General features: G+C 28.9%; 52 protein-coding genes and 2 pseudogenes (2 of these 54 cut by a window edge). 38 read left to right on the forward strand and 16 right to left on the reverse strand.

What is annotated here, in order from left to right:
* Nucleotides 1-119 carry the 3' portion of an aminopeptidase P family protein gene (locus tag ACRCZX_RS05780; RefSeq protein WP_438581984.1) on the forward strand. Its footprint begins 1,270 nt before the window's first position, so only the last 119 of its 1,389 coding nucleotides appear in the window; its start codon lies beyond the left edge, outside the window; the stop codon is at nucleotides 117-119.
* A 38-nt stretch (nucleotides 120-157) separates the two neighbouring features.
* Here ACRCZX_RS05780 and ACRCZX_RS05785 read toward each other — a convergent pair whose 3' ends face one another.
* From ACRCZX_RS05785 to ACRCZX_RS05795, 3 genes are all read right to left on the reverse strand, one after another.
* A complete protein-coding gene (locus ACRCZX_RS05785) occupies nucleotides 158-1,018 on the reverse strand; it encodes a sensor domain-containing diguanylate cyclase (protein WP_438581985.1) in 861 nt (286 codons plus the stop codon).
* A gap of 152 nt (nucleotides 1,019-1,170) precedes the next feature.
* Entirely contained in the window at nucleotides 1,171-2,496 is a 1,326-nt protein-coding gene (locus ACRCZX_RS05790; RefSeq protein ID WP_438581986.1) for a 6-phospho-alpha-glucosidase, read from the reverse strand.
* 11 nt (nucleotides 2,497-2,507) lie between these two features.
* On the reverse strand, nucleotides 2,508-4,124 hold the full coding sequence (locus tag ACRCZX_RS05795; RefSeq protein ID WP_438581987.1) for an alpha-glucoside-specific PTS transporter subunit IIBC: 1,617 nt from the start codon (nucleotides 4,122-4,124) through the stop codon (nucleotides 2,508-2,510).
* Nucleotides 4,125-4,337: 213 nt separating this feature from the next.
* Here ACRCZX_RS05795 and ACRCZX_RS05800 point away from each other — a divergent pair, with 213 nt between their 5' ends.
* Nucleotides 4,338-5,942, forward strand: coding sequence for a PTS transporter subunit IIBC (locus tag ACRCZX_RS05800; RefSeq protein ID WP_438581988.1), 1,605 nt, complete (start codon nucleotides 4,338-4,340; stop codon nucleotides 5,940-5,942).
* A 125-nt stretch (nucleotides 5,943-6,067) separates the two neighbouring features.
* Nucleotides 6,068-7,693, forward strand: a complete 1,626-nt coding sequence (locus ACRCZX_RS05805) for a PTS transporter subunit IIBC (RefSeq protein WP_438581989.1) — start codon at nucleotides 6,068-6,070, stop codon at nucleotides 7,691-7,693.
* A 15-nt stretch (nucleotides 7,694-7,708) separates the two neighbouring features.
* Here the strand turns inward: ACRCZX_RS05805 and ACRCZX_RS05810 are convergent, their stop codons facing one another.
* The 9 genes from ACRCZX_RS05810 to rbsK form a co-directional block, all read right to left on the reverse strand.
* Complete coding sequence (locus ACRCZX_RS05810; RefSeq protein ID WP_438581990.1) at nucleotides 7,709-8,647, reverse strand: TDT family transporter; 939 nt, start codon at nucleotides 8,645-8,647, stop codon at nucleotides 7,709-7,711.
* An 11-nt stretch (nucleotides 8,648-8,658) separates the two neighbouring features.
* Nucleotides 8,659-9,921, reverse strand: coding sequence for an NAD(P)/FAD-dependent oxidoreductase (locus tag ACRCZX_RS05815; RefSeq protein WP_438581991.1), 1,263 nt, complete (start codon nucleotides 9,919-9,921; stop codon nucleotides 8,659-8,661).
* A 1-nt stretch (nucleotide 9,922) separates the two neighbouring features.
* Nucleotides 9,923-10,327, reverse strand: coding sequence for a 4Fe-4S dicluster domain-containing protein (locus tag ACRCZX_RS05820; protein ID WP_438581992.1), 405 nt, complete (start codon nucleotides 10,325-10,327; stop codon nucleotides 9,923-9,925).
* Between the two features lie 13 nt (nucleotides 10,328-10,340).
* Nucleotides 10,341-12,410 (reverse strand): molybdopterin oxidoreductase family protein, encoded by a 2,070-nt coding sequence (locus ACRCZX_RS05825; RefSeq protein WP_438581993.1) that lies wholly within the window; start codon nucleotides 12,408-12,410, stop codon nucleotides 10,341-10,343.
* A gap of 122 nt (nucleotides 12,411-12,532) precedes the next feature.
* Nucleotides 12,533-13,411, reverse strand: coding sequence for a ribose ABC transporter substrate-binding protein RbsB (gene rbsB / locus ACRCZX_RS05830; protein WP_438581994.1), 879 nt, complete (start codon nucleotides 13,409-13,411; stop codon nucleotides 12,533-12,535).
* Nucleotides 13,412-13,430: 19 nt separating this feature from the next.
* Complete coding sequence (gene rbsC / locus ACRCZX_RS05835; RefSeq protein ID WP_438581995.1) at nucleotides 13,431-14,357, reverse strand: ribose ABC transporter permease; 927 nt, start codon at nucleotides 14,355-14,357, stop codon at nucleotides 13,431-13,433.
* Nucleotides 14,358-14,359: 2 nt separating this feature from the next.
* Nucleotides 14,360-15,853, reverse strand: a complete 1,494-nt coding sequence (locus ACRCZX_RS05840; RefSeq protein ID WP_438581996.1) for a sugar ABC transporter ATP-binding protein — start codon at nucleotides 15,851-15,853, stop codon at nucleotides 14,360-14,362.
* Between the two features lies 1 nt (nucleotide 15,854).
* Nucleotides 15,855-16,262: a D-ribose pyranase gene (gene rbsD / locus ACRCZX_RS05845; protein WP_438581997.1), complete on the reverse strand. Its 408-nt coding sequence runs from the start codon at nucleotides 16,260-16,262 to the stop codon at nucleotides 15,855-15,857.
* 2 nt (nucleotides 16,263-16,264) lie between these two features.
* Nucleotides 16,265-17,176, reverse strand: coding sequence for a ribokinase (gene rbsK / locus ACRCZX_RS05850; RefSeq protein WP_438581998.1), 912 nt, complete (start codon nucleotides 17,174-17,176; stop codon nucleotides 16,265-16,267).
* A gap of 257 nt (nucleotides 17,177-17,433) precedes the next feature.
* Here rbsK and ACRCZX_RS05855 point away from each other — a divergent pair, with 257 nt between their 5' ends.
* Both ACRCZX_RS05855 and melB read left to right on the forward strand, forming a co-directional pair.
* Nucleotides 17,434-19,629, forward strand: coding sequence for an alpha-galactosidase (locus ACRCZX_RS05855; protein ID WP_438581999.1), 2,196 nt, complete (start codon nucleotides 17,434-17,436; stop codon nucleotides 19,627-19,629).
* Between the two features lie 33 nt (nucleotides 19,630-19,662).
* Entirely contained in the window at nucleotides 19,663-21,018 is a 1,356-nt protein-coding gene (gene melB / locus ACRCZX_RS05860; RefSeq protein WP_438582000.1) for a melibiose:sodium transporter MelB, read from the forward strand.
* 35 nt (nucleotides 21,019-21,053) lie between these two features.
* Here the strand turns inward: melB and ACRCZX_RS05865 are convergent, their stop codons facing one another.
* Entirely contained in the window at nucleotides 21,054-21,815 is a 762-nt protein-coding gene (locus ACRCZX_RS05865) for a hypothetical protein (protein WP_438582001.1), read from the reverse strand.
* A gap of 150 nt (nucleotides 21,816-21,965) precedes the next feature.
* Between ACRCZX_RS05865 and ACRCZX_RS05870 the strand changes: the two genes are divergently transcribed.
* Nucleotides 21,966-22,175 carry a hypothetical protein gene (locus tag ACRCZX_RS05870; protein WP_438582002.1) on the forward strand — a complete coding sequence of 70 codons (210 nt, stop codon included), beginning with the start codon at nucleotides 21,966-21,968 and terminating at the stop codon, nucleotides 22,173-22,175.
* On the opposite strand, the gene ACRCZX_RS05875 is transcribed toward ACRCZX_RS05870, so the two are convergent.
* Nucleotides 22,165-23,085 carry a GTP pyrophosphokinase gene (locus ACRCZX_RS05875; RefSeq protein WP_438582003.1) on the reverse strand — a complete coding sequence of 307 codons (921 nt, stop codon included), beginning with the start codon at nucleotides 23,083-23,085 and terminating at the stop codon, nucleotides 22,165-22,167. The genes ACRCZX_RS05870 and ACRCZX_RS05875 overlap by 11 nt on opposite strands.
* Nucleotides 23,086-23,249: 164 nt before the next feature.
* Between ACRCZX_RS05875 and ACRCZX_RS05880 the strand changes: the two genes are divergently transcribed.
* Nucleotides 23,250-24,566 carry a sodium-dependent transporter gene (locus ACRCZX_RS05880; protein ID WP_438582004.1) on the forward strand — a complete coding sequence of 439 codons (1,317 nt, stop codon included), beginning with the start codon at nucleotides 23,250-23,252 and terminating at the stop codon, nucleotides 24,564-24,566.
* A gap of 11 nt (nucleotides 24,567-24,577) precedes the next feature.
* On the forward strand, nucleotides 24,578-25,909 hold the full coding sequence (locus tag ACRCZX_RS05885; RefSeq protein WP_438582005.1) for an MATE family efflux transporter: 1,332 nt from the start codon (nucleotides 24,578-24,580) through the stop codon (nucleotides 25,907-25,909).
* A 32-nt stretch (nucleotides 25,910-25,941) separates the two neighbouring features.
* Here the strand turns inward: ACRCZX_RS05885 and ACRCZX_RS05890 are convergent, their stop codons facing one another.
* Nucleotides 25,942-27,369: an amino acid permease gene (locus ACRCZX_RS05890; protein WP_438582006.1), complete on the reverse strand. Its 1,428-nt coding sequence runs from the start codon at nucleotides 27,367-27,369 to the stop codon at nucleotides 25,942-25,944.
* A 183-nt stretch (nucleotides 27,370-27,552) separates the two neighbouring features.
* Here ACRCZX_RS05890 and ACRCZX_RS05895 point away from each other — a divergent pair, with 183 nt between their 5' ends.
* A complete protein-coding gene (locus tag ACRCZX_RS05895) occupies nucleotides 27,553-28,716 on the forward strand; it encodes a M14 family zinc carboxypeptidase (RefSeq protein WP_438582007.1) in 1,164 nt (387 codons plus the stop codon).
* Here the strand turns inward: ACRCZX_RS05895 and ACRCZX_RS05900 are convergent.
* Nucleotides 28,713-30,122, reverse strand: a complete 1,410-nt coding sequence (locus tag ACRCZX_RS05900; RefSeq protein WP_438582008.1) for a hypothetical protein — start codon at nucleotides 30,120-30,122, stop codon at nucleotides 28,713-28,715. The two genes, ACRCZX_RS05895 and ACRCZX_RS05900, sit on opposite strands and share 4 nt — an antisense overlap.
* Nucleotides 30,123-30,314: 192 nt before the next feature.
* Between ACRCZX_RS05900 and ACRCZX_RS05905 the strand changes: the two genes are divergently transcribed.
* The 29 genes and pseudogenes from ACRCZX_RS05905 to ACRCZX_RS06045 all read left to right on the forward strand — a co-directional run.
* Nucleotides 30,315-31,139, forward strand: coding sequence for a hypothetical protein (locus tag ACRCZX_RS05905; protein WP_438582009.1), 825 nt, complete (start codon nucleotides 30,315-30,317; stop codon nucleotides 31,137-31,139).
* A gap of 11 nt (nucleotides 31,140-31,150) precedes the next feature.
* A complete protein-coding gene (locus ACRCZX_RS05910) occupies nucleotides 31,151-31,468 on the forward strand; it encodes a hypothetical protein (RefSeq protein WP_438582010.1) in 318 nt (105 codons plus the stop codon).
* Between the two features lie 118 nt (nucleotides 31,469-31,586).
* Nucleotides 31,587-33,434, forward strand: coding sequence for a polysaccharide biosynthesis protein (locus ACRCZX_RS05915; protein WP_438582011.1), 1,848 nt, complete (start codon nucleotides 31,587-31,589; stop codon nucleotides 33,432-33,434).
* Nucleotides 33,418-34,596 carry a LegC family aminotransferase gene (locus tag ACRCZX_RS05920; protein ID WP_438582012.1) on the forward strand — a complete coding sequence of 393 codons (1,179 nt, stop codon included), beginning with the start codon at nucleotides 33,418-33,420 and terminating at the stop codon, nucleotides 34,594-34,596. The genes ACRCZX_RS05915 and ACRCZX_RS05920 overlap by 17 nt, the downstream gene beginning before the upstream one ends.
* A 10-nt stretch (nucleotides 34,597-34,606) precedes the next feature.
* Nucleotides 34,607-36,061: a polysaccharide biosynthesis tyrosine autokinase gene (locus ACRCZX_RS05925; RefSeq protein WP_438582013.1), complete on the forward strand. Its 1,455-nt coding sequence runs from the start codon at nucleotides 34,607-34,609 to the stop codon at nucleotides 36,059-36,061.
* Nucleotides 35,988-37,217 carry a TolC family protein gene (locus ACRCZX_RS05930; protein ID WP_438582014.1) on the forward strand — a complete coding sequence of 410 codons (1,230 nt, stop codon included), beginning with the start codon at nucleotides 35,988-35,990 and terminating at the stop codon, nucleotides 37,215-37,217. The genes ACRCZX_RS05925 and ACRCZX_RS05930 overlap by 74 nt, the downstream gene beginning before the upstream one ends.
* Before the next feature lie 15 nt (nucleotides 37,218-37,232).
* Nucleotides 37,233-38,534: an efflux RND transporter periplasmic adaptor subunit gene (locus ACRCZX_RS05935; RefSeq protein WP_438582015.1), complete on the forward strand. Its 1,302-nt coding sequence runs from the start codon at nucleotides 37,233-37,235 to the stop codon at nucleotides 38,532-38,534.
* The gene (locus ACRCZX_RS05940; RefSeq protein ID WP_438582016.1) at nucleotides 38,534-39,142 is read left to right on the forward strand and encodes a sugar transferase; all 609 of its coding nucleotides are present in this window, start codon (nucleotides 38,534-38,536) and stop codon (nucleotides 39,140-39,142) included. Before ACRCZX_RS05935 ends, ACRCZX_RS05940 begins: the two co-directional genes overlap by 1 nt.
* Nucleotides 39,139-39,777 (forward strand): acetyltransferase, encoded by a 639-nt coding sequence (locus tag ACRCZX_RS05945; protein ID WP_438582017.1) that lies wholly within the window; start codon nucleotides 39,139-39,141, stop codon nucleotides 39,775-39,777. The genes ACRCZX_RS05940 and ACRCZX_RS05945 overlap by 4 nt, the downstream gene beginning before the upstream one ends.
* A 15-nt stretch (nucleotides 39,778-39,792) precedes the next feature.
* Nucleotides 39,793-40,917 (forward strand): glycosyltransferase family 4 protein, encoded by a 1,125-nt coding sequence (locus ACRCZX_RS05950; RefSeq protein ID WP_438582018.1) that lies wholly within the window; start codon nucleotides 39,793-39,795, stop codon nucleotides 40,915-40,917.
* On the forward strand, nucleotides 40,889-41,962 hold the full coding sequence (locus tag ACRCZX_RS05955) for a glycosyltransferase (RefSeq protein WP_438582019.1): 1,074 nt from the start codon (nucleotides 40,889-40,891) through the stop codon (nucleotides 41,960-41,962). The genes ACRCZX_RS05950 and ACRCZX_RS05955 overlap by 29 nt, the downstream gene beginning before the upstream one ends.
* Nucleotides 41,963-41,964: 2 nt before the next feature.
* The gene (locus ACRCZX_RS05960; RefSeq protein WP_438582020.1) at nucleotides 41,965-42,849 is read left to right on the forward strand and encodes a glycosyltransferase family A protein; all 885 of its coding nucleotides are present in this window, start codon (nucleotides 41,965-41,967) and stop codon (nucleotides 42,847-42,849) included.
* A 14-nt stretch (nucleotides 42,850-42,863) separates the two neighbouring features.
* Nucleotides 42,864-43,925, forward strand: coding sequence for an EpsG family protein (locus ACRCZX_RS05965; RefSeq protein WP_438582021.1), 1,062 nt, complete (start codon nucleotides 42,864-42,866; stop codon nucleotides 43,923-43,925).
* 15 nt (nucleotides 43,926-43,940) lie between these two features.
* Nucleotides 43,941-45,059: a glycosyltransferase gene (locus ACRCZX_RS05970; RefSeq protein ID WP_438582022.1), complete on the forward strand. Its 1,119-nt coding sequence runs from the start codon at nucleotides 43,941-43,943 to the stop codon at nucleotides 45,057-45,059.
* Entirely contained in the window at nucleotides 45,056-46,240 is a 1,185-nt protein-coding gene (locus tag ACRCZX_RS05975) for a glycosyltransferase (RefSeq protein ID WP_438582023.1), read from the forward strand. Before ACRCZX_RS05970 ends, ACRCZX_RS05975 begins: the two co-directional genes overlap by 4 nt.
* Entirely contained in the window at nucleotides 46,227-47,267 is a 1,041-nt protein-coding gene (locus ACRCZX_RS05980) for a glycosyltransferase family 2 protein (protein WP_438582024.1), read from the forward strand. Before ACRCZX_RS05975 ends, ACRCZX_RS05980 begins: the two co-directional genes overlap by 14 nt.
* Entirely contained in the window at nucleotides 47,267-48,397 is a 1,131-nt protein-coding gene (locus ACRCZX_RS05985) for a CDP-glycerol glycerophosphotransferase family protein (protein ID WP_438582025.1), read from the forward strand. Before ACRCZX_RS05980 ends, ACRCZX_RS05985 begins: the two co-directional genes overlap by 1 nt.
* Before the next feature lie 3 nt (nucleotides 48,398-48,400).
* Nucleotides 48,401-48,820: an adenylyltransferase/cytidyltransferase family protein gene (locus tag ACRCZX_RS05990; RefSeq protein ID WP_438582026.1), complete on the forward strand. Its 420-nt coding sequence runs from the start codon at nucleotides 48,401-48,403 to the stop codon at nucleotides 48,818-48,820.
* On the forward strand, nucleotides 48,817-49,764 hold the full coding sequence (locus tag ACRCZX_RS05995; protein WP_438582027.1) for a glycosyltransferase family 2 protein: 948 nt from the start codon (nucleotides 48,817-48,819) through the stop codon (nucleotides 49,762-49,764). Before ACRCZX_RS05990 ends, ACRCZX_RS05995 begins: the two co-directional genes overlap by 4 nt.
* A complete protein-coding gene (locus tag ACRCZX_RS06000) occupies nucleotides 49,761-50,948 on the forward strand; it encodes a glycosyltransferase (protein WP_438582028.1) in 1,188 nt (395 codons plus the stop codon). Before ACRCZX_RS05995 ends, ACRCZX_RS06000 begins: the two co-directional genes overlap by 4 nt.
* A gap of 1 nt (nucleotide 50,949) precedes the next feature.
* Nucleotides 50,950-52,053: a glycosyltransferase gene (locus ACRCZX_RS06005; protein ID WP_438582029.1), complete on the forward strand. Its 1,104-nt coding sequence runs from the start codon at nucleotides 50,950-50,952 to the stop codon at nucleotides 52,051-52,053.
* 1 nt (nucleotide 52,054) lies between these two features.
* A complete protein-coding gene (locus ACRCZX_RS06010; protein ID WP_438582030.1) occupies nucleotides 52,055-53,206 on the forward strand; it encodes a glycosyltransferase in 1,152 nt (383 codons plus the stop codon).
* The gene (locus tag ACRCZX_RS06015; RefSeq protein ID WP_438582031.1) at nucleotides 53,193-54,158 is read left to right on the forward strand and encodes a glycosyltransferase family 2 protein; all 966 of its coding nucleotides are present in this window, start codon (nucleotides 53,193-53,195) and stop codon (nucleotides 54,156-54,158) included. The genes ACRCZX_RS06010 and ACRCZX_RS06015 overlap by 14 nt, the downstream gene beginning before the upstream one ends.
* Entirely contained in the window at nucleotides 54,155-54,430 is a 276-nt protein-coding gene (locus tag ACRCZX_RS06020; protein WP_438582032.1) for a hypothetical protein, read from the forward strand. Before ACRCZX_RS06015 ends, ACRCZX_RS06020 begins: the two co-directional genes overlap by 4 nt.
* 712 nt (nucleotides 54,431-55,142) lie before the next feature.
* A pseudogene (locus ACRCZX_RS06025) lies at nucleotides 55,143-55,310 on the forward strand (GT-D fold domain-containing glycosyltransferase); the annotation flags it as partial.
* Nucleotides 55,311-56,007: 697 nt separating this feature from the next.
* The gene (locus ACRCZX_RS06030; protein WP_438582033.1) at nucleotides 56,008-56,418 is read left to right on the forward strand and encodes a reverse transcriptase domain-containing protein; all 411 of its coding nucleotides are present in this window, start codon (nucleotides 56,008-56,010) and stop codon (nucleotides 56,416-56,418) included.
* Between the two features lie 346 nt (nucleotides 56,419-56,764).
* A pseudogene (locus ACRCZX_RS06035) lies at nucleotides 56,765-56,869 on the forward strand (hypothetical protein); the annotation flags it as partial.
* A gap of 145 nt (nucleotides 56,870-57,014) precedes the next feature.
* The gene (locus ACRCZX_RS06040; RefSeq protein WP_438582034.1) at nucleotides 57,015-57,581 is read left to right on the forward strand and encodes a GT-D fold domain-containing glycosyltransferase; all 567 of its coding nucleotides are present in this window, start codon (nucleotides 57,015-57,017) and stop codon (nucleotides 57,579-57,581) included.
* 17 nt (nucleotides 57,582-57,598) lie between these two features.
* Nucleotides 57,599-57,671, forward strand: the start of a protein-coding gene (locus tag ACRCZX_RS06045; protein WP_438582035.1) for an ABC transporter ATP-binding protein. 1,649 nt of this gene lie beyond the right edge of the window; the window shows 73 of its 1,722 coding nt (coding positions 1-73); the start codon lies at nucleotides 57,599-57,601; the stop codon falls past the right edge of the window.

The raw sequence follows: 57,671 nt of genomic DNA on the forward strand, positions 1-57,671 counted from the left end.
CTGATTTTGGTGGTCTTAGATATGAAGGTGATTTTTTAATTACTGAAGATAGTAATAGAAGATTAGGTTATAAAATGCCTAAATATGCTGATGAAGTTGAGAAGATAATGAAAAAATAGAGTAAAAAAGAGGAACTTTTATTTTGAAGTTCCTCTTTTTATACAATTTTTAAGAAAAATTCACCTTTTTTATTTTTTTTAACCTTGTATAAAGCAGAATCTGAAAGCCGATAAAGTTCAGAAAAGTTATATTGTGCTGTTTTATCATAAATAACTCCAAATGAGCATTCAATAGCTATATTATTTAAGCTAAAGTTGATCTCTTTTAAAAGACGCTTTATAAGGTTACGTATGCAATTTTCAGACTTTGTATTGTGTAGGTATATTAGAAATTCATCTCCACCAAGCCTTCCTACAATTTCATCCTTAGTAAAAATATTTTTTAATTTTTTTCCAAAATGAGAAATAACTTTATCGCCTACTAAGTGTCCCATAGAATCGTTTATATCTTTAAAGTTATCTAAATCAATTAAAATCATAGTTTGAGAAAAAGTATTAGAACTTTTAATCATAGCTGTAATTTTTGTTTCTAAAGCTCTTCTATTTAAAAGATTAGAAAGCTTATCTGTTTCTGAAAGATGTTGAGTGTGTTTTAAAAGATTTTCTCTGTATGTAATATCCATTATAATTATATTGAAGACATCATTAACAGGATCATAAGTAGCAACATCATGTATCCAAATAATTTCACCTAATTTATTTTTGATTCTGAATTCATAGTCAAGTGTAATTTGAGAGTTTACTGCATGATTTACTTTTCTTAAAATGTCAGTTAAATCATCAACAACCAGTTCAGAAAACCTGTTTTGAAATTTTTCTTGCATTTCGTCTTTAGAGTATCCAATCATGTTATAAAACGCATTATTAGCTGTAATTATAGTAGAGTAAAGGTCATTTTTGCAAATTAAAGCACCGCAGCTAATTTTTTCAAAAAATGTACTATCAATTATATTTTTCATAATAACTCCAATAAAATAAATTATTTCTGACTAAATCATATTATAACTTAATTTTAAAAAAAAATCTACTTGAAGTTTTTTGAATTATTTTTCAAAAAACTTCAAGAGTAGGCATACAAATCTTTGTATGCCTACTCTTGTTTTATTATTTACTATTTTAAGATTGGCCAATAACCTTTGTTAGCAACGATTAAATCATCTAAAATAGCTTTTGCAACAGTAGCACTTGGAACAGTTTTTGACATAGTTAAAGCTTGCCATAATTTTTGATAAGATCCTTCGGTCCATGCTTCAACAGTTAGCTTCTCAACAGAAACTTGTTGCTCCATAAGTCCTTTTTGGAATTGTGGTATAGAGCCAATTACTAGAGGTTCAGGACCAGAGTTTCCAACTAAACATGGAATTTCAACCATCGCTGTAGAATCAAAGTTTTGAATAGCACCATTATTTTCAACAATTAATAACATTTTTTCTTTTGTATTAAAAGCTATAGCTCTAGCTAAGTCAACAATATATGATGCATGTTCATCTATATGCATAGCTGTACCTACTGAAGTTTTATTTTTAACAATCTTTTCACACTCACCAAATATAAACTTTTCTCTACCGTCCATAACTTCGTTTGCTCTAGTATACTCTTTATTAGAATGCTCTACAACATAATCAGGGAATAGATAGTATTTTAAATATGTGTTAGGTAATGTTGTAGGATCGATTGAGTAGACATCTTTCGCTTTAGCAAAAGTATCGTTCCAGCTAGCATCATTGTGTTGTGAATCTCCTTTATCTTCTAAATAGCCATGCTTAGCAACATGCTCTTTTAATTTTGGCATTAAATCATTTCCTGCGTGATCTTTTATAGACTTCCACCACCCAAAGTGATTCAAACCGTAGTACATAATATCTAAATCTTTTCTAGACTCTAAACCTAAAATTTCAGCCATTCTAACTTCAATTCCAATAGGCATATCACATATGTTTAAAACTTTTGAATTTGGTTTTAATTTTCTAGTTGCTTCAGCAACAATAGCAGCGGGATTAGAGTAATTTAGCATCCAAGCATTTGGAGAGTATTTTTCCATATAATCAATCAACTCTATAACACCACCAATAGATCTCATACCATAAGCAACTCCACCAGGTCCACAAGTTTCTTGTCCAACTACACCATGTTTTAAAGGTATCTTTTCATCTAACTCTCTCATAGGATATTTTCCAACTCTAATATGAGCCATTACAAAATCTATATCACTAAATGCTTTTTCTGGTTTTGTGCTGTAACTAAATTCAATTTCAGGAGCTCTTTCTTTTAATAGTATTGAACAAGCATCTCCAACTTTTGCTTGTCTTTCAGCGTCGTTATCATACATTTTAATCTGTCTAATTGGAAACTTATCAAGATTATCCAATAACATTAAAATTATTCCAGGAGTAAATGTACTTCCTCCGCCTGCGATACAAATTGAAAACTTTTTCATAATAAATCCTCCTATGCGTTAGCTAATTTTTTTATATTTTCTAAATCCTTATTCATTAAATCTTCAAAGCAATCTCTCACTTGTGGAACAGATAACCCGACAATAATTTGGAAAGATTTCCCTTTTCTAACAATACCATGAGCTCCAGCAGCTCGGAATGTGCTGTCATTTTCTACTAAATGTTCATCTAAAACACTAACTCTTAATCTAGTAGCACAATTGTTTACAACTTCAATATTACTAGCTCCACCTAAAGCTTCTAAGAAAGAGTAAGCTTGATCAAAGTAAGCATTTTCAACAACCATATTACCGTTTTTTGCATCTTTTTTATTTTTAAAATCCTGTTTTGAGTAAAGTTTTACATCTTCATTGTCATCTTCTCTACCAGGAGTTTTTAAATTGAATTTTTGAATACAGTAAGTAAAAACAAAATAATATACAGGTATAAAAGCTATTCCGATAGCGAGCTGTGTAAACATAACACCACTATGATTTTTAAAAAGTGGAATCCAGTTTATAGCTGCAATTTCAATTACTCCAGAACCCATATTTCCAACAACACCAAATGCATACATAGTAGCTGCCATAGTAGCTGCTAAAACAGCATGTACTGCGAATAAGAATGGAGCTATAAATAAAAATGTGAATTCAAGTGGTTCTGTTATTCCTACTAAAACAGCTGTAAGTGTAGCGGGAATTAGTAATCCTGCAACAATTTTTTTCTTTTCAAGACGAGCGGTTTTATACATAGCTAAAGCTATACCGATAGTTCCAAACATTTTACTGTTTCCGTGTAATGCAAATCCACCTTCAGGAAAAAGTTGTTTTAATGGTAATGTTGAATTTGCAAACGTTGATAAATTCTGTGCCCAAGCAACTTGTATTCCTGAATCAACAACAGCGGGGCCGAATATAAATGGTCCATATACAAAGTGATGAAGCCCAGTTGGAATAAGAATTCTTTCTAATAGAGTATATAACCAAACACCAAAACTTCCAGAAGATGTCATTAATATTTGCAAAGATGAAATTCCAGCTTGTACTTTAGGCCATACTAAACATGTTAAATATGCAGCAGGAATTACAGCTAAAAAAGCAATCATCCCAACTAAAGAACTTCCTTGAAAGATACCCAAACAATCAGGTAACTTTGTATCGAAAAATTTATTATGGATGTAGATTGTTAATCCTGATACAGCTATTGCACCAACTATACTTGTATCTAAAGTTTTGATTCCTGCAATAGTAGTTAAGCCACTAATGCCACCAATATTTTGAGTGAAGTCTACACCAAAGTTTGGTCCCCAGAAAGTTAAAATAGCATTGATAAAGTAGTTGAATGTTAAGTAAGTAACTAGTACTGACAAGCATGCACGTGGATGAGCTTTTTTTGCTAATCCTATTGGAAGTCCAACAGCAAATATTAATGGAAGTTGTCTAAAGACAGTCCACCCACCTTCTTCAATAATAAAAACAAGTTTATAGAAAAATCCGTTTGGGTCTGCAAGAGAACCGACAAAGTCTGGATTTTTTAAAATGATAGTTAAGGCTACTGTTAAACCAGCAAATGGAAAAAGTAATACAGGTGCGAATAAAGCACCACCTAATCTTTGAAAGAATTTTAACATTTATTACCTCCTGTTTTTTTTTCTTTTCTTAGGACCCCTTATAAAATGAGTATACAGTATAAAAAGTCCAATATCAATACTTAAAGTTTAATAAAAACACATTACTAAAGACGTAACATGTTACGTTGGAAATTAAAAAAATTATTATTCTTTTGTAATTATTAAAATTTTAGTTTATACTTTATAAAGTAGATAAAATATGGGGGAATTAAAATGAAAAAGAACGGTTTTGTATCATTTGATTTTTGGCAAAAGTTAGGAAAAGCTTTAATTGTAGTAATTGCAGTTATGCCAGCAGCAGGATTGATGGTTTCTATTGGTAAGTTGCTGGGAGTAAGTGGAGTTTCTATGATTGGAAGAATTGTAGAAGATATTGGTTGGGGAATCATAGTAAATTTAAATATCTTATTTGCTGGAGCTATTGGGGGATCGTGGGCAAAAGAGAAAGCTGGTGGAGCATTTGCAGGGATAATGGGATTTATACTTGTAAATAGAATAACAGGAGCTATATTCAATATAAATTCAGCACTTTTAATGGATCCAAATGCAGTTGTAACTTCATTAACTGGACAAGAGTTGTTAGCTAAAAATTACTTTACAATGGTAATGGGAGCACCAGCTTTAAATATGGGAGTTTTTGTTGGTATTTTATCTGGATTTTTAGGAGCGGTTTTATTTAATAAATATTCAACTTTTGATAAACTTCCAAAGTCATTAGCTTTTTTTAATGGAAAAAGATTTGTACCATTTTTAGTTATATTTTGGTCGTTTGTAATGGCAACGGTTTTATCGCTAGTTTGGCCTTTTATTCAATTGGGATTAAATAGTTTTGGTGAATGGATAGCAACTTCAAGAAATACAGCGCCAGTAGTTGCACCATTTGTTTATGGTACATTGGAAAGATTATTATTACCATTTGGCTTGCATCATATGTTAACAATTCCAATGAACTATACAGAGCTAGGAGGTCTTTATACAGTTTTAACAGGATCCGAAGCTGGAACTATAATAGCTGGGCAAGATCCAATTTGGTTAGCTTGGATAACCGATTTAAATAATTTAAGATCAGTTAGAGATATAGCAGGTTATGAAAATCTTTTAGAAACTGTTGTACCAGCAAGATTTAAAGCTGGACAACTAATTTTAACAACATCTTCACTTTTAGGAGTGGGTTTAGCTATGTTAAACAATGTAGATAGTGATAAAAAAAATCAATATAAAACAATCTTTATGTCATCTATGTTAGCAGTATTTTTAACAGGAGTAACAGAGCCTATAGAGTTTATGTTTATGTTTGTAGCACCAATGTTATATGTAGTTTATGCTATTTTAGTAGGAGCTACTTTTGCTTTAGTAGATTTAATAAGCTTAAGAGTACATGCATTTGGTTTTTTAGAATTGCTTTCACGTATACCATTGATGATAAAAGCAGGGTTATATAAAGACTTGATAAATTTTGTAATGGCTTCAGGTGGATTATTTTTTTTGAATTATTCGGTATTTAACTTTTTTATAAAAAAATATGATTTGCCGACTCCAGGAAGAAGAGGAAATTATATAGATGAAGAAGAATTAAGAACTGAAATTTCTGCTGAAATTATAGAACTTTTAGGTGGAGATAGAAATATAGTTGAAATAGATGCTTGTATGACAAGACTGAGAGTTACAGTTAAAAATCCAGATGCTGTTAGTCATAAAAATCTTTGGAAAAAAACAGGGTTAATTGGACTTATAGTAAAAGATTGTGGAGTTCAAGCTGTATATGGACCAAAGTCAGATATATTAAAATGTAAAATAATTGATATTCTAGGGAGATAAAGAAAAAAAACAAGATATGAAAATTTGAATGTCTAAAATTTAGAAAAAAGAGGGGGTGAAACTGCTACAAAAACTGCTACAAAAAAGTTGTAAACACTTTTGTAGCAGTTTTTGTAGCAGAAAAAATGAAGAGTGATAATTTTATATCATTTGATTTTTGGCAAAAATTTGGAAAAGCATTAATCGTGGTTATTGCAGTTATGCCAGCAGCTGGAATAATGGTTTCAATAGGGAAAGTTTTAGATGCTGGAGGACTTTCTATGATTGGAAGAATTGTAGAAGATACTGGCTGGGGAGTTATTGTAAACTTGAATGTTTTATTTGCTGCTGCTATAGGAGGGTCTTGGGCAAAGGGGAAAGCTGGAGGAGCATTTGCAGGAGTGATGACTTTTATACTTTTAAATAGAATAACAGGATCTATATTTAATATAAATGAAACTATGTTGAGTAATCCAGATGCAGTTGTAAAATCACTTACAGGTCAAGAGTTATTGGTTAAAAACTATTTTACATTTGTAATTGGAGCACCTGCTTTAAACATGGGAATTTTTGTTGGTATTTTATCTGGGTTTTTAGGAGCGATTTTATTTAATAAGTATTCAACTTTTGATAAACTTCCAAAGTCATTGGCTTTTTTTAATGGAAAAAGATTTGTACCATTCGTTGTTATATTTTATTCGTTTTTAATGGCTATTTTTTTGTCGTTTATTTGGCCATTTATTCAATTGTTATTGAGCAATTTAGGTGAATGGATAGCGACTTCTAGAAATACTCTGCCAGTTTTACTTCCATTTTTTTATGGAACATTGGAAAGGCTCTTGTTGCCTTTTGGTTTGCATCATATGTTAACAGTTCCAATGCACTATACAGAGCTTGGAGGAGTTTATACTATTTTAACAGGAGCAGCAGCAGGAACTAAAATAGCTGGCCAAGAACCAATCTGGTTAGCTTGGATAACAGATTTAAATAATTTGAAATCAGCTCGAGATGTAACTGGTTATAAAAATCTTTTAGAAAAAGTTGTACCAGCAAGATTTAAAGTTGGACAGCTTGTATTGACAACATCTTCTCTAATGGGAATAGGATTGGCTATTTTAAAAAATGTAGATAGTGATAAAAAAGTTCAGTATAAAACAATTTTTATATCAGCTATGTTCGCAGTATTTTTAACAGGAGTAACAGAGCCAATAGAATTTATGTTTATGTTTGTAGCACCAATTTTGTATATAGTTCATTCTATTTTAACAGGAATAGCTTTTGCTTTAGTGGATTTAATATCCTTAAGAATACATGCATTTGGATTTTTAGAGTTGCTTTTACGTATTCCATTGTTAATAGAAGCTGGATTATATAAGGATTTAATAAACTTTACAATAGTTTCAGCAGTATTTTTCTTTTTGAACTATTGGTTGTTTGATGTTATTATAAAAAGATACGATTTACCAACACCTGGAAGAAGAGGAAACTATATTGATGAAGAAGAAACTGTTGATAAAAAAATTGAATCAATTGATGAAGTACCTTTACAAATTATAAATCTTTTAGGAGGGTCCCGAAATATAGTTGAAGTAGACGCTTGTAAAACAAGACTTAGAATTATAGTTAAAAACAATTCAGTTATTGCAGATGAAAAATTTTGGATAAAAACAGGAGCAATTCGAGTTATAATAAAAGATTGTGAAGTACAAGTTATATATGGAGCAAAGGTAAACTTATTAAAATACAAAATAATAAATATATTAAATGAATAAAAAAACCCGACTCAATTAAGAGTTGGGTTTTATCTTTTTTAAAAAGTTATAAAAAACAAATGCAATAATAGTGGTTGTGACATAAATTTGTATACCACCTATGTTTCGAGCAATATTTGAATACTGACTTAAATGCATCTCTCCTAAAAAAGCGCTCATTTTAAATGAAGCGATAGTTCCAATTGCCATTGGGAAGGTCATTCCCGCAAAGCCTGGATGAAAATTAAAACTAAAGAATTTAGGGATACTAATCAATATTGAGATTAGTGTTAAAATAACTATAGCATAAAGTCCAGAAGCTACAACAAGATCAGGCTTAGTTAAGACATTTAAATAGCTTACTAAGCATAGACTTGATGGTGCTAAAAGTACAGCTTTAGTGTGAAAAACTGCGTCAGGTAAAGGCTTTATAAATAGTCTTCTTAGCATAAAAGGAATAATTACAAAAAAAGCAAGTACTCCATATACTAAAACAGCTTTTAAAATAAGAGGCTCTTCCATTTTTCCACCAACTACAACTGAAACCATAATTCCATTGTAAGTTACAAACCAACTAGGCACAAATGTATCGATGTTAAAGTTTTTAATAACATTTCTATAAGTAAATATTAGTATTAAAAACGCATGGAAAAAAACTCCAAAAAGCCATAAATTTTTACCGAGAAAATAACTGTATGGCAGTAAAAATGATCCAATAATCATTGCTAGCATAGAATATGTTCCGTATAAACTAGCGGGAATAGTAGTTTTGTATTCGTTTAGAAAAGTCTCTCTGTGTTTGAAAATTTTAATAGTTGCAAAAATAAATACTATAATTCCAATAATCATAAAAATATTTCTAAGATAGGTAAAATTCATTAATGCATAAGCATTTGCAAGAGTAGCAGCACCAACAGTTGTAGCTATAACTCCAACAGGAAAATGCTCTAATCTTTCAATAGTTTTTTTTATCATACAAGCTCCTTTTAGTCTTCGTATTTAAACTCTAATGATGAGTTTATATTAAAGAAATCAGAATAATCAATATTGAATACTGATTTTTTAATTTTTGATATATCGATATACAATCGAATAAGTTGTGTTAAAACACCAGTATAAGCTAAATCGCCTTGAATAATAGCACCATATATATGTCCATCTTTATGAGCAATTTTTTTATAAACACCTTTGCTGTCTTTCATAGTTTCAATTTTAAGGTTTTCAAATTTATCAAAAGAACTAATACACCCTAAAGATAAAGTTGGAATATCAAAAAAATTCATAGTTGATTTTTCAAAAAAGAAATCATCCATTACTCTATGAACGTTTGCCATATTTGAAGTTGCTACAATTCCATTTTTAACAGCAACAGACCAGATAGTTCCTCTTCCACTAACATCTCCAGCACCATATATATCTTTAACGTTTGTTTCACCTTTTTTATTAAAAATCAAACCTCTTTTATCATATTGAACGGTCGTGTTTTTTAAGAACTCTACATTTGCACGAACGCCAGCACAAACTATAATTAAATCTGCATCAATACGAGTATTCACTTCAGAATTCTCTAGTTCTAAAGAGTTTATTTCAAGATCATTTTCAGGATTTGGATTTAATTTTGTAACTTTTGAATTAAAATATATATCTACTTTACCTTCAATTAATTTTTCTTCATATGCAGAAGAAGCTTCTTTATCAAGTTGTAGAGGTAATAAACGATCGGCCATCTCTATAAGAGATATTTTAGCATGCACATCTTTGTTGTGTAAAAGTCCAACAACAGCATCCATACCAATAAGTCCAGCTCCAACTACGACTATATTTTTAGCGGTTTTAGAAAGAGTTAAAATTGTATCACAGTCATTCAGTGATTTTAATCCAACAACATTTTTTTTACCATGGATATTTTCAATAGGAGGGAAAAATGGTCTTGAACCAGTTGCTATAAGGAGTTTATCATAACTTATAGTATTACCATCGTCTAGAGTAATAAGTTTAGCGGTTTCATCTAAACTTGTTACTGCTTTTCCTTTTATCCAATTAATCATATTTTTTTCAAAAAAGTCTTTATCTACAAAATTAATACCTTCGACATCTCTCATATTTCCAATATAGTGATGAAGAATACAACGAGAATATATTGCTGTATCTTCAGATATCAAAGTTATTTCAGCGTCTTTATCTAAAGCTCTTAAATTTTCAGCGCCATTAATACCAGCAGCAGAAGCTCCAATTATAACATATTTCATTTTATACCTCCTCAAGAGTGATAGCGGCCATAGGACACTTTGCAACACACTGTGGTCCATCAGGATGATGTGTGCACATATTACATTTCATAATCTCTTTTTTAGTAGCTTTATCCTCTTTTAAAGTTCCATATGGGCAAGCCATAATACACATATAACAGCTTGCACATTTATCTTTATCATAATCTACAAATCCAGTTTCAGTGTTTTTTCTCATAGCTCCACTCATACAAGTGTAAACACACTCTGGCAAGTCACAGTTTCTACAAAAAATTGGAGAAAATTGAAAATCGCTACTTAAAACGACTCTGTTACGAGAGTCAGCACAGTTATTTGAAACCAAGCAAGCACTTACACAAGTCAAGCAACCAATACATTTTTTTCTATCTATTTTAATTCTTTTCAAATTGTGTCCTCCTTTAAATTTTTTCTATAGAAACAGGTGCATATTTATATGACGGCTCTTTAGAATATGGATCGTATATTGAAAGTGTTAAGTTATTTGTTTCGATGTAGTGTATAGGAGCATAAAGAATATCATGAGGTAAATCTTCGGTAATCAAAGCTAAAAACTTACTACTTTTACCATTAATAGATTTAACAAGCACAGTATCTCTCGATTCAATATTTAACTCTGTTGCTAAAGTTGGAGATAAATAGATGTATGAGTTATTGGAAACAGCATCATTAACATAAGTGATCTCTTTTGTTCTTGTGCAAGTGTGCCATTGCCCAACAGTTCCTCTTCCAGTGTTTAAAACATAAGGAAACTCTGCATTTGTTGGAACAGGATTTTCTACAACATCTTCAAATATGAATTTCATTTTTTTGTTAGGTGTATAATACTGATTGTCTTCAAACAATCTTCTTTCGTGGTTAACTAAAACTTCTCCTTCTGGGAATGGCCATTGTACACCATAGCCTTCATCCAATAGCTTATAAGTGATTCCACTCATGTCTGCAGGTGAATCTTTTGTAACCTTAGTCATTTTGTTAAAAACAAGTTCAGGAGTTTCCCAGCCATCTAAAAGCTCTCCCATTCCTAAAGCTTTACCAAAGTTATATAAAACTTCAAAATCACTAAATCCACCTTCAACTCTAGGTAAAACAGGATTTAATTTAGAGACTCTTCTTTCTGTATTGATAAAAGTACCTTCTTTTTCTATTCCAGATACAACTGGTAAAAAGAAGTCTGCAAGCTCAGAACTATCTGTGTTTGGATATAAGTCTTGAACAACAAAAAGTTCTAATTTTTGGACAGCTTTTTTAAATTCCGAGTTGTTTATCCAAGAATGTACTGGGTTTGTGCAAAGAATCCAAAGAGCTTTAATCTCACCAGAAATTATTTTTTCAATTATAACATTATAAGGTAGAGTTGGTGTTGTAGGGAAGATAGCGGGATCTAAATCCAAAGCTTTTCCAACCATCTCTCTTTTCGCTTTGTCAGCATAATCTCCACCACCGTAAAGACTTGTACTGTTGCTGAAAAGACGTGAACCCATAGCGTTTGATTGACCTGTTATAGAGTTTGCTCCTGTTCCAGGTTTACCAATGTTTCCAGTCATAACAGCTAAATTTATAATACTTTGAGCAGTTCTTACAGCTTGGTAACTTTGATTAACTCCCATAGTCCACCAGAAAGAAACAGCATTTCCTTTGTTTATTAATTCTACTAATGTTAAAAACTCATCTTTAGTTATTCCAACAGAGCTTTCTACTGATTCAATAGAGAATTGAGCAACATGTTTTTTAAACTCATCAAAGTTTTCAGAGTAGTTATCTATATAATCTTTATCAATCATATTATTTTGAATTAAATAGTTTGCAATTGCGTATAAAAGAACTATATCACTTTTAGGCTTAATGCAGAAAAAGTAATCAGCGTTTTTAGCGGTTTCACTCGTTCTAATATCTATTACGATTACCTTTTTATTTTTGTTTTTTCTAACTCTGTCCCAAATAATAGGATGAGCAACAACAGGATTTGCGCCGATAAAGATAATTGTATCAGAAAGTTCAAAATCATTTAATGTATAAGGTGGTGCATCAAATCCAAAACTCTGCTTGTAAGCAACAACAGATGTAGCCATACAAAGTCTAGTATTTCCATCGAGTTGTCCACCGATATAATTTCTGAAAACATGACCAGCTAAAGCCATCTCTTCAACAGGAAGTTGTCCAGTGCTTATTGCTGCTACTGACTCTTTACCATTTTTATTTATAATTTCTTTCATTTGTTTTGCTAAAAGTGAGTAAGCTTTTTCCCAAGAAATCTCTTTTCTGCCTTCAACTGTTTTCATTAAAGGATTTCTAGTAAATTTATCTGATGAAAGTTGTTTATCTAAATTTAGTCCTTTAATACAACTAAATCCCTTATTAACAGGATAATCTTGAGATGGTATAACTTTTTGAATAGCTCCATTCTTTATATAAAAGTCCATATTGCAAGCTAAAGAGCAATAATTACAAGTAGTTTGAATTTTTTTCATAAAATCATCTCCTCCTAAAAAATTATAATACCTTATTATAGTACGTTTAATAAAAAAAAAGTAGTGTGATTAGAGTCACACTACTTTTTAAAAGGTTAATATTTATTCGAAAAACGCTCTAACTATTGCGTTATTAGCTTTAATTCGATAGGAATAAATTTAGGAATGCTAGATTTTTCTATAATTTTCTGAGCTGCAAGCACTCCTGCACTTCCAATCAAGCTTGGATTTTGTGCGATAGTAGCAGCTAATTTACCATCTTTAACAGCTTTAATAGCATCTTCAGTTGCATCAAATCCAACAATCAATACATCGGTTTTATGAGCAGCTTCTAAAGCTTTTAATGCTCCAAGTGCCATTTCGTCGTTGTGAGCAAAAATAGCATCTATATTAGGAGTTCCTGCGAGAATGTTTTCAGTAACGTTTAATCCTTTTGTTCGATCAAAATCAGCGGCTTGCTCTGCAACAATATTTAAGTTATTTTGAGCAAGAGAGTGAAAACCTTCGCCTCTATCACGAGCAGCAGTTGTTCCAGGAATGCCTTCGAGTTCTACAACATTCGCACTTTTACCTTTTAATTTTTCTATTAGGAATTGAGCAGCTAAAGCTCCCCCAGCAGAGTTATCAGAAGCGATATGTGAAACTACTACTCCCCCGTTCGCTGCTCTATCTAAAGTTATAACAGGAATTTTAAAACGATTAGCAGCTTTAACTGAAGATATAACAGCATCAGAATCAGTTGGATTTATAAGCAGTACATCTATTTCATTTTGAATTAAATCTTCAACATTGCTTAACTCTTTTGAAGGGTCATTTTGTGAATCCAAGACAATAATTTCATAGTTTAACTCTTTACTTTTTTGAACTGCTCCTTCTTTTAAACTAACGAAAAAAGGGTTGTCTTGAGTTGAAATAACAAATCCAATTCGAGTAGCGCTTGCAAAAGATGCAAAGGTTAAAAAAAGAGTTGTAAAAATATAATATCTCAATTTATTTTTCATAAAACACCACCTGTTCAATTTATTTTGAAGATTTCTTGTCGATTAAAACAGCAATTAAGATAACAAGAGCTTTTACCATCATCTGATAATATGACGACACATTCAAAAGGTTTAAGGCATTACTTAAAACACCAATAATTACTGCACCTAAAGCGGTTCCAACGATACTACCAACACCACCAGCTAAAGATGTTCCTCCAAGAACAACCGCGGCTATAGCGTCAAGTTCATATCCAGAACCAGCTGTTGGCTGAGCAGAACCTAGTCTAGAAGTAATAATAACACCAGCTAAAGCAGCAGTAGCACCACAAACGCCATAAACAAGTGTTTTATACTTGTTAGTGTTGATTCCAGAAAGTTTAGTTGCTTCTTCGTTTCCTCCAATAGCATAGATATATCTACCAAATTTTAAATTATTTAATACATAACTACCAACAAAGAAAAGAGCAATCATGATATATATAGGAATAGGAATATTGAATAAGTATCCACCACCAATATTATCAAAGAAATCTCCACCAGCTCTCACAGGAATTGGTTTACCGTTTGTGAAAACTAAAGTTGCTCCTCTTAATAGTGTCATACTAACTAAAGTCACAATAAATGGCTGAAGTTTTAAGTAAGATATTAAAGCTCCGTTTAGCAAACCAAAAATACCACCGATAATAATGGCGATGACAATTGCTAAAACAGGATTCATACCACTCGTAATCAACTTTGCACCAAAAGCTCCAGTTAACGCTAGAATAGAACCAACAGACAAATCAATACCACCTGTTAGTATAACTAAGGTCATACCGATGGCTAAAACAGAATTTATAGATGTTTGTCGTAAAATATTTAAAATATTTCCAGAAGATAAAAATCTAGGATTTAAAAATGAAACTATAATTGAGAAAACGATTAAACCTATTAAAGGTTTGTTGTTGTATATTTTTTTTAACATTATTATTTTTCAACTCCCACTGCATATCTCATTATTTTTTCTTCGGAAAATTCTTCTTTCGAAAGAATTCCAGTTAATCTATTTTCATGAAGTACCATAATTTTATCGCTTAAACCCATAACTTCTGGCATTTCTGATGAAATCATAACAATACTTAAACCTTCAGCTTTTAGCTCGTTTATGACATCGTAGATCTCTTTTTTAGCTCCAACATCAACACCTCTTGTTGGTTCATCTAAAATTAAAATTTTAGAATTAGTAAGTAAAGCTTTTGCTATAGCAACTTTTTGTTGATTTCCACCACTTAAATTTTTAATAATCGCATTTTGTGAAGGAGTTTTTATTCTAAATTTTTGAATAAAATTATCAACTGATTTTGCTTCTAGAATTTTGTTTAAAGCAAAATTTTTAGAGAAAAGCTTTAGAGATGATAGTGTCATATTGTCTTTTACACTTAAATCGAGAACTAAACCATCACCTTTTCTATCCTCAGAAACATAGGCAATTCCATTTTGAACGCCATCTTTAGGAGAGTTTATAGTTACTTCTTTTCCATCCAAAATTATTTTACCAGATTCTGGTTTGTAGTAACCATATATAGTTTTGAAAAGTTCACTTCTACCAGCGCCCATAAGTCCAGCGATACCTAGAATCTCACCTTTTCTTAAACTGAAAGAGACATCTTTTACATATTGCCCATTTAAATTTTGAATTTTTAACACTTCTTCTCCTGGTTTAATAGAGAGATTAGGAAATTGATCATCTAAGGTTCTACCAACCATATTTTTTATAATATAGTTTTCATCGATCTCTTTTACAATTGCTTCACTTATAAATTTACCATCTCTTAATATAGTTATATCATCACAAATCTCTGGAATCTCTTTTAATCTGTGAGATATATAGATAATACTTTTACCCTCGCTTGTTAATTTTCTAATAACATTGAAAAGACTCTTAGTTTCTTTAGCTGTAAGAGCATCTGTAGGTTCGTCCATAACAATAAGTTGTGCGTTTTGGGAAAGAGCCTTAGCAATCTCTATCATCTGCATTTTACCAATTGTTAAATCCTTAATTAAAGTTTTTTCACTATCATCAATATTCAATAGATTTAAAAGCTCTCGAGCTTTTCGGTGCATACGATGTGAATCAATTTTACCAGCTCGATTCGAAAGTTCTCTACCTAAAAATATATTTTCAGAAATACTCATATTTTGTATTAAATTTAACTCTTGGTGAATAATTGCAATTCCAGCAGCTTGAGAATCTTTTGAATTTTTAAAATCTACAATTTCTTCATTTAAAAAAACTGACCCAGAATCTTTTGAATAAATACCAGTCATGATTTTCATAAGTGTAGATTTACCAGCGCCATTTTCTCCCATTAAAGCCATTACTCTTCCTTTGTAAACATTAAGTGAAGCTCCGTCCAAAGCCTTAACACCAGGAAAAGACTTTTTTATATCTACCATTTTTAAAACGATCTCTCTTTTCATTTTAGAAAACTACTCCTGATTTTAAAATTATATTTGCATAAGGAGTGCACTCTCCAGTTCTAACAATAGCTTCACTTGATTTTGTAATCTCTTTAAAATCGTTGTGTTCTACAAAAACTATTTTAGGAGATATATTGTGTTGAGAGAAAGTTTTTAAAATCTCTTCAAAAATAAGGGGATTTACATCTTTAATTTCATTTGCTAGTACTATTTCTTCAACCATCATTTCACTTAAAATAGCATCTAGAGTTTTTATAAAACTAGGAAATCCAGCTTCAATAGCTAAATCAATTCTTTTTACATCTTTTGGAAACGGAAGTCCAGCATCACAAACCGTGATGTGTGAAGTGTGACCAATTTTTGATATTTCATAAGACAGCTCGCTGTTTAATAATCTTCCTTTTTTCATAATTACTCTCCTTTAAAATTTAGTACTTCTTCAAGTGTAGGTATAGATGTTTGAGCTCCAATTCGCGTAACCGAAATAGCAGCAACTTTAGTTCCACGCTCAATAGATTCTTCTAAAGTTAATCCAGCACCTAATCCACTACAAAATCCACCAATAAAACTATCTCCAGCAGCAGTCGTATCAATTGCATCTACTCTATATGCAGAGAAAGATTTTATATAATCTTTTGTTATAAACATAGCACCTTTTTTACCTAAAGTTACAATTAAACCTTTTACACCAGAATCTAAAAGAACATTTGCAGCTGCAATTACAGATTTTTCATCTGTTATAGGCATACTAGATAAAATTTCTAGCTCTGTTTCATTTGGAATTATATAATCAGAGTTAGAGATAATTTCAGCATCTAATTTTTGAGCTGGAGCTGGGTTTAAGATAGTAATTTTACCGAACTCTTTTGCTTTTTTGAAAGAGTATTTTACAGTTTGAAGAGGAATTTCTAATTGTGCTACGAGGATATCACAATTTTTTATAACTTCTATATGTTTATCAATATATTGGTTGTCTACAGAGTAGTTTGCACCAGGGACAACTAAAATTCTATTTTGTCCATCTTCTTCTACAGTAATTTGAGCAATTCCAGTCGTATTGTCAGAGTATTCGATGTTAGAAACATCTACACCATCATTTTTCATAGAGTTTAAAAGAGTAACTCCCATACCTTCGTGACCAATTTTTCCTAACATACTTACAGGGGTCATCATTTTACCGATAGCTACTGCTTGGTTTGCTCCTTTTCCACCAGGAATTTGCATAAAAGTTTTTCCTAAAAGAGTTTCGCCACCTTCGGGTGCTCGCTCGCAAAAAGTAACTAAATCCATATTAATGCTTCCAATCACAACAACGGTTTTCATATATCCTCCACTAAACAAAATTTTATTAGTGTGCACTATTAGCACTTTTTTTCGACACTATTAATGTAGCATACTAATTTTTTTTTGTCAATGAATATAGAGGTTTCAATTAAAATATTGTGAAAAAAATATAGAGGACTTCTTTTACTAAGGTAAAAAAACTTCTACATTAATCAGAAAAAAAAGTTGTAATGATGTTCAGAATACAATATAATTGTTTTATAAAAGATGTAAAAACATAATTTATGGAGGATCTGATGATTAATATAAACGAGGGAAATAAAGAGTTTCATTTAATAGGAAAAAATATAAGTTACATCTTCAATGTTATGAAGAATGGTGAATTAGGAAACCTTTATTTTGGAAAAAAAATAAAACATAGAGATAATTTTTCACACTTTTTTTATAAACCTGCAGTTGGAATTGGTATAATTGCACACCATGAAGATGATCCTGGATTTTCTTTAGAATATATAAAACAAGAATATCCAAGTTATGGTACAACTGATTTTAGAAAGCCTGCTTTCGAACTAGAAGGTGAAGATGGTAGTAGAATTAGTGATTTTAAATACAAGGGTCATAAAGTTTATGCTGGAAAAAAAGCATTAAAAGGATTACCTTCAACTTATATGGAATCTCCAGAAGAGGGAAGTACTCTAGAAATAGAGTTAGAAGATGATGTTTTAAAATGTAGGATGATTTTAAGTTATACTGTTTATAAAGATAGAGATGTTATAACTAGAAATGTTAGATTAAAAAATAACGGTGAAGAAAAGATAGATATAAACAGAATTATGAGTTTATCTCTAGATTTACCAGATTATAACTATGAAATGATACATTTATCAGGAGCTTGGGCAAGAGAAAGATACGTTAAAAATAGAAAATTAGAAGTTGGATCACAATATATAGATAGTACAAGAGGAGCAAGCAGTGCACATCAAAATCCATTCTTAATTTTAAAGCGTCCAAATACAACAGAAGACGCTGGAGAAAGCATTGGATTTGCCTTAGTGTATTCTGGAAACTTTTTAGCTCATGTAGAGGTTGATCATTTTGATGCAACTAGAGTAACTATGGGAATCAATCCGTTTGATTTTAAATGGAGCTTACAACCAGGTGAAAGCTTTACATCCCCAGAGGGTATAATAGCTTATAGTGATTCTGGTATGAACGATTTAAGTAAAACGTTTCATAAACTGTTAAGAGAAAGAGTTGCTAGAGGTGAGTGGAGAGATAAAGAAAGACCAATTTTAGTAAACAACTGGGAAGCAACGTACTTTGATTTTGATGAAGATAAAATAGTAAATATGGCTTCAAAGGCAAAAGATTTAGGATTTGAACTGTTTGTACTTGATGATGGATGGTTTGGAGAAAGAAACGATGATAAAACATCCCTAGGAGATTGGTTTCCAAATTTACAAAAACTGCCGAATGGAGTTAAAGGCTTAGGAGAAAGAGTTGTAAAGAGCGGAATTAAGTTTGGTCTTTGGTTTGAACCTGAAATGATAAGTAAATCAAGCCAACTATATGAAGACCATCCTGATTGGGTTTTAGGAGTTGCTAATAGAAAGTTATCAATGGGAAGAAATCAATATATCTTAGATTTATCTAAAAAAGAAGTAAGAGAGTATATAGTAAATATATTATCAGAAAGATTCCGAGAAGCTCCAATATCTTATGTAAAATGGGATATGAATAGAAATATGACCGAGGTAACTTATAGAGATTTACCACATAAATATATTTTAGGACTTTATGAAATATTAGAAAAGTTAACAACGCAGTTTCCTCATATACTATTTGAGTCTTGTGCTTCTGGAGGGGGAAGATTTGATGCTGGAATGTTACACTATATGCCACAAGTTTGGACAAGTGATAATACAGATGCAATTGTAAGATTAAAAATACAGCATGGAACATCGTTAGCTTATCCACCTATTAGTATGGGAGCACATGTTTCAGATATACCAAATCATCAAACAGCTAGAAAAACAAGCTTAGAAACTAGAAACAATGTAGCGTGTTTTGGAAACTTTGGTTATGAGTTAGATTTATTAAAGTTTAACAAAACAACTGAAAAAGCAGTAAAAAAACATCTAGATTTCTATAAAAAAAATAGAGCATTAATTCAATTTGGAGATTTTTATAGGTTAGAAAGTCCTTTTGAAGGTAACACTGCAGCTTGGATGGTTGTAGATAAAGAAAAAGGTTCAGCGTTAGTTGGATATTTTAAAATTTTAGCAACACCAAATCCAGGATACAATCAAAAAGTAATTTTAAAAGGATTGGATCCAGAAAAAAAATATTTGATAAATGACGAGTTAGAAGCCTATGGAGATGAGCTTATGAATATGGGAATTGTTTTTGAACAACCCGATAGATATTTTTCAAAAGATTCAGAGACTCAAGATTTTACGAGTAAAATGTTTGAACTAGTAGAAGTAAAGTAAAAAATTTAGTAGGATATTCAGGGGAGAGTGTTTATGATTACTTTAAAAACAAAACTGTCATATGGTTTAGGAGCTTTAGGAAAAGATTATGCTTGTGCAATAGTTTATATATTCTTAATGTATTATTTTACAGATGTTTTAGGATTAGCTCCAGCATTTGTAGGAACACTATTTTTAGTTGCAAGAATGTGGGATGCTATAAACGATCCTGCTATGGGTATGCTTGTAGATAATACTAGAAGTAAATGGGGAAAATTTAGACCTTGGATTTTAATAGGAACTATTTTAAATGCTATAACTGTAGTTGGAATGTTTACAAAGCCAGAGGCATTTTCAGGAACAAAATTATACATCTATATATCAATTATGTATATTCTTTGGGGAATGACGTATACAATTATGGATATACCTTTTTGGTCAATGATTCCATCTTTATCAAGTGATAAAAAAGAAAGAGAGGAAATTGCAGTTGTACCAAGAATATTTGCAAGTTTAGCTTGGTTGTCACTTGGAAGTTTTGGATTGCCGTTAATAGCGTTTTTAGGAGCAGGAAATGAAAGTAGAGGATTCTCACTACTCTCTATGGGTATTGCAGTTGTCTTTATATTAACAACTATAGTAACTGTAAGAAATGTAAAAGAACAAGTTGTTAGTAAGAAAAACGCTGAAAAGATAAACTTAAAAAGTGCATTTAGATTAATCTTAAAAAATGACCAACTTGTAGCGTTAATTGGAACAATACTGATGTTTAACTTGATGTCTCAAATTTCTGGTGGAGTTGCAATTTACTACTTTAAATATGTAGTTGGAATGGAAAAACTGTTTTCTGTATTTACAGGATTCTCTGGATTAGCAGAAATTTCAGCGCTCTTAGCTTTTCCAATGCTTTCTAGAAAAATAGGTAGAAAAAAGGTATTTTTCTTAGGGTGTGGATTGCCTGTAATTGGATTTTTAATGCTGTTTATATCAGGAGTTATAGCTCCTACAAACTTAATTTTAGTAGCAGCGTCAGGAATCGTAGCTAAATTAGGTTCAGGATTAACTTTAGGAATATCAACAGTTATGTTAGCTGACGTTGTAGATTATGGAGAGTTTAAATTTGGTTCTAGAAATGAAAGTGTTATTTTCTCTGTTCAAACATTGCTTGTAAAATCAGCTTCTGCAATTAGTGGATGGTTGATAGGAATGGGATTATCACTTGTTGGATATACACCAAACATAGCTCAAGGAGCATCGTCTATTTTAGGAATAAAATACTTGATGATAGTTTTCCCAATTTTACTTTCAATATTTGGTTATGTAATATACAAAAAGTATTATAAATTAAATGATGAATATTATGATGAAGTTATGAATGCTATAGATACTAAAAGAAGCTTAGAAGTATAGAAAAAGGTGTAACTCAGAAGAGTTACACCTTTTTGTTAACCTATAAAAATAGGGGTTTTTAAATTTTCTAAAAGATTTAAACCAGTTCGGTTTGTTACTTTTTCAAAGAAAAATGATCTGCTTAGATTACCCATAATAATTAAATCGTGTTTATTTGCAGCAAGATAGAAATCTTCAATACTATCAAATTTTGAAGAAAAACTCATAACAAGAGAGTTATATCCTTTGTTTTTTAGGAGTTCTAAAAGATGATGATTTGAAGATTTAAAGTTCCAAGTTAAAACTGGAAAAGTTTCATAATCTAATTTAGAAAATAAGTTTAAGAAATTATAAACGCTGTTATTAACTTTAACTCCATCATTTGAAACAATCGCCAAGTTATCAAAATTAATAACATTTTCTCTTAGAATAATAAGAGGTCTAAATGAAATTTCTAAAAAATCTATAAGCAAATCACTTAAAAACATTCCTTGTTCAAGCATTAAAAGATCAGCGGATTTTAAGTAATCTTTAATTTCGTTTGCACTAACTCCGTCTAAAATTAAAAGTTCATGCTCGATTTTATACTGAACTAACTTTAGTTTTACTTTTTTTATAAAATCATCCTCTAATTCACTTAAAATTTTAAAAGCTTCGCCAGAAGTGATCATAGTTTCGCTTATACGAGTTTTATAAGCTACATCTCTTATATAAATTGGTAAAATCTCAAAACCAAAATTATTTTTTAAATTTTGGTAACTTTTTAAAATTAAATCTAGATTATTTTCATTTTTAAATAACACTATGACTTTTTTCATAACATCCTCCCTGAAAAATAGAAATCAATATGTTATGTTTTCTAAAAAATAACAATAATTCCTTTAAAAATACTTTACAGAAAGGAAAGATAATACTATTTTTGTAGCTATAATGTATAATAGTATAGATGAAAGGATAAGGTGGTAAAATTGATAAATATTTTAAAAGAGTTTTCAAATAATTTAGAAAAATTTTTTAGAGAAGACACTGTTCATAGTGAGCTTTGCAAAATTTGTAAAAAAAGTGTTAGAAACAATGAATTTTCAGCGCAATTTGAAGACAACGGAGAAGACAATAGAAACTCTAGATGTTTATACTGCAATAAAAACTTTATAAAAGCGAGAGAAGCTATAAAATAGTTTCTCTCTTTTCTCTATAATCTAAAAGATGATTTATCATTAAATCATAACGTGCTGGAGATTTTTTAGCACCATTTCCAAGATACTTTATCATAATTTCAGAATCTTCAATTTTAGAAAAATCTTCTAAAGTTTTAATTCCTGTATCGTGAAGAGTTTTAATTGTTTTTGGACTAATACCTTGAGAAAAATTGACATTAAACTTTTTATTTAAGTATTTACGTAAAGATGTTGAATTAATTTCAATTTTATAAAGAGCATTTTCTTCAATTGTGTTTACAACTTTTTTCTCGTATTCACTTATCTCTTTTGAAATACTCTCAAACTCACGATCAGCAATTTCTAAAAAACCAGCTAACAGCTTAAAACGTCTTTTTATATCTGGTGGCAACTGTCCACTAAATTTATAGTTTTTATCATGTTCAACTTCAGCCCAAGCGTGCTGAAGAATAGTCCGAACTTGTATTTCAAATTTTAAGTCACGAAATCTTTCAAATTCAGGCTGTTGTAAAAGTGTCTCTGGTAAAGTAGCAACTAAATGTATAGACTTATACCCAACTTTATCTTCTCCTAAATTATCACCTTTATCTTCGCTGTTATTTTCATCAATTATAAAATTTTTTCTCAAAAAATTTTGAACTATTTTTGTTTCACTTTCTAAAAAAGTGATAACACGTAAACCACAAAGATCAGTTGCTAAGTCGATAGATGTATAATTTTTACGTTCTATTTTTTTTTGGAAACTTTCTTTTGTTTTAGCACGACTGCCTATAGAGTGATATATTATTTTTTCTTTTTCAAAGGAGTGTTTTAGAAAACGCTCTAATCTTTTTCCCATTTTTCTGTATAGTTCTCGATTTTTTTTATAATAATTTAAGATTTGAAATTGTTTTGTATTAGATTTTTCCACTTATTCTACCTCACTTCCTTTAAACAAGATTATACTATAAGTTATATCATAAAAAATAAGAAAATCCTTGTTTTTTTTTTTCACCGATGTTACAATATTCTGACAAAAGAGTCATATTCTACAGATAAGTCTGTAGATTTTTTCTATTAGGAGAGTGAAAAAATTTGAGTGAAAAAAGAGAAAAATTCTCAAACAAAATTGGATTTATTTTATCGTGTGTGGGAGCAGCTATCGGGCTTGGGAATATCTGGCTTTTTTCTTGGAAATTAGGAACTTATGGAGGCGGAGCGTTTTTAATACCATACTTTATATTTATGGTGTTGTTTGCATATATAGGCTTAGTTGGAGAGATATCGTTTGGTAGAATGATGAGAAAAGGTGTTTTAGGTGTTGGTGAGTTAATGGAAAAGAAAAAGATTCCGTTTGCTAGAATTCTACCGCTACTACCAATTGCATCAGTCGCTGGAATATTTACATTTTATGTTATTGTTTTTGGTTGGATTATAAAGTATTTTGTAACTTACTTAACTCAAGATACAGGCACTTTAAACTATGAAAGCTATTTTAATAACTTTGCTGGCAGCTCTGAATCTATAATTTGGCACTTTATAGCTGTTTTAATAAGTATTGGAGTTATATCTTTAGGAGTTATAAAAGGAATTGAAAAAATAAACAAAGTTGTAATGCCTTTAATGTTCCTTATATTCTTTGGACTTATGATAAAATCGCTAACTTTACCAGGAGCTATGGAAGGTGTAAAGTATTTATTAAATCCAGATTTCAGTCAACTTTTAAAACCGATTACTTGGGTTATGGCATTAGGACAAGCATTTTTTACAGTTGGAGTAAGTGGTTCAGCCTTGCTTGTTTATGGAAGCTACTTGGATAAAGACATAAATATATCACTTAGTGTTGTTCAAACATGTTTATTAGATACTTTAGCGGCTTTAATGGCTGGATTTATAATAATCCCAGCGGCCTTTGCTTTTGGATTTAGTCCAAGTGCTGGTCCAAGTTTACTCTTTATAACACTACCATCTGTATTTAATAACATTCCTGGTGGAAAATTTCTAGGAATAGTATTTTTCCTAAGTGTTATATTTGCAGCGGTTAGTTCTGCTATAAACCAGTTAGAGGTTCCTGTTGAAGCTGCTATGCAAAAGTTTAAAATTTCAAGATGGAAAGCAAGTTTAGTTGTAGGGCTATCACTTTTCTTAGCTGGAATTCCACTAGATTTGAATATGAAATTATTCAGCAAGTTTGCAGATTTAATGACAATATATTTAATTCCCTTAGGAGCACTCGTAGTTTTGGGATTTTATTTTTATTGTATTGATTCAAAAGCAATAGAGTATGAAATAAGTTCTGGAAGTAAAAATTCGTTCGTGGCTAAATATATTGTAAAAATAGGTAGATATATATTTGTTCCTGGAGTTATTGTAATATTAATTTTAGGCGTTTTATACGGTGGAATTGGGTAAAGGAGAAGCTTATGAAAACTGTTTTTTTAAATCGTTCAAAAGAGATTATGAAATTAGCAATACCAGCAGTTGGAGAAATGATTCTTTATATGCTTATCTGGGTTTTTGATACTCTTATGGTTGGAAAGTATGGTGGTCAAACCTCGGTTGCAGCAATTGGATTTAGTTCTGAAATTATGTATACCTTTATTAATATACTTATAGCGATGGGATTATCAATATCTATTACATCCATAGTTGCAAGGCTTTTGGGAGCTGAAAAAGTAGAAGCAGCAAAACGTTTCTCAAACTTAGGAATAAAGCTAGGATTGGGTTTAGCAATAGTTGTATTTTTAATCTTTTTTATATTCTCAAAAGAGATACTCTCATTTGCTGGAGCGAAAGGTGAAGTTTTAGATCAAAGTTATAAGTATATGAAGATATGTTCAGTTGGGCTCTTCTTTAGCATGCTTTCTATGGTTTTAAATGGAGTTTTCAGAGGTGCTAAAAATACAAAAACCCCACTTTATGGAGCAGCAATACTAAATATAACTAATATAGGTTTAGATTATATTTTGATTTTTGGAAAATTCCGAGCACCAGAGTTAGGAATAAGTGGAGCAGCGATAGCAACTGTAGCGGGAAATATTTTAGCGTTTTTATTCTTGCTTAGTCAATACAAAAAGTTGCCGTTTAAGCTATCTTTAAAAGGTAAAATTTCAAAGCTGGATTTAAAAGAGTTGGTAAATTTAGCAGTACCATCGAGTTTACAAGAAGCTGCTTTTAGTATAGTAAGACTAATGAGTGTTGTGATGGTAATGAAACTTGGTAGTACAGCTTTTTCAGCAAATCAAATTGCTGTAACAATAGAAAGTATATCATTTATGCCTGGATGGGGATTTGCTATGTCTGCAGTTACACTTGTAGGTTATAGCGTAGGAAAAAATGATTTTAAAGCTGCTCGTGAGTATGCGAATACAACTCTAGTTTTAGCGGTTTTAACAATGGGATTTTTCTCGATTATATTTTTAATTTTTTCAAAAGATTTAGCTCAACTTTTTATAAAAAAAGAAGAAGTAGAAGTAATAGCGATTGCATCAGCTTGTCTCGTGATAGGTTCAATTCAACAAATTCCAATGGCAATAGATATGGTACTATCTGGAGCTTTAAAAGGTTTGGGAGATACAAAAACACCATTTAGAATAGTGCTGTTTTGTAACTGGTGTATAAGATTACCTTTAGTTTATTACTTTATATACTATAAAAAAATGCCTGTTACATATTTCTGGTGGATAACTTCAATTCAATGGAGTGTTGAAGCTGCAATTTTCATAAAATTTTATCGTGATAAATTCTACAAATAAAAGAGCTTCCACTCACGTGGAAGCTCTTTTTGTTAGTTGTATTTTTTAGCTATTCTAGGGAATATAAGTCCAAGACCAACTAAGATAATTGGTGTTAAAATATTTAGTGTGATTTGGAAAAACCACTCGTGACTAAATGTTTCTATGTTTTTAGGGAAAATTCCCATTAAACATGCAAAAGATGTAAAGGCAAAACACCAAACACCAATCAGGGTTGCAAGTTTATCATTCTTTATGAATTTAAATCCACCTTCAGAGCTTAAATTTTTATTTCTAGTGAAACCTCTTAATGCAATATATGCTAAGAATACCCATAAGTATCTAAGCGGCATAACAATAGAGTTTAAATCTAATAACCAGTTGAAAAGATTATTCATATCTCCAATACCTAAAGCAGGTATGATAATTAAAGTACCAACAAGAACTGCTGTTAATTTATATCCATTTATAGGAGCACCATGCTTATTTAGCTTAGTAAAAGGCGCAGGAATAAAGTTTCTATCTCCATCACCAATTAATATTTTAAGTGGAGCATCAATAGAAAACATTAACGCTGAAATTTGAGATAGAGTATTAGCTACAGCATATAAAATCATTAAAGCATTACCAACACCATAATATTCTCCAAGTAATTTAAATGCATAGTATTGACCATTCATTTTTAAATCAGGTGGAATATTACCACTGTTAAACATAATTCCCATAGCAAATGATCCAAGTAGTGCAGACATACCAACCATAGCTGCTAAGGCCAACATTCCTTTTGGGAAGTTTTTATTTGGATTTGCTACATCTTTTACATAAGGAGATATTTTTTCACAACCTCCAACAGAAAATACAAGCATAGATATAGTTGTGAAATATGTAAAGTCAAATTTAGGTAAAAATGTTGACAGTGTCCAAACTTTTGTAGCGGATTCGACATTTTGAAGTGACGGTGCAGCTACAGTTAATAAAATATATAAAATACCCATAAAGAACATAGAAGTTCCAGCTAAAGCACCAATTTTTTTTAATGAATTCATTCCTTTTGACGACAGCCATAAGAATAATAAAAAGATTACTAATACAATACTTTGTAAAAAGAGTGGATTAAAAGTTTTTATTAAATTTCCACTACCAAAGAATACCCAACTTAATGCAATAAGTATACTTTGAGGCTTTTGTGCTAGGTATGGTATATGTACAACCCAGTATGTCCATCCAGCTAAGTATGCTATCATAGGTCCATGAGTTGATCCAACCCAACCAGAAACTCCTCCAGCTTTTTTTTCAAATACAGATCCCATCTCTCCAACCATAAGAGCATATGGTAAAAAATATAAAGATAAAATTAAAACCCAAGAAACAACAACTGTAAGGCCTTGGTTTGCATAGTTGTTAACAACGTTTCCAAATCCCCAAACAATTGTAAAACCCATCATCGCCAGCATACGCCAGTTTAATTTTTTTGACTCCATTTTAGTAAGACTCCTTTTCGTTAAATTTTTCACTTTTTAAAACACAATTGTACAATAAAACAGTCTAAAAAGTCAATTCTTTTTTTAACGTCTGAAAATGAAAATATATTTTCATAAAGGAAAGATGAATAAAAAATTGAAAAGAATAATTAGAAAAAAGAAAATTTTTGAGGATGTGATTAAATGAAAAAATTAAGCTACTTTTTATTATTATCTCAGGTAGTTTTTGGATTTTTAGGAGAGAGTTATAAAGAGCCAGAAGCTTTAAAAGCTCATTTCCAGAAAGAGATTCCAATTGTATCTACTCCATCTGTCATCGGAGAAAAGCGCAATTTTACAACTCAAAAAGAGATGCTCGATTATTTAGGAGGTATTCATACAAGTAATAAGAGTACAGTTGTAAATTTGTATGGTCCAACATCTGGAGAACATTATCTGCCTGTTATAGCATTATCTAAAAATAAAAGTATAACATTTGATAAAACTCAAAATGAAAAACCAACAGTTATGCTGATAGCTGCACAACACGCTGATGAGCCTATGGGCACTGATGTTTTAATGGCGAGTATAAATAGAATTGCACTAGGTGATTTAAATTATCTTTTAGAGCGTATAAATATAGTAGTATTACCAAGAATAAATCCAGATGGTGTTAAAAAGTTTACCAGAGTTTCTGGAGAAGGCAAAGATATAAACGCAGATCATCTAGATTTAAATACAATAGAAGCAGCGGCGTTAAGATTTGCTTATAACCTATTTAAGCCAGAAGTTTTTGTAGATATACACGAGTATATTGCAGATGTAGAATCGTATGATGGTGTTGTAAAAACTAAGGCTGTACCATTTTATGATATTTTAACTTTAGAGACAACAAATCCGAATTATCCAGAAGACTTGAAAAAATACTCTAGAGGTATAATAGATAAGATGATGGTAGATTTAAAATCAAAAGGTTATACTTCAGATTTATATTACAATCCATTTAAAAAACCAGATAATGAAAATATTCTTACCTTATATAGAGCTACTTCAGACTTAAAATTAGCTCGTAATATGTATGGATTAAAAGGAAGTTTATCAATTTTAATAGAGTTACGTGGTAGGGGAATAGGATTTGAAAATGTAGAGCGACGTTTAAACAGTGGATTGGTAGGTGTTGAAAGTATTTTAAGATCAACTTACGTTGCAGGTGATAGTATAAAAATGCTCGCAACAGATAGAGGTTTAGAAGTAGAGAATTTAGCTATAGGAACTTCAGCGTTAATAAAAGAAAATATTGAGTTGCAGCTTTTAGATTTTAATACAGGAGCTTTGATAAAAACTCCTGCAGTTTTAATAAGAAATTAGAATTTTAAATCTAAATGAATAACTTCAAGGGAGTTGTCTAAAAGATTAAGATCTTTAAAAACTCCTACCGTCCTTACGTTATTATTTTTTTTGAACTCTTCAAAAAAAGATAGATTTACAAACTCTTTAATGTTAACACTGTGTTTTAATTCTAACTTTTCTTTTAAACTATTCAAAAGATATTTTGGAATCTCTTTATACAATACAAAAATATCTTTTTTCTCTTTTTTTTCAAGAGATGTAATTAAAAAATATAGCATAAAAACATCTGTAAAAGAGATGTTCCAATAGTATTTTTTAAACTCGTTGTAAAGATTGATACACTCTTTTCTAGTGTTCGCATCTATATTTATCTTTAAAAATTCGAGTTCATATACTTCGAGATAATGGCTCTGTTTTTTTGAGAATCCAATTCTGAGAATAAAATTTTTAAATTTTAAAATATCATTTTCTGTTATTTTTAACTCGATAGAATCTAAAATTATTTTTTTCCAAATTAAAATGTGATCATTTAAAAATACAGACTCTTCTGCAAAATTTCCTGAACATATTTTAAGTATATTTATAAAACAACTAATCTCTTCTAAATAGACATTTTTAAAAATTGAACTATGAAGATAGTCATGAAATCTATCCAACTCTGATTTTTCAAAAACTTTAGAAAAATAAGTTTCAAATTCAAATTTATTTTTAAGAGAATTTTCTAAAGTTCTGTTGTCAGAACTATAAGATGAATCTAGATAGTAAAAGCTATAGTAAAAAGCTTTTAATAACAAACGATTATAGAAAAAACCATCAAAGTTAAAATGAGATACTAAATTTTCAATATCTACATTTAATGTAGTTTCAGCTTCAATATTTTGTAAAACATCTGAAAAATGAGCATTAAAAATAGGCGGTAGATATTCTTCTTCAACAAAGTATTTATAAATATAACAAGAAAGAGATTTTTTAATATTTAAAAATTCACCTTCTAAGAAAATACCTTTTCCAGCAAAACTCGTGACTTTCAAATCAAAAAAGTTTAAATTTTCTTTTATAGTTATCAAATCACCATTTAGTGTTCGACGTGAAACATTTAAACTTTTAGAAAGTAAATCTAGATTCAAAGAACTTGTTATTAATAATTTTAAAGTTAAAAAGAAAATTCGATCCTCTTTTGAAACACCTTGGTTTTGAATTAAAAGATTATAAAGATTCGGCGTATCTAATATATCTTTAATTATTAAATCCATTTTTCCAGTTTTTTTAGAATTAGGAATTATACTATGTATATCTTTTAAGTAGTTGTTTAGATTAGGTCTAAAAATTCCGAGGCAACTCTCTAAAAATTCTAGGTTTTCACCTTTTGTAAAATAAATTAAATTCAATATTCTAAGATGTTTTGTAGCTATGTCTAATTTCATAGACCTTTCCCGCTCGATAGATTAAATATATATTCTTCAAAGGTTATTATAAAGACTAAAAATACGTTTGTCAAACACTATTGAAGAAATTTTTATTTTATTTTATTTTATTTCAAGTAGATAATCTTTATTTTTTAGAGTATAATATACTGAAAAAATAAATTCATATTTATTTAAAAAGAGAGGTGTAAAATGATAAAAAAAGCTTTATTAAGTGCAATGGTACTATCATCAAGCGTGTTTTGTGCTGAAATTACAACATTAACAGGTTCAACAACAGCAATCTTTGCAAAAGAAAGCAAAAGTGATAAACCTTTTATGTATTTAGCAGATAATTTTCATGAAATGGCAACACTACCAGCATTCTCTATGGGAGTACCATCAGGATTAGTGGGAAGTTATGGAGCGGCATTTATGGGGTTATCAGCGAGAAGAGATTCGAATGACACAGACGGAGCGCTAGCACTAGGAATGGGATTCGGAGATGCAAACAATATTGGGGGATCAGCATCAATCGGAGTTGGAAGTATTGATCCTAGAGATGGTGGAGCATTTAATAGAGGTGATTTTAACATAAATGTAGGACATAATTTCCAGCAGTTTGGATTAGGAGTTTCAGCGGGGATGAATGGAGTAGATTTATGGCATGCTAGTTCAAAAGATGGTGAGAATCAAAATCCAAGTTTCTACTTAGCAACTACAAAGTTATTACCAAACTTATTAGCGCCAGTAGCAGTAACAGCTGGTTTTGGAAACAACTCGTTTGCTGATATAAACATTGAAGATAGTGATAGAAAAGACAAGCTAGGAGCTTTTGGAGCAGTTGCGGTTTACGTATTACCACAGCTTAGTTTAATCGTAGACTATACATCAAATGTTTTAACAACTGGAATAAGCACAGTACCGTTTCCTCAATATCCTATTTCAGTTAACTTAGGAGTTACAAATTTAACTGAACAAGGACCAAATGATAAAATTGCAGCGATTGGATCAATAGCAGCAGCATATATATTCTAGGAGGTGAGACGATGAAAAGATTTTTATTAGTATCTATGGCATTGTTAATAACGACAAGTTTAACTTTTGCCGAGAACAAAGAAAAAAGCAAAAAATCAGAAAAAAGTGAAAGTACTTCAGAAATTACATCTGTAACGAGTGAGTCAACAGGAGTTACTATAAGTAAAGGTGAATCATTCATGGCAGCATTTGGAATGGGAGATTCAGTAGCAGGTGGAGAATCAGGAATGTCATCTAGTGCAGGAATGGCAGGAATAGCAGGAAATATAGCTAATACAGCAGCGTCAAATTTAACAAGCTCTCAGAACACACCATATTCATATAAATAAAAGAAAGTAAAGAAACGCTGAAATTATAAAACATTAGAATTATTAAACTAATTATAATAAAAGTCAGTCAATTTATTGATTGGCTTTTTTTATGAAATTTCTTAAGAAAGGAATGAAAATGAAAGCAGAAAAACTATTAAGTAAAATATTTCCAAATAAAAGAGGTTTTATAAGAATGGGAATTGATATTTTTACTTTAATATTAGGGGTATTTTTATCACTCATAATAAGATTTGAATCAAATTGGATGAGTAATGCTAAAAAAGAATATGTTTTAGTATATGGAACTTTTTTTATATTGTTTTATCTTTTAAAAAAGGATTGCATGAAAAGTTGGAGTTTTACTAATTCTTTAGATGTTTTAACATTAATATACACACATTTTTTGACTTTTATATTTACAGCATTTTATATGCTAGGCTTTCAAATTGAATATTCAAGAGGAATAGTCATCTTAATATTTATTTTAACAGTAATGTTACAATTAAGTTCAAGATTTATTTTTAGGTTAAATCGTACTTATGAGTTGCCCAGAAAAATTAATTATAAAATAAAAAAAAATGTTATTATATATGGTGCTGGAGAAATGGGTGTAAATTTGATTAGAGAAAGTAAAATAAATAGAGAATTTGGATATAAAATAATTGGATTTTTAGATGATGATACAAGTAAAAATGGAACTTATTTAAACGGAATAAAAGTTTTGGGTAATATAGATAAATTAGAAAATATATTAGAAGTAAAAAATGTAAAAGATTTGATAATTGCAATATCAGATATTGATAAGCATAAAATAAAATATATTGTTGAAAGATGTAAAGAAAAAAAAATAAAAGTAAAAATACTACCTCAATTTGGAGAGATATTATCAAACTCAAATTTATCAAAACAGATAAGAGATATTAGTATAGAAGACTTACTTGGAAGAGAACAAATTGTTATAAATGGAAAAAATATTAGCCAATTTATAAAGGGTAAAGTAGTTTTGGTAACAGGAGCAGCGGGAAGTATAGGTAGTGAATTATCAAGGCAAATATCAAAACAAAAACCAAAGCAGCTTATAACTATAGATGTAAATGAAAATGATCTTTATTTTTTAGATTTAGAGTTAAAAGCAAAATATCCAGATTTGAATATACAGAGTGAAATTTGTAATATTAGAGAGCTTTCAAAATTAGATTTATTATTTGAAATATATAAACCAAATTTAGTGTTTCATGCAGCAGCTCACAAACATGTTCCTTTGATGGAACACAATCCAGAAGAAGCTATAAAAAATAATATATTTGGAACTAAAAATTTAACTGAAACAGCAATAAAATATAAAGTAGAAAAATTTGTGCTTATTTCCACAGATAAAGCTGTAAATCCAACAAATATTATGGGAGCAACAAAAAGAGCTTGTGAACTTATAATAGAAGAGATGAACAAGCGATCAATTACAAAATTTATGGCGGTTAGATTTGGAAATGTTTTAGGAAGTAACGGTTCAGTTATACCAATATTTAAAAATTTAATAAATTCAGGAAAAAACTTGACACTTACTCACAAAGATATAACAAGATATTTTATGACAATATCTGAAGCAGCTCAGCTTGTTATAGAAGCTGGTTCTCTTGGTGATGGAGGTGAACTATTTATTTTAGATATGGGAGAACCAATCAAGATTATAGATTTAGCAAAATCTATGATTGAATTATCAAATGCAGCCATAGATATTGATATAGTTGGACTAAGACCAGGAGAAAAACTTTATGAAGAGCTTTTATATGATGTAAAAGCTGCAATAAAAACAGAAAATAATAAAATATTTATCACTAATATAGATAAAATGAACATCGATTTAGATTATCATTTAAAAAAATTAGAAACAGCATTAAAAAGTATAAAAAAAGAAGAGTTAAAAAGTTTGATGAAAGATTTTGTAGTTAGTTATAGGGAGACAAAAAATGAAACAAAAAATTAATTTGTCAGTACCTAATTTAGATGCAGAGTCAATTTTAAGCAATCTAAAAGAGTGTATTGAATCTGGATGGGTATCAACAGGTGGAAGATTTATAGAGGAATTTGAAGAAAAAATAGCGAAATATGTAGGAGTACAATCAGCTGTAGGAGTACAATCAGGAACAGCGGCGCTACATACAGCACTTAGAGTTTTAGGAGTAGAATCAGGAGATGAAGTTTTAGTACCAACATTAACTTTTATAGCAGCTGTAAACCCAGTTGTTTATCAGCATGCAACTCCAGTTTTTATAGGATGTGATGATACGCTTTGCATTGATCCAAATGCTTTAGAATTTTTTTTAAGAGAAGAATGTATTAGAAAAGAAAATACAACTTATAATAAAAAAACTTCTGCAAGAATAGCAGCGATTATAGTTGTGCATGTATTTGGAAATACTGCAAACATGGAAAGAATAATGGAATTAGCAGCGGAGTTTAATTTTAAAGTTTTAGAAGATGCAACTGAAGCACTAGGAAGCTATTATTTAGATGGTAGATATAAAGGAAAACACGCTGGAACAATAGGCGATTTAGGAGTTTATTCTTTTAATGCAAATAAGATAATAACAACAGGTGGAGGGGGAATGGTTGTTTCTCACAACGAAGAGTTATTAAATAAAATAAAATTTTTAACTACTCAAGCTAAGACAGATGAGCTTTATTTTATACATGATGAAATTGGATATAACTATAGAATGCTTAATTTACAAGCTGCTTTAGGAACGAGTCAAATTGATAGCTTAGAAGATTTTATAGAAGTTAAGACTAGAAACTATGATTTATACAAAAGTGAAATAGATGCAATAGAGGGGCTAGAATTAATTCGATTTAATGATGATATAAGACCAAATTATTGGTTTTACTCGGTTTTAGTTCAAAAAGAAGTTTATGGTATAAGTAAAGATGAACTTTTATTAAAGCTTATCGAAGAAGGTGTAGCGACAAGACCAATTTGGGGATTGATTCACGAACAAAAGCCATATAGATATCATGAAGCTCATTCTATAGAAACAGCAAAATTTTATCACGATAGAATATTAAATATTCCATGTTCATCAAATTTAACATCAGAAGAGGTAGAAATTGTAATAAAGCTTTTAAAAAAGTATAAAAATAATAATTAGGGGTGGGTGAATGGAAAACTCAAATGAGTTCAAAGTTGATTTAGTAGATATTGTATTTATATTAAAAAGACGTTGGAAAATAATAGTTTTGTCATCAGTAATATTTTTTACTGTTGGAATAAAATATATATCAGGAAGACCAGTTGTTTATTCTGCTATGGCAACATTAATGATCAGAAATAATATGTTTGATGACTCAAAAAATCTTGAAAGTATGGCAACTTTACTTGAAATAGCTAAAAGTAAGTCAATAACAGAAAGAGTTGTACAAAAATATGGTTTGAATATGTCTTCTGGCTCGATTGCAGCGGGAATTAATATTGCTCCAGTAAGAGGAACAGAGTTTATAAAACTAAGTTATACAGGCTCAGAGCCAGGTTTAACAGCTGCTATAACAAATGAAGTTGCAACAGAGTTTATAAACCGAGTTGAAGAGATTTTAAGTAGATCAAATTTAAAAATACTTGAAAAAGCAGAAGTTCCAAGATACCCTGCTCCAATAAAAAAAATAAAAATACTATTTGCAGCAAGTTTTCTAGGAGCAGCATTAGGTATTGGACTTTCAATTTTAATTGAACTTTTTAACAGAAAGCTAAGACGTTCAGAAGAGATTGAAAATATACTAGAAACAAAAACAATTGGAGTAATACCAAATCTAAAGAAATTTTATCCAAAAACAGCGGTAAAAAGAGATATATTTTTCGATAACGAATACTTAAAAGAAGTAAGAGAGTCAATTCGTTTGATTAGAACAAATATAAATTTTATAGATATGAGCAACAAAAAAGTTATTGTATTTACTTCTTCAATTCCAAAAGAGGGAAAAACAACAATCGCTTCAAATTACGCTTTAAGTGAAGCTATCGGTGGGAAAAAAGTACTGATTTTAGACTGTGATGTAAAAAGACCAAGAATAGATAAAAGTTATGATATTGATGCTCAATATGGAATTGTAGATATGCTTTTAGGAAAAAAGACAATCCAAGATGTTTTAATTAAAGGTGTTCGAGAAAACCTTGATGTTATAACAGGAGGAAAAAATCTAGAAAATACAACCGAGCTATTTTTAACTGATAAATTTCAAAAGTGTATTGAAGAACTTAAAAAATCATATGATTTAATTGTAATTGATACTCCACCACTTGCTGTTGGAACAGATGGAGCTATTATATCTCAACAAGCAGATGGAGTTGTATTTGTTGTGAGTTATGATCAAGTTCATAAAGTCGAACTCGAATTTGCAAAAAAAATGCTAAAAACCGCAGCGGCAAGAATTTACGGAGTAGTTATTAATAAGGTTTCAAATGAAGGATACTCTTATGGAGAGTATGGATATTATTCATATAACTATTCTTATTATAAAGATTATTATAAAAATGAGGAGGGAGAAAATGTACAAAAAAATAGTTTCAGTTATGGTTTTAGCTTCATCAAGCGTATACTGTCAAAGTTTAGAGCTAAATGAAGTAATTAAAAAAGTTTATGAAAATAACTTTATTATGAAAAAACAAGATTTGACAATAGAGAATAATGTAATTACAACTAAAAACTATTACAAAAAAAGATTTTTACCTAGTATAGACTTTGGAGCAGAGGGAGAACTTTCAGAAATCGCTGACAAAGGTGTTGGACCTGAAGTTATTTCGATGAAAATAGATCTTGATTTAGGAAGACAAGGATTAAATGAATATAGAATAAAGAAAAATAATTTAGAAATAGCCGAACTAAACAGAAAAAAAGCATGGTCTACTTTAGAAGAAGCAGTTATTTCAACATATTTTGAGTATTTATCAATAACAAAGAAAATAGAGTACATTGAAAAAACACAAAATATTTTAAATGGACATAGAAGTAAATTAAGTAGAATGCTAAACGGTGGAAATTTAATTCCTAAAAATGAACTTTTAAAAATAGAGATAGATATAGAAGAAAATAAAATTCAACTCTTATCAAGCAAGCATAATCAAAATGTTTTAAAACAAAAGTTATATACTCAAATGGGTATGGAATTAGATAGAGATATTGATTTTAAAGAAGTTGACTCTTCAAAATTATATTTAGATAAAAGCCTCGGTGAAATAGAAGTTATTCAAAATAAAGGATTAAAAATGAGTATAAAATCAAGAATAACAGAACTTCAAATAGAAAATACAATATACGACAATAAAATAGCAAAAGCAGAACTACTTCCAAAGTTTTATATAAAGCCTGAGTATCGATTTGAAGACGCTGGATACAGTGAAAAAGGTGGAAGATTTTTAGTTGGATTTAATTGGACGTTTGACTGGGGAAATACACTTAATGATATTGAAGTAAGCAATAACAATGTTAAAATTTCAGAGATGGATCATAAAGAAAGAGTTGCAAATTTGACTTTAGAAATTCGTGAAAACTTTGAAGCATTAAAAATGGCAAAGCTGTCGTTAGAAGTTAAAAAGAAAAAAATTGAGCTTTTAAGAGAAAACTTAAAGTTAGACACAAGTAGATTTGAAAATAGAATGATGAAAAGTAACGAGTATTTAGATAGTGTAAATAGCTTAAAAGCAGAAGAAGAAAATTTATATAAAGAGCAGCAACAGCTGTTTTTACTTAATCTAAAGTTAAAAAACTTGATTAGTTAAAATTGAGGAGTTAAAATGAAAAAATATATATTCGTAATTTTGATTATATTTTTAACAGGTTGTAAAAACGAAGAAAATCCTGTTAAAAAAGTAAAAATAGCGTTAATAGAAAGAAAAAGCATAGAAAATAGGAGCGTATACAGTGGAAAAGTTTTTCCAGGTGATAAAACACAGTTACTATCATCATCTGCAGGAATAGCAGATTCAGTTTTTGTGAAAGAAGGGGATTCAGTAAAATCGGGGGATATACTTTTTACGTATAAATCAAGTGCTATAACAGAAAATGAAATAAAGCTGTCAACAGCAAAGTTAGAGCTTGATATGTTGGAAAATGAGTTGATAAATTATGATGTTCAGAAAAAAGAAACAGGAATCAGAAACAGAGAGCTTGAAATTAAAGCTTTAGAGTATGAAATAAAAAAAGGAAAAGATGAGCTGCCGATTTTAAAAAGCAGCATAGCAAATTCAGAAAAAGTAGTTCAAATGTATACAGAGTTCTTAAAAGAAGAAAGTGTATCAGTTTTTGAGCTTGAAGAGAAAAAAACCGAGCTATTAACAAAAATAGCAGCTTATGAAAGTTTAAAAATGAAGCAAGAGCTCGACGAACAAAAATATAAACTGTTAGTGCTTACAAAAGATAGTGTTCAAAAAGATTTACAATATAAAGAGGAAAAACTTAAATCTGCGTATGAAAGTTTAAAAAAAGAAGTGCTTATCTATGAACGAGCACTTTTAGAAGCAAGAGAAGGAGTAAAAGCTCAAAAGTCTGGTATATTAACAAAGTTTTCTGTTTATCCAGAAGAAAAGTTAGAAAGACTACAGAGTATAGGAATGCTTTCTTCTGGGGAAAATTATATTGTAAATATTAGAGTTCCTGTTTATCAAGCTTCAAAAATAAAGATTGGTCAAAAAGTGAGAGTAAAATTTTCAGATTTTAGTGGAACAGAAAAATATAATGGGGAAATTTCTAGAGTTTCAAATTTTGCAACAGAAAGCTCTAATAGATTGGGGATTGATGCAGAGATAGAACTAAAAGATGAAAATCTTAAAAGCTTAAAGCCAGGATATATGGTTGAAGTAGAAGTTTCAAATTCAGCTCAAGAAAATTATTTGTTGGTAAAGAAATTTTCTGTTCGAGAAGAAAACGGTGATAAATATGTTTTTGTTTTAAAAGATGATAAAGCAGTTAAAAAAATAGTTGAAATAGGAGCTGAAGGGGATAGCGACTATGAAGTTTTAAATTTATCAGAAGGTACAAAAATAATTTTAAATCCTTTTGCTGTAAAAGAAGGCGATAAAATAGAGGTGGTTAAATAATGTATAGAGGGCTTATAAAAAGGTTGATAGATATTTTTATAGCACTTATATTTTTAACTTTATTTTCGTGGGTTTTATTGATAATAGCGTATTTGGTAAAAAGAAAATTAGGTAGTCCAATATTATTCAAACAAGACAGACCAGGAAAAAATGGAAAAATTTTCAAAATGTATAAGTTTCGTAGTATGACCGATACAAAAGATAAAGATGGTAATTTATTATCTGATGCTGAAAGATTACCTAAATTTGGAAAATTACTTAGAGCTACTAGTTTAGACGAACTACCAGAGCTATGGAATGTATTAAAAGGTGAAATGAGTTTGGTAGGTCCAAGACCATTATTAGTAGAGTATTTAGAGCGATATAATGAGTTTCAAAAGCAGAGACACGAAGTACGACCAGGAATAACAGGCTGGGCTCAAATCAATGGACGGAATGCTATATCTTGGAATGAAAAATTTAACTTAGATGTACAATATGTCCATAACTATAATTTTTCTCTTGATATAAAAATATTGTTTTTAACAGTTAAAAAAGTATTCTTAAAAGATGGAATATCTGCTGTTGGAGAAGCAACAACAGAAGAGTTTAAAGGTGATAAAAAATGAAAAAAGTTATAATAATTGGAGCAGGAGGACATGCAAAAGTTGTAATTGACATTATTTTACAAAGACAAAAAATATTAGATGATAAAATTTCAATTTTAGGAATTTTAGATGATAGTTTTTCAGAAAACTTATATAAAAAACTCTTTGGAATTTCAATTTTAGGAAAAATAGATAAGATTTTAGAACTTCCAAAAGATATATTTTATGTTATCGCAATTGGAAATAACAGTGTCAGAAAAAATATAGCGGAAAAATACAAAAATATAAACTATATGACTACAATTCACCCAACTTCAATTATAGCTGAATCAGTAGAAATAGGTACTGGATCAGTTATAATGGCAGGTGTTATTATAAACTCAAGCACAAAAATAGGAAAGCATTCTATTATAAACAGTGGTGCTGTCGTTGAGCATGATAATGTTTTAAGTGACTATGTTCATATTTCTCCAAATGCTACTCTTTGTGGTGAGGTGCTAATAGGAGAAGAAACTTGGATAGGAGCAGGGGCTATAGTTATTCAAGGTGTAAAGGTATCTGAAAGTGTACTTGTTGGAGCAGGAGCAGTAATTTTAAAAGATATAAAGCAAAATAATGTGAAGCTTGTTGGAATTCCTGCAAAAATTTTAAAATAGAAAGCGAGAATTAAATTGAAGAAATTTTTAATGGTAACTACAATACAAAATACAATTGAAGCTTTTTTGATTCCTCATATAAAGATGTTAGAACAAAATGGATATGAAGTTTGGATAGCTACAAATATTTATAAAGAACTACCAAAAGAGTTAGAAAGCAACAAGTGGGTGAATATTTCATTTAGTAGAAATCCATTTTCAAAAAAATCTTTTAAAGCAATAAAAGAGATGAGAGATCTGATAAAAAATAATGATTTTGAAATGATTCATTTTCACACTCCAGTTGCTGCTTTTTTAGGAAGATATGCAGCAATGAAAGAAAATCAAAAAAATATTATATACACTGCTCACGGCTTTCATTTTTATAAAGGAGCTCCACTTAAAAACTGGTGCATTTATTATCCTATGGAACTACTTGCTGCAAGATGGACAGACAAGCTTATAACTATAAACGAAGAAGACTACAAACAATCTTTAAAGTTTAAGTTAAAAAAAGATAGTAGACTTTATAAAATAAATGGAGTTGGATTGGATACATCTCAATATAGCTCGGGTGATGGTGATAAAATAAAAAAAGAGTTGTTGATAAGAGCACCAGAAAAAACAGTATTGATAATTGGTGAGTTAAATAAAAATAAAAATCAGATTCAACTTATAAAAGCTTTGGAAAAATTGAGGTTAAAAGGAATAAATGTAAAAGGAATATTTGTAGGAGTTGGCTCTGAAGAAAAAATATTAAAAGAGTCAGCTTTAAAAAGTGAAGTGAAGATATCTTTTTTAGGTTATAGAAAAGATATAAACGATATAATAGCATCAGTAGAGCTAGTATGTTCACTTTCTTATAGAGAGGGACTTCCTAGAAATGTAATGGAAGCTATGAGTGCAGGAAAACCTATTATAGCAACAGATATAAGAGGAAATAGAGATATAATTCAAAATTCTATAAATGGCTTTTTAGTGCCTGTAGAAGACTCTGAATTAACATCTAAATATTTGTTAGAACTTTTAGAAAATAAAGAGTTATATAAGAAAATATCTCAAAATAATTTATTAAAGAGTAACGAATACTCTATAGAAAATATTTTAGAAAGCATGAAAGAGGTATATAAAATTGAAAAAACTAGCTATCATAAATCATAATTTAGGATCTGGTGGAGCAGAAAAATTGATATATGATATAGCTTTAGAGCTACATAAAAGAAAAATTGATTTTAGCGTAATTTTATTGACAAGTAAAAACTGTATTTATGGTGCAAAACTTTTAGATATGGGAATAGATGTAAAATATCTAAGTTGTAAATGGGATATATATAGTTTTAAAAATATATTCAGATTAAAAAAAGTATTAAAAGATTATGATATAATTCATACACATATTTATTCTGCACAACTTTGGACTGCTTTTGTAAGTTATTTTTTGAGTTCAAATAAAAAATTTATAACAACAGAACACAGCACAAGCAACAACAGAAGAGGTAAATTTTTATTTAAGCTTTTAGACAAATGGATGTATTCTAGATATAATTCAGTTGTATCTATAACATTAAAAACAAAAGAATCTTTAGAAAGCTGGATAAAAATAAAATATAAAAGTTATATAGTACCAAATGGAATAAATATAAACAAGTACTTAAATGCAGATTCTTTAAAAAGAGAAGAGATTGGTTTGAAAAAAGATGATATTGTTATAACTCAAATAGCAAGATTTAATAGTGTAAAAAATCACGAAACTACAATCAAAGCTTTAAATGAACTACCAAAAGAATATAAAGTAGTATTTTTAGGAGAGGGAGAAAGTGAGAAAGAGTTAAAAAAATTATGTGAAAAACTAAATTTGTTAGATAGAGTAAAATTTTTAGGATATAGAGATGATATACCAAAAATTTTAAAAATATCAGATGTCTCAATATTAACATCTTCTTATGAGGGATTACCAATATCTACTTTAGAATCGATGCTTTTAAATCCATTTATAGGAAGTGATGTTCCTGGAATAAAAGAGCTTGTAGAAGGATATGGACTTTTATTTCAATTTAAGAATCATATTGATCTTAAAAATAAGATTTTAATTTTAATGGAAAGTAAAAAAAATTATAATTTAATAAAAAAAAGGTGTTGTGATAAAGCAAAAGAGTATAGCATAGAAAAAACAGTTGACCAGTATTTAAATATATATGAGAGGTAATTATGAAAAAAATATTAACAGTTTTTACTCCTGCTTATAACAGAGCTTATACTCTTCATAAATGTTATGAAAGTTTATTGAGACAGAGTAATAAAGATTTTATTTGGACAGTTATAGATGATGGTTCAAGTGATAATACAAAAGAGCTAGTAGCTCTTTGGATTAAGGAAAACAAAATAGAGATAAGATATTATTATCAAAAGAATAAAGGTATGCATGGTGCTCATAACAAAGCTTATGAAGTTATAGACACTGAACTTAACGTTTGTATTGACTCAGATGATTATATGACAGACGATGCTGTGCAAACTATAATTGATTACTGGGAAAAAAATAAAAAAGATAGTTTAGCAGGTTTTGGAGCTTTGAATTTATTTGAAAGCCGTGAAGTTATAGGATCAGAGTTTCCAAAATATTTAAAAGAAAGCAAGTATTTTGATTTGTATAAGCGACATAAAATTAAAGGCGATAAAAAGTTTATCTATCGAACAGAGTGTATAAAAAAATATGAATATCCAATATTTGAAAATGAAAAGTATGTAGGATTAGATTATAAATATTCAAAGCTTGATTCTGATGGATATTTATTAGGCTTATGCAACAAACCAGTTTGTATTGTTGAATATTTAGCTGATGGATCATCTTTAAATATGTTTAAGCAGTATAAAAATAATCCAAAAGGATTTTCATTTTATAGAATAGAAAACTTGAAAAATCCAAAAGGTAATATTTTTTATAAATTTAAAGAGTCAGTTCATTATACTTCATCATCAATACTAAGTAAGAATAAAAACTTTTTAAAAGAAACACCATGTAAAATTTTATGTATTTTAAGTATACCTTTTGGCTATTTTTTGTATCGTTATATTTTAAAAAAATCTAAATAAAAAAGGAGCTTGTTTTGGGGATATTTTATTTTACAATAGCTGTGACTTATATTTTATCGTATTTAGCAAGAGTTTCTGGAGAAAAAAAAGAATCACAACTTGTAAAGTTAAATACAATATTGTTTATGTTTGTAACAGCTATTTTTATTCTTGTTTGTGGACTAAGAAGTAACATTGGAGATACATATTTTTATAAACACAGTTATAACCTTTTAGTATTAACAGGAGATACAATGGGTTACGAAGCGGGCTTTATAAAATTAATGAAATTTCTAACACTCATTTCAAGTGATTCTCAAATATTGGTATTTGTAGTTGCGGTTATAACTAATTTATTTATAATGCTTTCTCTCAGAAGAGAAGCTACATATTTTGAATTAACAACTTATCTTTATATAACATCAGGTTATTATTTAGTGACTATGAACGGAATGAGACAAACAATGGTTGCAGGAGTTTTTTTTTATTTTGGAGTAAAGTTTATAAAAGAAAAAAAAATGCTAGAATATATACTGCTTGTATTAGGATTAACATTGTTTCATAAGTCAGTTGTATTTATGCTGCCAGTTTATTTTTTAGCAAGAGAAAAACCATTTAGTAAAAAAATATTGACGTTAATTTTAGGCACAGTTTTTTTAACTTTAACTTTTTCTAGCTTTGCAGGAGCTGTTAAAGAAGTTTCAGGAGAGTATGGTCATTATATTGACAGCTTTAATGAAGGTGGAGCGAATATATTAAGAGCAGCGATTGATAGCGTACCAGTTATACTCGCATATATTTACCGAGAAAAATTAGCACAAAATTGGAAATATAGCTATATATTTATTAATTTATCCACGTTAAACTTTGTATTTATGATATTAGCTTTAGAAAATTGGGTTTTTGCAAGAGTTGGACTATATATTTCTATTTCTAACTATATACTAATAGCTTATATATTAAAAAATTGTATAAGCCAAAATAAAGCAAAATTCGTTTATGCGATGTGTATTATATTTTACTTTTTATTTTATTATTATGATGAAGTAATAACAATGAATATAATTTATAGAAGTGCAATTTTAGGAATTTATTAAAGAAGGAGAAGTTTTATGAAGAAGGTTTTGCATATAGTAGGTGGAATGGATGTTGGTGGAACTGAAACGATGCTTATGAATTTATATAGAAATATAGATAGAGAAAAATACCAATTTCATTTTATATCTTATTATGGAAGAGAAGGGTTCTATGACAAAGAAATAGAAAAATTAGGTGGAAAAATAATTCATCTTAATTTTTCTAAAAGATTAGGGGCTTTCAATTCTATATTAGAGTTAAAAAGAGTTATAAAAGAAAATAACTATCATGTTATTCATACACATACACTTTTTAACTGTGGCATAGGAGTTTTTGCAGCGTGGTTAGCAGGAACAAAAATACGAATAAGCCATGCTCATACTGTTTTTGAAGAAAAAAGGTCTTTTGTAAAAAAATGCTACATTTTTTTAATGAAAAAAATGATTCGAATTTTTTCTACAAACTATTGTGCATGTAGTAATAAAGCTGCTCAATTTTTATTTTATAAAGAAATTGAGAGTGATAAAAAATATAAATTTATTCCAAACTATATTGATTATAAAAAGTTTGCGCAGTATTTTAATTCAAAAAAAGAAAGAGAATTATTTCATTTTAAAGCTGATGAAATAGTAATTGGACATGTTGGAAGAATAATGTCAGCTAAAAACCATATTTTTTTAATAGATATAATAGCAAAAATGAAAGCTAGAGGATTAAAAGTTCGTGGTTTGTTTGTAGGTGATGGAGATTCTAGAAAAGAATTAGAGTTAGAAATAAAAAAGCATTCTCTCGAAAATGATATTTTAATAACAGGAATGGTAAAAAATCCAGAAAAGTATTTTAGTATGATGGACGTATTTGTATTACCATCTTTTTATGAAGGTTTTGGATTAGTACTTTTAGAAGCACAAAGCAGTGGTTTAAATTGTATTGCTTCTACTGCTGTTCAAGACGAAGCTGATTTAAATATAGGTTTATTAGAAAGATATAATTTAGATTCGGGAGCTCAGTTTTGGAGTGAAAAAATAGAATCACGAATTAAAAATAAAAAAATAGTAAATTTAGAAAATATTTCAGAGGCTTTTATAAAAAAAGGTTATGATTTTACGAAAGTTATAAGTAGTTTAGATGAAATTTATAGAGGTGAAAAATGAAATCAATATTTATAGCTTCTTATGATATGGAGATTGGTGGAGTTGAAAGAAGTTTAGTGAGTATGCTAAATAACTTTGATTTAAAAAATAACAATGTTGATTTGTTTTTACATAGTCAAACTGGAGAGTTAATGACTCTTCTTTCAAATGACATTAATTTAATTCCAGAAATAGGAGAGTATAAAACATTCCGTTGTGGTATTAAAAATGTATTTAAAAATCGTTATTTTAAAATTGGAATTGCGAGACTACTAGGAAAATTAGAGAGTAAATTATTCTGCTTTAAAAACAGCAAAGTTGAAAATTTAAGTGAGTATCAATATATTTGGAAAAGAGCAATTAAAAACTTACCTCAATTAGAAAAAGAATATGATGTCGCAATCAGCTATTTATGGCCTCATAATTTTATAGCTGAAAAAGTAAAAGCAAGAAAAAAAATAGCATGGATTCATACAGATTATTCAACTATAAGGGTTGATAGAGTTGAAGATTTAAAAATATGGAGTAAGTATGATACAATCATTGCGATATCATCAGAAGCTTTAAATACATTTTTAAAAATGTATCCAACGTTAAAAGATAGATGTATTGTTGTTCAAAATATAACTTCACCAAAGTTTGTAAAAAATCTTAGTAAAGAAAAAACAGCCGAAGTTTTTTCAAAAGATTGTTTTAATATTGTTTCAGTCGCAAGATTTTCATATGCAAAAGGAATTGACAATGCTATATCAGCACTTCAAATTTTAAAATCAAAAGGTTATAAAAATATAAAGTGGTATGTTGTAGGTTATGGTGGTGATGAAAAGATGTTAAAAGAACTTTGTAAAAAATATTCTTTGGAAAATGAATTTATATTTTTAGGAAAAAAGACAAATCCATATCCATATATTGCTCAATGTGATCTTTATGTTCAACCATCTCGTTATGAAGGCAAAGCTGTTACAGTATTAGAAGCTCAAATTTTAAACAAACCAGTTTTAATAACAAACTATCCAACAGCAGCAAGTCAAATTATTCATGGTGTGGATGGTGAAATAGTAGAGTTGTCAATAAATGGAATAGCATCTGGAATAGAGAGATTTTATAAAAATAAAGAACTTTTAGAAAAGTATAAAATAAATTGCAGCGAGAAAAATTTTGAAAATAAAGAGGAGTTAGAAAAGCTATATGAACGATTCTAAAAAAAACAAAATAAAAGTTAGTGTCATAATTCCTGTTTATAATGTAGAAAAATATCTAGTTAGATGTATTGAATCTATTTTAAGTCAAAAGTACAAAAATTTAGAAATTATACTTGTTGATGATGGATCATCTGATAAATGTGGAGATATATGTGATAATTATTCTAAAAAAGATAATAGAATAAAAGTTTATCATAAAACAAATGGTGGATTATCAGATGCTAGAAATTATGGGATGAAATATATTACAGGGGAATATACTCTGTTTTTAGATAGTGATGACTGGATTTTAGACGAGTGTATAGAAACATTGTTAAAAGTAGCGCTAGAAAATAAAAATGATGTTGTTCAATGTGGATTTTATTATAGTTATGAAAAATATTTGATATATGATAATAGATATTATAAAGAAGCTGATAAAAATATAAATCTAAAAAATAGTGAACTAATGAAAGAGTTAGTTATAAATGAAAGAATAAAAAATTTTGCTTGGGGAAAATTATACAAAACAAATTTAATAAAAAATGTACCTTTTAAAAAAGGAGTGTTGTTTGAAGATGTATTTTGGGCTCATGAAGTAATGAGAAATGTAAAAAAATACACTATATTACATAAACCTTTATGGCATTATACTCAAAGAGAGGATAGTATAGTTGGAACTTATAGTATTAGAAATTTAGATATAATAAAAGGTTTAAATGAAAGATATGTTTTTATTCAAAAAAATTATCCAGAATTAAAAAATGAGTTGTTAAAATTGATTTTTAAAACATCAATTTTACATTATAATATTCTAAAAAAACTAGATAAAGAAAAAGTTTCAATTTATATGAAAAATATTGAAAATGAAATTTTACATAGTTATAAAGAAATTTATTTTAGTTTAAATGATAATTGGCTTAAAGCTCAATTAATAATTTTTAAAGTATATCCTAAATTAAATATGTTACCTTTAATTTTGAATAAAATTTTAAAAAAAATTGGAATATTGAAAAAAGACCCCTATTTAAAAAGGATTGATTTATAATGTTAAAAGAAAAATTAAAAAATTTAGTTATAGAGATGATGAAGTTATTTCCTATAAAAAAAAACAGATGTATATTTTACTCTAGTTATGGTGCTAATTATGGTTGTAATCCAAAGTACATAAGTCAATATTTGAAAACTAGTAATAAAGATATCGAGATTATATGGGCTCTAAATTCACCTTTGAAATATAATATTGAAGGTATAAAAATTGTAAAAAATATGAGTTTAAAATATTTTTATAATTTGGCAACATCAAAGGTCATAATAACAAATTTTAGAACGACAAGAGATTTTCAAAAAAGAAAAAAACAGAAATATATACAAACTTGGCACAGTTCACTTAGATTAAAGCAGATAGAGAAAGATGCTGAAACATCTCTACCAAAAGATTATATTTTTCAAGCAATTCAGGATTCAAAAAAAATAGATTATTTAGTTTCAGGTTGTAGAAAAAGTACAGAAATATTTAAAGAATCTTTTTGGTATGATGGTGTTATTTTAGAGAGTGGAACTCCTAGAAATGATTTTTTATTTAGTATTACAGAAGTTGAAAGAAAAAATATAAAAAACAGTTTAGGAATAGATGATAATGAAAAAATAGTTCTTTATGCTCCAACATTTAGAAAAGAAAATAATTTAGATATATACAACTTGAATTACAATAATTTATTAGAGAGTTTAAAAATAAAGTTTGGTGGTAATTGGAAAGTTTTATTAAGATTACATCCCCATTTAATTAATTTATCTTCAAATATAAAAGGTCAAAATATATTAGATGTAACAAAATATGATGATATTCAAGAACTTTTAGGTGTCACAGATTTTTTAATATCTGACTACTCATCATTGATGTTTGATTATTCTATAACGAAAAAGCCATGCGTTTTATATACTCCTGATTTGAATCAGTATATATCAAGTGATAGAAAATTATATTTTGATATAGAAAAATTACCTTTTAAATCAGTTTTAACTAATGAAGAATTAAATAATTATATTTTAGATTTTGAAATAAATTTTTATGAAAATAATTTAGAGAAGTTTTTAGAAGGTTTAGGAAGCTATGAGGATGGAAAAGCTTCTGAAAGAGTAGCGGATTTAATAAAAACTATATGTGCAGGAGAATAAAAAATGAAAAAAAAAATAGGCTATACAACTGGAGTATTTGATATGTTTCATATAGGACATTTAAATATATTAAAAAAAGCAAAAGAAAAATGTGATTATTTAATAGTTGGAGTAAGTACAGATGAATTAGTAGAAAAGTATAAAAATAAAAATACAATAGTAAATTATGAAGAAAGAAAAGCAATCTTAGAGGCAATAAAATATGTTGATAAGGTGGTTCCACAAGAAAATAGAGATAAATATGCGGCATATGAACAGTATGGGTTTCATATTATGTTTGTTGGTGATGACTGGAAAGGTAATGATTTGTTTTTAGAAATTGAAAATAAATTTAATAAAGTAGGAGTAGAAGTAGTTTATTTTGCTTATACTGCAGGAACTTCTTCAACAGTTCTTAGAGAAAAGTTGGATAAAATAAAATGATACCAGAAATTAGTATAATAGTTCCAGTATATAATGTAGAAAAATATTTAGAGCAATGCTTAGATAGCATATTAGCTCAAACATTTAAGAATTTTGAAGTTATTTTAGTTAATGATGGTTCTACTGATTCTAGTGGAGAAATATGTGATAGATACACAAAAATAGATTCAAGAATTATGGTATTTCATAAAATTAATGATGGTGTTAGTAACACAAGAAATCTAGGAGTTCAAAAGAGCAAAGGAAAATATGTAGTTTTTATTGATAGTGATGATTATATAATGAAAAACTATTGTAAAATTTTAATAGAATCTATAGAAGAACTAAAAAGTGATATTGTTGTTTGTAAAATGGTAAGAGAGATTCCTAAAAAAGAGGACTTAAATTATACAAAACAATTTTTTAATAGAGTTGAATCTTTAATCAAAATGTTTCAAGGTAATTTATATAGATTTTCTTTATCAGGAAAAATATACAGAGCAGATATTATCAAAAAATATAAGTTTCCAAAAGGAATGATACATGAAGATATGGGTACTGTATATAAGTATTTTTTAGAAGCTAAAAATATTGTTTATATAGATTATATTGGTTATGTTTATTTTCATAGAGAAAATAGTATTTTAACAAAAAAATATAATAAAAATAGATTAGATGCGTTTATTCATTGGAAAGAAATTTTAGAGTTAACCAAAAATGAGCCCCAAGATTTAGTTAAAGAGGTTTATAAAAGATATTTGTATTGGATAGTAGATAATATTTTTTATATATTATCTATAGATGAAAAAAGAGACAAAAAATTAGAGTATCTTTTGTTTATAAAAAAAAATATAAACAATATAAAAAAGTTGTTTTATTATAATAAAAATAGTTTAAAGCACATAACTATTTTATTTTTATTTTTAGTTAACCCTAAATTGTTATGTTTGACGGTGATAAAATGAAAAAATTATTCTTTGTTATTGATTCTCTACATTGTGCAGGAGCAGAAAAGAGTTTGTTAACACTCTTATCTTTGATAGATTATTCAAAATATAGTGTAGATTTACAACTTATAGGTTATGGTGGAGAACTGGAAAAACTATTACCTAAAGAAGTTAATTTATTATCACCTTTTGAGTATATCAAATATAATAGTTTACCTTTGGAAAAATTTATTTTTGAAACTTTAAAAAATATAAAGTTGAATTATCTTTATTCAAGATTGAGATTTTCTTTAAAATTAAAAGAAAAAAATTATGGAAACAGAGAAAAAGCACGTTTGTTTTGGGAATTGAGTAAAAATAGTATAAAAATTTCAAAAGAAAAATATGATATAGCAATAGCATATGCACAAGGAGTTCCAACATTTTATGTAGCGGACAAAGTAAAAGCTAAAAAAAAATTTGCTTGGGTTAATGTAAGTTATGATCTTTCTGGAGAAGAACAAAAATATCAAAAATCTAAATATCAGAAATTTGATAAAATAGTAACTGTTTCAGATTCTGCAGAAGAAATTTTTAAAAATGTTTTTCCTGAATTTAAGAATAAAATAACTACAATTTATGATATTAACAATCCTAAAACTATAAAAGAAATGGCAGAAATAGGTGAAGGTTATGAAAATAAAAACAGTTTAAAATTACTCACAGTAGGAAGACTTGCAAATCAAAAAGGTTATGATATAGCTTTATTAGCAGCTAAAATCTTAAAAGAGTCGGGTTTAGATTTTAAGTGGTATGTTTTAGGTAAGGGTCCGTTAAAAAATGATATTGAGAAAAAAATAATTGAATATGGATTAGAAGAAGTTTTTATTCTTTTAGGAGTAACTTCAAATCCTTATGGTTATATAAAAAATGCAGACATATACGTTCAAACTTCAAAATTTGAAGGATTTGGATTAGCAATAGCTGAAGCTAGAATGTTAAATATTCCTGTTGTTACAACAGAGTTTGATGCAGTTTATAATCAAATGATTCAAAGGAAAAATGGAATAGTTACTAAAATGGATGCTAAAAGTATAGCGGAAGGAGTACTAGAATTAGTTAATAATCCAGCTTTAAAAAAATCAATTCTAGAATATCTAAAAAATGAAAAAAAAGGAAATTTAGAAGAATTAGAAAAATTTATAAAGCTAATAGAGGAGTAAAATGAAGAAGAAAGTTTTATTCATGGTTATAAATATGAATGTTGGAGGAGTTGAAAAAGCTCTTTTAAACAAATTAAAAACTATGTCGCCAAAGGAATATTCTGTTAGAGTTTTAATGTTAGAAAAATATGGTGGTTTTTTAGATTCAATACCAGATTGGATAGAAATTGATTATATTAAAGGTTATGATAAAATTAAATATATATTTAATAATCCACCTAAAAAAGTAATTTTAGATTTTATTAAAAATAAGCAGTTTTTTAAAGCTGCTTATTATTTTATGTTGTTTTTAATTTTAAAAATTACTGGTAGTAGAGAGTTGTTGTTAAAGAGTTTATTTTCAAACTATTCAAATTATTCTGAAAAATATGATTCAGCAATTGCTTATGCAGGTCCTATGGCGCTTATAGATTATTATATTTTGAAAAAAGTAAAAGCAGATAAAAAAATAGGTTGGATACATTTTGATGTAACCACTATAGGTTTAGATAAAAATTTGGTTAAAAGTATTTATAAAGACTTTCATGAAATTAGAATAGTTTCAAATGACGCTAAAATTAAATTTGATTCTATTTTTCCAGAGTTTAAAGAAAAAACAAAAGTAGTTTATAATGATATTTTAAAAGATGAAATATTAAAGTTAAGCAATGAAAAAGGCTTTCAAGACAACTATACTGGACTTAGGCTATTAACAGTTGGAAGAATTTCAAAAGAAAAAGGTCAAGATTTAGCGATAGCAGCTTTAAAAAAACTAGTGGATAGTGGAGTTGAAGCAAGATTATACTTAGTTGGAGATGGTGCTTTTAAAAATAGCTGTCTAGAGTTAGCTCAAAGCTTAATGATTGAAGATAAAGTAATATTTTTAGGAACTAAAAAGAATCCCTATCCATATATGAAAGAGTGTGATATATATATTCAACCGTCTAGATATGAAGGTTATTGTATAACGTTAGCTGAAGCTTTAGTATTCAATAAATTTATTGTAGCAACAAAATTTACTGGAGCTTTAGAACAACTGAGATATAATGAAAAAAGTTCAATAGTAGATTATTCTTCAGATGCTATATCTGATGGAATAAAAAAATTGATAAAAATGGTGAGTTAAAATGAAAAAAAAAAAAATATTATTTATGTTGAGTACAATGAATATTGGTGGAGTTGAAAAATCATTTTTATCATTTTTAGAATTTTTACCAGCAGATAAATATGATATAACTCTTCTTCTTTTAGAAAAAAAAGGTGGATTTTTAGAATTTTTGCCAAATCATATAAAAGTAGAAGAAGCAACATGGTATAATGAAATCAAACCAGTATTAATGAACTCACCATACGATATATTGAAAGAGTACTTCGTTAAAAAAAAATACTTAAAATCAATTAGATATGTAATTTCCTATTATTTATCAAAAAAATGTAACAACAGATTATTTTATTATAAAGAATTAATAAAAGATATTCCTTTCAGAATAGAAAATTATGATGTTGCGATAGCTTATGCAGGACCAACAGAAATTATAGATTACTTTATTTTAACAAGAGTAAATGCTAAGAAAAAAATAGGCTGGATGCATTTTGATTCATCAAAAGTAAATATGAATGAAAAACTTTATAAAAATATTTATGCTGGATTTAATAGAGTTTTTGCAGTTTCAGAAGAAGCAAGACAAAAGTTAATTCAAAAAATACAGATAGATAAAAATAAAGTTAAAATTTTAAAAAATATAATCAATAATAATTTAATAAAAAAAATGTCTTATGAAAAAATAAAAGAGAGTGAAACAAACAATGAGTCATTAAAAATAGTTACTTTAGGTAGGTTAGGGCTTGAAAAAGGTCAAGACTTAGGTATAAAAGCTTTAAAAAAATTAATTGACGATGGAATAAAAGTTCATTGGTATTTTGTAGGAGATGGATTAGATAGAAGATATTATGAAAAATTAGTACAAGATTTAAATTTAGAAAATTACGTAACTTTTTTAGGATCTAAGAGCAATCCATATCCGTATATAAAAATGGCGGATATATATATTCAAACCTCTAGGCATGAAGGATATTGTATTGCTTTAGCTGAAGCTAAAGCTTTGGAAAAATTGATTTTAACAACTAACTTTACAGGAGCAAAAGAACAGATTTGTGCTGGATATAATGGTTTGATTTGTAAACCAAACCATTTAGAAATTTATAATAAAATTAAATTGTTAATAAATAATGATTTGAAAATAGTACACAGGGAGAATAAATCGTATGATAAAAATTAGTATAATAGTACCAGTTTATAAGGTAGAACCTTATTTAAGAAAGTGTATTGATTCAATATTAGCACAAACATTTAAAGACTTTGAGTTAATACTTGTAGATGATGGTTCACCTGATAGTTGTGGAGATATATGTGACGAGTATGCTAAAAAAGACAAAAGAATTAAAGTAATTCATAAGAAAAATGGTGGACAATCTTCTGCAAGAAATGCTGGACTAGATATAGCAGAAGGTGAATACATAGGCTTTGTAGACAGTGATGACTGGATAGAAACTGATATGTATGAGATATTATATAATTTATGTGTTGCTAATAATTGTGAAATAAGTTGTATAAGCAGTAAAATTATTTATCCAGAAAAAATTATTATAAGAGATAGCAATGAGTTAAAAAAATATACAAGAGATGAAGCTATGAAAGAGCTTATAAGAGGCAAGGTTTTTGATGAAGTTGTGTGGACTAAACTTTTTAAAAAACAAATTATGAAAGGGTTTCGGTTTAAAGAAGGTATAAAATATGAGGATACAGATTTTACTTATAAGATTGTATATAGATGCAATAGCTTAGTTTATTTAGGTAAACCCGTATATAATTATTTAAAAAGAGAAGGAAGCACAATGGCTAATGCTTTAGAAGAAATTTCAATTGATCACATTTATATTTATGATGAAATGTTTAAGTTTTATAAACAAAAATACCCAAAGTATAAAGATATGGTACTCCTAAGAATTATAGATTCTGGATTGCCTGTTCTAAATAATATTATAAAAAATAGTAGTTACAATAAAAAAAAAATTAAATTCAATGAAGTGAATAAGATTTTAAATGACTATTTTTTTGATTTTTTAAAGATAAAAGAAATAAATAGAAATATAAAATTACTACTGATACTATTGAGAATAAACCCCTATTTATATATAAATACCATTAAAATTTTGGAGAAGAAAAAATGAAAAAACATTTATTGAAATTATATTATTTAGTTTTAAATTTTAAAGAGCAAATATTAATAAATTACAATAAAAAAATATTCTCAAAAATATTTAAAGTTAAAGTAGAAAACACTGATAAAACAATATCAAAATTACTATCAGAAAAAATATCAATGAGTAGATTTGGAGATGGAGAATTTAGTCTTATGAATGGACGAAATTTGAAATTTCAAAAATATGATGGTGTGACACGTTTCGTAATGAAAAGTTACGACATGTTAAAAGTAGCCTAATATAAGGTGAATTAACAGAGAACTATATTTTCGAGAAGTAGAATGAAGGAGTAACGCCCTGAAATGCTTCCTCTGATACTCCGATATGCGATCTGATTCTAACTAAATTGGACCGTATAAAGCTCGGTGAAGACGGTTGAGAGTTATCCCTAACAGGTAGGCTGAGGAAATGCGAACCAGAGGTGGTCGAGATAATGATAGATCGGGAGTCAATATATATGGTTAGAATGCATGAAAATGCTGACAAAGTTGCGAATGTAAGGGTCTAAAATTTTATATAATAGAAATGTTATAACCGCAAAATTGTGGTGTAAGTGGCGATTAGTAAGAATTGTTGTTATGAAACTCGCTATACTGTTACAGGCGGTATCTAGCTTACAGGCTTATAGTAACGACCTAAGTAGATTTAACGATAGAAAATATGGAACGTGGAAAGCAAGACACAACAAAGATCTAGTTAGAGGATTGGTGAATATAAGTTGAAGTAGGACGAAATTTCTTTAGTCTTGTGAGAGTAGGGGTACAGTACGAATGAAACCATAATAATAAGTGGTGGACGGATAGCCCTGAGTCAATAATTTTAAAAATTTTTTAATTTGAAATTATGATGGAGCGCCGTATGAGGTGAAAGTCTCACGTACGGTGTGGAGCAGGGGAAAAGATAGAGATAACTTCAAAGTCTTACCTATTGCTATAAACTTTAGAAAAAAGATTAAAAGGTATAATTATAAGTGATCTGAATAGTCATATTGTATGTATACCAAATGTATTTGAAGACAAAAGTATTTATACAGATAAAGCAAAAAAATATTGGGAAAAATATTTAAATATAAATTTACATAAGCTGAAGTGCGACACGTTTCATAATGAAAAGTTATGACATGTTAAAAGTAGCTTAGGTAAGAGCGAAATAATAGAGAACTATATTTTCGAGAAGTAGAATGAAGGAGTAACGCCCTGAAATGCTTCCTCTGATACTCCGATATGCGATTAGGTTCTAACTAAACTTAACCGTATAAAGCTCGGTAAAGTTGGCTGAGAGTTATCCCTAACAGGTTAAGCTGAGGAAATGTGAACCAGAGGTGGTCGAGATAATGATAGGTCGGGAGTCAAACCTATAAGGTAAGAATGCACGCATGTGCTGACAAAGTTTTGAATGTACGGCTCTAAAATAAGATACAACAGAAATGTTATAACCACAAAATTGTGGTGTAAGTGGCGATTAGTAAAAATTTCAGCTATGAAACTCGCTATACTGTTAAAGGCAGTATCCAGCTTACAGGGCTATAGAAACTACCTAAGTAGATTTAATGATAGAAAATATGGAACGTGGAAAACAAGACACAACAAAAAACCTAGTTAGAGGGTTGGTGAATATAAGTTAAGAACTTAACGAAATTTCTCTGGTCTTGTGAGAGTAGGGGCACAGTACGGATGAAACCATAATAATAAATGGTGGACGGATAGCCCTGAGTCAATAATTTTAAAATTGTTTTAATTTAGAATTAATAGATGAATGGTCGTAAACCGAGAAAATAAAGTTTCCTAATTCTTAGGAAGAGGGAGACATACAATCTATGAGTTTAATAGACTGCATAATTGATGAATCAAATATTTATAAGGCGATTCACACGCTGAAAAGTAATAAAGGAAGTAAAACTCCTGGAGTGAATGGCGAAACCATAAACGATATATTAAAAATTAAAGATGAAATAGTAAAACGAATTAAATATGATTTAAAGGGTAGATACAAGCCAGGAATGGTAAAAAGAGTAGAGATTCCAAAAGGAGATGGAGAGTTTAGAACGCTAGGAATACCTAATATCTATGATAGACTAGTACAACTATGCTTTAAACAGATATTAGAACCAATAGTTGAAAATAGATTCCACAAAAATTCCTTTGGATTCCGACCAAGACGTAGTGCAGAACATGCGATAGCAAATTACAGTCATATGTATCTGACAAAGCAAAGAAAGCTATTTTAACCTTAATTAAACAAGAGGTAAAAGAGCTTCAAAAGAGACGAACTGCCCAGCAAGTCTATAAATTTAATTCGGTAATACTAGGAATCCAAAATTATTATCGCATGGGAAGGATGGTAAGTATAGATTTTAGTAAAATTGGCTATATAGTTAGGAATCCTTAATGAACAGAATAGGGAAACCTTCTGATAAAAAGGATGATAAATATAAACTCTGATATTATAATCTCTTAGTAGACACATTTTACTTTAACAAGTATCATAATATTAAGATATTAACTAAGGTAGGTGTTAGATATGTCAAAACATAAATACGATGACGAATTTAGAAAGAAAATTGTGAAGTAACAGGCGAATATATTAAGGAAAATAACAACTTCTATGTTCATAGGATAGTTCCAAAAGAGCATGGTGGAAGTGATGAACTCAATAATTTAATATTACTAGATTCATGATTCAAAACCTTACTGAAAAACAGGAATAGAGAGGATTACTATAAAGACAATGAAAATTATGCAAGAATATTAAAAACACTTTCTAAGTATAAATAAAATCTAAAATTATGATGGAACGCCGTGTGCGGTGAAAGTCGCATGCACGGTGTGGAGCAGGGGAAAAGGTGGAGATAACTTCAAAGCCTTACCTATTGCTATATTTATAGATAAAAATAAAACATATTTTGATACCCAAGTAACTAGATTATATATTGATACAAGAAAAAAAGAACTAGTTGAAAATAGGTACAAAAAAATGAAAAAGATATGGGATGACCAACATATTTTGATAGTTGAAGGAGCAGAAAGTAGATTAGGAATTGGAAATAATCTTTTTGAAAATTCAAAAAGTATTCAAAGAATTATTTGTCCATCTAAAAATGCATTCTCATATTATTCTCAAATTTTAAATACTGTTAAAGATTGCAATCAAAGAATAGTATTGATAGCTTTAGGACCAACAGCAACAGTATTGGCTTATGATTTGTGTTTAGAAGGATATAGAGCATTAGATATAGGTCATATTGATATTGAATATGAATGGTTTTTATCAAAAACTTTAGAAAAAGTTCCTGTTAAAAATAAATATATAGGAGAAATATCTGGTGGTGACAATGTATTAGAGATAAATAATAATATTTATAAAAAACAAATAATAAAAAGAATTTTCTAAAATAAAGAGAGGATAAAATGTTAAGAAAACTAAACGAAATTTTTGATAAGAGTGACAAAAAGGTAATAGGTATTTCTATTATATTTTCTT

The sequence above is a fragment of the Cetobacterium sp. genome (genome assembly GCF_051658645.1).
Classification (GTDB): Bacteria; Fusobacteriota; Fusobacteriia; order Fusobacteriales; family Fusobacteriaceae; genus Cetobacterium_A.

Coding starts and splice junctions, on each gene's coding strand:
- ACRCZX_RS05785 (WP_438581985.1), bottom strand. CDS start 1,018: ATGAAAAATATAATTGATAGTACATTTTTTGAAAAAATTAGCTGCGGT.
- ACRCZX_RS05790 (WP_438581986.1), bottom strand. CDS start 2,496: ATGAAAAAGTTTTCAATTTGTATCGCAGGCGGAGGAAGTACATTTACT.
- ACRCZX_RS05795 (WP_438581987.1), bottom strand. CDS start 4,124: ATGTTAAAATTCTTTCAAAGATTAGGTGGTGCTTTATTCGCACCTGTA.
- ACRCZX_RS05800 (WP_438581988.1), top strand. CDS start 4,338: ATGAAAAAGAACGGTTTTGTATCATTTGATTTTTGGCAAAAGTTAGGA.
- ACRCZX_RS05805 (WP_438581989.1), top strand. CDS start 6,068: ATGAAGAGTGATAATTTTATATCATTTGATTTTTGGCAAAAATTTGGA.
- ACRCZX_RS05810 (WP_438581990.1), bottom strand. CDS start 8,647: ATGATAAAAAAAACTATTGAAAGATTAGAGCATTTTCCTGTTGGAGTT.
- ACRCZX_RS05815 (WP_438581991.1), bottom strand. CDS start 9,921: ATGAAATATGTTATAATTGGAGCTTCTGCTGCTGGTATTAATGGCGCT.
- ACRCZX_RS05825 (WP_438581993.1), bottom strand. CDS start 12,410: ATGAAAAAAATTCAAACTACTTGTAATTATTGCTCTTTAGCTTGCAAT.
- rbsB (WP_438581994.1), bottom strand. CDS start 13,411: ATGAAAAATAAATTGAGATATTATATTTTTACAACTCTTTTTTTAACC.
- rbsC (WP_438581995.1), bottom strand. CDS start 14,357: ATGTTAAAAAAAATATACAACAACAAACCTTTAATAGGTTTAATCGTT.
- ACRCZX_RS05840 (WP_438581996.1), bottom strand. CDS start 15,853: ATGAAAAGAGAGATCGTTTTAAAAATGGTAGATATAAAAAAGTCTTTT.
- rbsD (WP_438581997.1), bottom strand. CDS start 16,262: ATGAAAAAAGGAAGATTATTAAACAGCGAGCTGTCTTATGAAATATCA.
- rbsK (WP_438581998.1), bottom strand. CDS start 17,176: ATGAAAACCGTTGTTGTGATTGGAAGCATTAATATGGATTTAGTTACT.
- ACRCZX_RS05855 (WP_438581999.1), top strand. CDS start 17,434: ATGATTAATATAAACGAGGGAAATAAAGAGTTTCATTTAATAGGAAAA.
- melB (WP_438582000.1), top strand. CDS start 19,663: ATGATTACTTTAAAAACAAAACTGTCATATGGTTTAGGAGCTTTAGGA.
- ACRCZX_RS05865 (WP_438582001.1), bottom strand. CDS start 21,815: ATGAAAAAAGTCATAGTGTTATTTAAAAATGAAAATAATCTAGATTTA.
- ACRCZX_RS05885 (WP_438582005.1), top strand. CDS start 24,578: ATGAAAACTGTTTTTTTAAATCGTTCAAAAGAGATTATGAAATTAGCA.
- ACRCZX_RS05890 (WP_438582006.1), bottom strand. CDS start 27,369: ATGGAGTCAAAAAAATTAAACTGGCGTATGCTGGCGATGATGGGTTTT.
- ACRCZX_RS05895 (WP_438582007.1), top strand. CDS start 27,553: ATGAAAAAATTAAGCTACTTTTTATTATTATCTCAGGTAGTTTTTGGA.
- ACRCZX_RS05900 (WP_438582008.1), bottom strand. CDS start 30,122: ATGAAATTAGACATAGCTACAAAACATCTTAGAATATTGAATTTAATT.
- ACRCZX_RS05905 (WP_438582009.1), top strand. CDS start 30,315: ATGATAAAAAAAGCTTTATTAAGTGCAATGGTACTATCATCAAGCGTG.
- ACRCZX_RS05910 (WP_438582010.1), top strand. CDS start 31,151: ATGAAAAGATTTTTATTAGTATCTATGGCATTGTTAATAACGACAAGT.
- ACRCZX_RS05915 (WP_438582011.1), top strand. CDS start 31,587: ATGAAAGCAGAAAAACTATTAAGTAAAATATTTCCAAATAAAAGAGGT.
- ACRCZX_RS05920 (WP_438582012.1), top strand. CDS start 33,418: ATGAAACAAAAAATTAATTTGTCAGTACCTAATTTAGATGCAGAGTCA.
- ACRCZX_RS05925 (WP_438582013.1), top strand. CDS start 34,607: ATGGAAAACTCAAATGAGTTCAAAGTTGATTTAGTAGATATTGTATTT.
- ACRCZX_RS05930 (WP_438582014.1), top strand. CDS start 35,988: ATGTACAAAAAAATAGTTTCAGTTATGGTTTTAGCTTCATCAAGCGTA.
- ACRCZX_RS05935 (WP_438582015.1), top strand. CDS start 37,233: ATGAAAAAATATATATTCGTAATTTTGATTATATTTTTAACAGGTTGT.
- ACRCZX_RS05940 (WP_438582016.1), top strand. CDS start 38,534: ATGTATAGAGGGCTTATAAAAAGGTTGATAGATATTTTTATAGCACTT.
- ACRCZX_RS05945 (WP_438582017.1), top strand. CDS start 39,139: ATGAAAAAAGTTATAATAATTGGAGCAGGAGGACATGCAAAAGTTGTA.
- ACRCZX_RS05960 (WP_438582020.1), top strand. CDS start 41,965: ATGAAAAAAATATTAACAGTTTTTACTCCTGCTTATAACAGAGCTTAT.
- ACRCZX_RS05970 (WP_438582022.1), top strand. CDS start 43,941: ATGAAGAAGGTTTTGCATATAGTAGGTGGAATGGATGTTGGTGGAACT.
- ACRCZX_RS05975 (WP_438582023.1), top strand. CDS start 45,056: ATGAAATCAATATTTATAGCTTCTTATGATATGGAGATTGGTGGAGTT.
- ACRCZX_RS05980 (WP_438582024.1), top strand. CDS start 46,227: ATGAACGATTCTAAAAAAAACAAAATAAAAGTTAGTGTCATAATTCCT.
- ACRCZX_RS05985 (WP_438582025.1), top strand. CDS start 47,267: ATGTTAAAAGAAAAATTAAAAAATTTAGTTATAGAGATGATGAAGTTA.
- ACRCZX_RS05990 (WP_438582026.1), top strand. CDS start 48,401: ATGAAAAAAAAAATAGGCTATACAACTGGAGTATTTGATATGTTTCAT.
- ACRCZX_RS05995 (WP_438582027.1), top strand. CDS start 48,817: ATGATACCAGAAATTAGTATAATAGTTCCAGTATATAATGTAGAAAAA.
- ACRCZX_RS06000 (WP_438582028.1), top strand. CDS start 49,761: ATGAAAAAATTATTCTTTGTTATTGATTCTCTACATTGTGCAGGAGCA.
- ACRCZX_RS06005 (WP_438582029.1), top strand. CDS start 50,950: ATGAAGAAGAAAGTTTTATTCATGGTTATAAATATGAATGTTGGAGGA.
- ACRCZX_RS06010 (WP_438582030.1), top strand. CDS start 52,055: ATGAAAAAAAAAAAAATATTATTTATGTTGAGTACAATGAATATTGGT.
- ACRCZX_RS06015 (WP_438582031.1), top strand. CDS start 53,193: ATGATAAAAATTAGTATAATAGTACCAGTTTATAAGGTAGAACCTTAT.
- ACRCZX_RS06020 (WP_438582032.1), top strand. CDS start 54,155: ATGAAAAAACATTTATTGAAATTATATTATTTAGTTTTAAATTTTAAA.
- ACRCZX_RS06030 (WP_438582033.1), top strand. CDS start 56,008: ATGAGTTTAATAGACTGCATAATTGATGAATCAAATATTTATAAGGCG.